The organism is Marimonas lutisalis (assembly GCF_005434965.1).
GTDB lineage: Bacteria > Pseudomonadota > Alphaproteobacteria > Rhodobacterales > Rhodobacteraceae > Marimonas_A > Marimonas_A lutisalis.
Genome location: NZ_SKCI01000005.1, coordinates 110758 through 165966 on the forward strand (window position 1 = coordinate 110758; position 55209 = coordinate 165966).

General features: G+C 65.4%; 55 protein-coding genes, 1 tRNA gene, 1 other RNA gene, 1 pseudogene and 1 riboswitch (2 of these 59 cut by a window edge). Of the genes and pseudogenes, 22 read left to right on the plus strand and 36 right to left on the minus strand.

The genetic code is table 11. The features are described 5' to 3' along the window. From E0501_RS18970 to E0501_RS18985, 4 genes are all read right to left on the minus strand, one after another. A protein-coding gene (locus tag E0501_RS18970) for a 5-guanidino-2-oxopentanoate decarboxylase (protein ID WP_137702990.1) crosses the window boundary here: on the minus strand, positions 1–1012 show its 5' portion. It extends 578 nt beyond the left edge of the window; only the first 1012 of its 1590 coding nucleotides appear in the window; its start codon is at positions 1010–1012; its stop codon lies beyond the left edge, outside the window. Next, the gene (locus E0501_RS18975; protein ID WP_137702991.1) at positions 1012–2460 is read right to left on the minus strand and encodes a TrkH family potassium uptake protein; all 1449 of its coding nucleotides are present in this window, start codon (positions 2458–2460) and stop codon (positions 1012–1014) included. Before E0501_RS18975 ends, E0501_RS18970 begins: the two co-directional genes overlap by 1 nt. A gap of 40 nt (positions 2461–2500) precedes the next feature. Next, the gene (locus tag E0501_RS18980; protein WP_137702992.1) at positions 2501–3259 is read right to left on the minus strand and encodes a hypothetical protein; all 759 of its coding nucleotides are present in this window, start codon (positions 3257–3259) and stop codon (positions 2501–2503) included. A gap of 121 nt (positions 3260–3380) precedes the next feature. Next, positions 3381–3605 (minus strand): hypothetical protein, encoded by a 225-nt coding sequence (locus tag E0501_RS18985; protein WP_137702993.1) that lies wholly within the window; start codon positions 3603–3605, stop codon positions 3381–3383. 231 nt (positions 3606–3836) lie between these two features. Between E0501_RS18985 and amrB the strand changes: the two genes are divergently transcribed. Beyond that, complete coding sequence (gene amrB, locus E0501_RS18990; protein WP_137702994.1) at positions 3837–5219, plus strand: AmmeMemoRadiSam system protein B; 1383 nt, start codon at positions 3837–3839, stop codon at positions 5217–5219. Between the two features lie 12 nt (positions 5220–5231). Here amrB and E0501_RS18995 read toward each other — a convergent pair whose 3' ends face one another. Further along, positions 5232–6065: a sulfite exporter TauE/SafE family protein gene (locus E0501_RS18995; RefSeq protein WP_161594663.1), complete on the minus strand. Its 834-nt coding sequence runs from the start codon at positions 6063–6065 to the stop codon at positions 5232–5234. Positions 6066–6299: 234 nt separating this feature from the next. On the opposite strand from E0501_RS18995, the gene E0501_RS19000 reads away from it, so the two are divergent. After that, positions 6300–7220: an AEC family transporter gene (locus E0501_RS19000; RefSeq protein ID WP_137702996.1), complete on the plus strand. Its 921-nt coding sequence runs from the start codon at positions 6300–6302 to the stop codon at positions 7218–7220. A gap of 69 nt (positions 7221–7289) precedes the next feature. Here the strand turns inward: E0501_RS19000 and folE2 are convergent, their stop codons facing one another. After that, positions 7290–8393 carry a GTP cyclohydrolase FolE2 gene (gene folE2, locus E0501_RS19005; protein WP_137702997.1) on the minus strand — a complete coding sequence of 368 codons (1104 nt, stop codon included), beginning with the start codon at positions 8391–8393 and terminating at the stop codon, positions 7290–7292. A gap of 167 nt (positions 8394–8560) precedes the next feature. Between folE2 and E0501_RS19010 the strand changes: the two genes are divergently transcribed. Further along, positions 8561–9349 (plus strand): HalD/BesD family halogenase, encoded by a 789-nt coding sequence (locus tag E0501_RS19010; RefSeq protein ID WP_137702998.1) that lies wholly within the window; start codon positions 8561–8563, stop codon positions 9347–9349. A gap of 17 nt (positions 9350–9366) precedes the next feature. Here E0501_RS19010 and metZ read toward each other — a convergent pair whose 3' ends face one another. Continuing rightward, positions 9367–10548 carry an O-succinylhomoserine sulfhydrylase gene (metZ, locus tag E0501_RS19015; RefSeq protein ID WP_137702999.1) on the minus strand — a complete coding sequence of 394 codons (1182 nt, stop codon included), beginning with the start codon at positions 10546–10548 and terminating at the stop codon, positions 9367–9369. A 62-nt stretch (positions 10549–10610) separates the two neighbouring features. After that, positions 10611–10688, minus strand: a riboswitch (SAM riboswitch). Positions 10689–10783: 95 nt separating this feature from the next. Between metZ and E0501_RS19020 the strand changes: the two genes are divergently transcribed. After that, entirely contained in the window at positions 10784–11491 is a 708-nt protein-coding gene (locus tag E0501_RS19020; protein ID WP_137703000.1) for a glutathione S-transferase N-terminal domain-containing protein, read from the plus strand. 8 nt (positions 11492–11499) lie between these two features. Here the strand turns inward: E0501_RS19020 and E0501_RS19025 are convergent, their stop codons facing one another. From E0501_RS19025 to ftsY, 5 genes are all read right to left on the minus strand, one after another. Beyond that, positions 11500–12132, minus strand: a complete 633-nt coding sequence (locus tag E0501_RS19025) for a hypothetical protein (protein WP_137703001.1) — start codon at positions 12130–12132, stop codon at positions 11500–11502. Positions 12133–12292: 160 nt separating this feature from the next. Further along, positions 12293–12916 (minus strand): hypothetical protein, encoded by a 624-nt coding sequence (locus E0501_RS19030; RefSeq protein WP_137703002.1) that lies wholly within the window; start codon positions 12914–12916, stop codon positions 12293–12295. Between the two features lie 119 nt (positions 12917–13035). Continuing rightward, positions 13036–13635, minus strand: coding sequence for an inner membrane-spanning protein YciB (locus tag E0501_RS19035; protein ID WP_137703003.1), 600 nt, complete (start codon positions 13633–13635; stop codon positions 13036–13038). Between the two features lie 8 nt (positions 13636–13643). Next, on the minus strand, positions 13644–14546 hold the full coding sequence (locus E0501_RS19040; protein ID WP_137703004.1) for an EamA family transporter: 903 nt from the start codon (positions 14544–14546) through the stop codon (positions 13644–13646). Positions 14547–14678: 132 nt separating this feature from the next. After that, a complete protein-coding gene (ftsY, locus tag E0501_RS19045; RefSeq protein ID WP_137703005.1) occupies positions 14679–16244 on the minus strand; it encodes a signal recognition particle-docking protein FtsY in 1566 nt (521 codons plus the stop codon). Positions 16245–16292: 48 nt separating this feature from the next. Between ftsY and E0501_RS19050 the strand changes: the two genes are divergently transcribed. Further along, a complete protein-coding gene (locus E0501_RS19050) occupies positions 16293–17231 on the plus strand; it encodes a lytic transglycosylase domain-containing protein (RefSeq protein WP_235857913.1) in 939 nt (312 codons plus the stop codon). Here the strand turns inward: E0501_RS19050 and E0501_RS19055 are convergent. Further along, complete coding sequence (locus tag E0501_RS19055; RefSeq protein ID WP_193555916.1) at positions 17228–17872, minus strand: lysoplasmalogenase; 645 nt, start codon at positions 17870–17872, stop codon at positions 17228–17230. The genes E0501_RS19050 and E0501_RS19055 overlap by 4 nt on opposite strands. A 191-nt stretch (positions 17873–18063) precedes the next feature. On the opposite strand from E0501_RS19055, the gene E0501_RS19060 reads away from it, so the two are divergent. Both E0501_RS19060 and E0501_RS19065 read left to right on the plus strand, forming a co-directional pair. Beyond that, complete coding sequence (locus E0501_RS19060; protein WP_328591483.1) at positions 18064–19089, plus strand: alkane 1-monooxygenase; 1026 nt, start codon at positions 18064–18066, stop codon at positions 19087–19089. Positions 19090–19098: 9 nt separating this feature from the next. Continuing rightward, positions 19099–19491: a hypothetical protein gene (locus E0501_RS19065; RefSeq protein WP_137703007.1), complete on the plus strand. Its 393-nt coding sequence runs from the start codon at positions 19099–19101 to the stop codon at positions 19489–19491. Between the two features lie 6 nt (positions 19492–19497). On the opposite strand, the gene xseA is transcribed toward E0501_RS19065, so the two are convergent. Beyond that, positions 19498–21060 (minus strand): exodeoxyribonuclease VII large subunit, encoded by a 1563-nt coding sequence (xseA, locus tag E0501_RS19070; protein ID WP_137703008.1) that lies wholly within the window; start codon positions 21058–21060, stop codon positions 19498–19500. A 74-nt stretch (positions 21061–21134) separates the two neighbouring features. Between xseA and purD the strand changes: the two genes are divergently transcribed. The 3 genes and pseudogenes from purD (at position 21135) to E0501_RS21780 (ending at position 23765) form a co-directional block, all read left to right on the plus strand. Beyond that, positions 21135–22397, plus strand: a complete 1263-nt coding sequence (purD, locus tag E0501_RS19075) for a phosphoribosylamine--glycine ligase (RefSeq protein WP_137703009.1) — start codon at positions 21135–21137, stop codon at positions 22395–22397. A 193-nt stretch (positions 22398–22590) separates the two neighbouring features. Continuing rightward, positions 22591–23064 carry a hypothetical protein gene (locus E0501_RS21775; protein ID WP_328591484.1) on the plus strand — a complete coding sequence of 158 codons (474 nt, stop codon included), beginning with the start codon at positions 22591–22593 and terminating at the stop codon, positions 23062–23064. After that, positions 23061–23765, plus strand: a pseudogene (locus E0501_RS21780) (dipeptidase). Before E0501_RS21775 ends, E0501_RS21780 begins: the two are co-directional and overlap by 4 nt. A gap of 6 nt (positions 23766–23771) precedes the next feature. On the opposite strand, the gene E0501_RS19085 reads toward E0501_RS21780, so the two are convergent. The 3 genes from E0501_RS19085 to rpoH form a co-directional block, all read right to left on the minus strand. Beyond that, positions 23772–24074: a DUF4389 domain-containing protein gene (locus tag E0501_RS19085; protein WP_137703010.1), complete on the minus strand. Its 303-nt coding sequence runs from the start codon at positions 24072–24074 to the stop codon at positions 23772–23774. Positions 24075–24092: 18 nt separating this feature from the next. Next, a complete protein-coding gene (locus E0501_RS19090) occupies positions 24093–24539 on the minus strand; it encodes a baeRF12 domain-containing protein (protein ID WP_137703011.1) in 447 nt (148 codons plus the stop codon). A gap of 181 nt (positions 24540–24720) precedes the next feature. Beyond that, entirely contained in the window at positions 24721–25617 is an 897-nt protein-coding gene (gene rpoH / locus E0501_RS19095) for an RNA polymerase sigma factor RpoH (RefSeq protein WP_137703012.1), read from the minus strand. A gap of 304 nt (positions 25618–25921) precedes the next feature. Between rpoH and E0501_RS19100 the strand changes: the two genes are divergently transcribed. Further along, on the plus strand, positions 25922–26551 hold the full coding sequence (locus E0501_RS19100; RefSeq protein ID WP_137703013.1) for a DUF4386 domain-containing protein: 630 nt from the start codon (positions 25922–25924) through the stop codon (positions 26549–26551). Here the strand turns inward: E0501_RS19100 and E0501_RS19105 are convergent. Then, the gene (locus E0501_RS19105; RefSeq protein WP_137703014.1) at positions 26539–27543 is read right to left on the minus strand and encodes an RluA family pseudouridine synthase; all 1005 of its coding nucleotides are present in this window, start codon (positions 27541–27543) and stop codon (positions 26539–26541) included. The genes E0501_RS19100 and E0501_RS19105 overlap by 13 nt on opposite strands. A 29-nt stretch (positions 27544–27572) precedes the next feature. On the opposite strand from E0501_RS19105, the gene E0501_RS19110 reads away from it, so the two are divergent. Next, entirely contained in the window at positions 27573–27878 is a 306-nt protein-coding gene (locus tag E0501_RS19110) for a DUF6476 family protein (protein WP_137703015.1), read from the plus strand. Between the two features lie 57 nt (positions 27879–27935). Here E0501_RS19110 and E0501_RS19115 read toward each other — a convergent pair whose 3' ends face one another. The 4 genes from E0501_RS19115 to E0501_RS19130 form a co-directional block, all read right to left on the minus strand. Continuing rightward, a complete protein-coding gene (locus E0501_RS19115) occupies positions 27936–30674 on the minus strand; it encodes a VCBS domain-containing protein (RefSeq protein ID WP_137703016.1) in 2739 nt (912 codons plus the stop codon). Positions 30675–31003: 329 nt separating this feature from the next. Further along, a tRNA-His gene (locus E0501_RS19120) sits at positions 31004–31080 on the minus strand. A gap of 46 nt (positions 31081–31126) precedes the next feature. After that, positions 31127–31996: a DMT family transporter gene (locus E0501_RS19125; protein WP_205123518.1), complete on the minus strand. Its 870-nt coding sequence runs from the start codon at positions 31994–31996 to the stop codon at positions 31127–31129. Further along, a complete protein-coding gene (locus E0501_RS19130; RefSeq protein ID WP_137703017.1) occupies positions 31993–32475 on the minus strand; it encodes a GNAT family N-acetyltransferase in 483 nt (160 codons plus the stop codon). Before E0501_RS19130 ends, E0501_RS19125 begins: the two co-directional genes overlap by 4 nt. Before the next feature lie 81 nt (positions 32476–32556). Between E0501_RS19130 and E0501_RS19135 the strand changes: the two genes are divergently transcribed. Further along, positions 32557–32742 carry a DUF6324 family protein gene (locus E0501_RS19135; RefSeq protein WP_137703018.1) on the plus strand — a complete coding sequence of 62 codons (186 nt, stop codon included), beginning with the start codon at positions 32557–32559 and terminating at the stop codon, positions 32740–32742. A gap of 33 nt (positions 32743–32775) precedes the next feature. On the opposite strand, the gene E0501_RS19140 is transcribed toward E0501_RS19135, so the two are convergent. Continuing rightward, on the minus strand, positions 32776–33222 hold the full coding sequence (locus E0501_RS19140) for an MmcB family DNA repair protein (protein WP_137703019.1): 447 nt from the start codon (positions 33220–33222) through the stop codon (positions 32776–32778). A gap of 97 nt (positions 33223–33319) precedes the next feature. Between E0501_RS19140 and E0501_RS19145 the strand changes: the two genes are divergently transcribed. Both E0501_RS19145 and ssrS read left to right on the plus strand, forming a co-directional pair. Further along, positions 33320–34828: a trimethylamine methyltransferase family protein gene (locus tag E0501_RS19145; protein WP_137703020.1), complete on the plus strand. Its 1509-nt coding sequence runs from the start codon at positions 33320–33322 to the stop codon at positions 34826–34828. Between the two features lie 45 nt (positions 34829–34873). After that, positions 34874–35030, plus strand: a non-coding RNA gene (gene ssrS, locus E0501_RS21855) — 6S RNA. Positions 35031–35101: 71 nt separating this feature from the next. Here ssrS and E0501_RS19150 read toward each other — a convergent pair. The 4 genes from E0501_RS19150 to E0501_RS19165 all read right to left on the minus strand — a co-directional run bounded on the left by E0501_RS19150 (position 35102) and on the right by E0501_RS19165 (position 39890). Beyond that, positions 35102–35425: a hypothetical protein gene (locus E0501_RS19150; RefSeq protein ID WP_137703021.1), complete on the minus strand. Its 324-nt coding sequence runs from the start codon at positions 35423–35425 to the stop codon at positions 35102–35104. Positions 35426–35545: 120 nt separating this feature from the next. Continuing rightward, positions 35546–36379, minus strand: a complete 834-nt coding sequence (locus E0501_RS19155; protein ID WP_137703022.1) for a 4-(cytidine 5'-diphospho)-2-C-methyl-D-erythritol kinase — start codon at positions 36377–36379, stop codon at positions 35546–35548. Further along, on the minus strand, positions 36366–38078 hold the full coding sequence (locus E0501_RS19160; protein WP_137703023.1) for a tetratricopeptide repeat protein: 1713 nt from the start codon (positions 38076–38078) through the stop codon (positions 36366–36368). Before E0501_RS19160 ends, E0501_RS19155 begins: the two co-directional genes overlap by 14 nt. Positions 38079–38243: 165 nt before the next feature. Then, positions 38244–39890 (minus strand): electron transfer flavoprotein-ubiquinone oxidoreductase, encoded by a 1647-nt coding sequence (locus E0501_RS19165; protein ID WP_137703024.1) that lies wholly within the window; start codon positions 39888–39890, stop codon positions 38244–38246. A gap of 292 nt (positions 39891–40182) precedes the next feature. On the opposite strand from E0501_RS19165, the gene greA reads away from it, so the two are divergent. Together greA and E0501_RS19175 are read left to right on the plus strand one after the other, a co-directional pair. Further along, the gene (gene greA / locus E0501_RS19170) at positions 40183–40653 is read left to right on the plus strand and encodes a transcription elongation factor GreA (protein WP_137703025.1); all 471 of its coding nucleotides are present in this window, start codon (positions 40183–40185) and stop codon (positions 40651–40653) included. A 23-nt stretch (positions 40654–40676) separates the two neighbouring features. Next, positions 40677–41702, plus strand: a complete 1026-nt coding sequence (locus tag E0501_RS19175; RefSeq protein WP_137703026.1) for a hypothetical protein — start codon at positions 40677–40679, stop codon at positions 41700–41702. On the opposite strand, the gene E0501_RS19180 is transcribed toward E0501_RS19175, so the two are convergent. After that, positions 41699–42547: a molybdopterin guanine dinucleotide synthesis gene (locus tag E0501_RS19180; protein ID WP_328591485.1), complete on the minus strand. Its 849-nt coding sequence runs from the start codon at positions 42545–42547 to the stop codon at positions 41699–41701. The two genes, E0501_RS19175 and E0501_RS19180, sit on opposite strands and share 4 nt — an antisense overlap. 118 nt (positions 42548–42665) lie before the next feature. Between E0501_RS19180 and E0501_RS19185 the strand changes: the two genes are divergently transcribed. Together E0501_RS19185 and E0501_RS19190 are read left to right on the plus strand one after the other, a co-directional pair. Continuing rightward, on the plus strand, positions 42666–43388 hold the full coding sequence (locus E0501_RS19185) for an AzlC family ABC transporter permease (protein ID WP_137703028.1): 723 nt from the start codon (positions 42666–42668) through the stop codon (positions 43386–43388). Beyond that, positions 43385–43711 carry an AzlD domain-containing protein gene (locus tag E0501_RS19190; protein WP_137703029.1) on the plus strand — a complete coding sequence of 109 codons (327 nt, stop codon included), beginning with the start codon at positions 43385–43387 and terminating at the stop codon, positions 43709–43711. Before E0501_RS19185 ends, E0501_RS19190 begins: the two co-directional genes overlap by 4 nt. A 9-nt stretch (positions 43712–43720) precedes the next feature. Here E0501_RS19190 and E0501_RS19195 read toward each other — a convergent pair whose 3' ends face one another. From E0501_RS19195 to E0501_RS19215, 5 genes are all read right to left on the minus strand, one after another. After that, positions 43721–44416: a hypothetical protein gene (locus E0501_RS19195; RefSeq protein ID WP_235857914.1), complete on the minus strand. Its 696-nt coding sequence runs from the start codon at positions 44414–44416 to the stop codon at positions 43721–43723. Between the two features lie 45 nt (positions 44417–44461). Further along, positions 44462–44596: an aa3-type cytochrome c oxidase subunit IV gene (locus tag E0501_RS19200; RefSeq protein ID WP_137703030.1), complete on the minus strand. Its 135-nt coding sequence runs from the start codon at positions 44594–44596 to the stop codon at positions 44462–44464. An 87-nt stretch (positions 44597–44683) separates the two neighbouring features. Beyond that, the gene (locus E0501_RS19205; protein ID WP_137703031.1) at positions 44684–45139 is read right to left on the minus strand and encodes a DUF6173 family protein; all 456 of its coding nucleotides are present in this window, start codon (positions 45137–45139) and stop codon (positions 44684–44686) included. Between the two features lie 3 nt (positions 45140–45142). Beyond that, complete coding sequence (locus E0501_RS19210; RefSeq protein ID WP_137703071.1) at positions 45143–46183, minus strand: MBL fold metallo-hydrolase; 1041 nt, start codon at positions 46181–46183, stop codon at positions 45143–45145. Continuing rightward, positions 46183–47904 (minus strand): acyl-CoA dehydrogenase, encoded by a 1722-nt coding sequence (locus tag E0501_RS19215; protein ID WP_137703032.1) that lies wholly within the window; start codon positions 47902–47904, stop codon positions 46183–46185. Before E0501_RS19215 ends, E0501_RS19210 begins: the two co-directional genes overlap by 1 nt. 113 nt (positions 47905–48017) lie before the next feature. On the opposite strand from E0501_RS19215, the gene E0501_RS19220 reads away from it, so the two are divergent. Beyond that, positions 48018–48962: an L-threonylcarbamoyladenylate synthase gene (locus E0501_RS19220; protein WP_137703033.1), complete on the plus strand. Its 945-nt coding sequence runs from the start codon at positions 48018–48020 to the stop codon at positions 48960–48962. 133 nt (positions 48963–49095) lie between these two features. Here E0501_RS19220 and E0501_RS19225 read toward each other — a convergent pair whose 3' ends face one another. Beyond that, positions 49096–49671: a YqgE/AlgH family protein gene (locus tag E0501_RS19225; protein ID WP_407943468.1), complete on the minus strand. Its 576-nt coding sequence runs from the start codon at positions 49669–49671 to the stop codon at positions 49096–49098. 143 nt (positions 49672–49814) lie between these two features. On the opposite strand from E0501_RS19225, the gene E0501_RS19230 reads away from it, so the two are divergent. Beyond that, complete coding sequence (locus E0501_RS19230) at positions 49815–50615, plus strand: protein-disulfide reductase DsbD domain-containing protein (RefSeq protein WP_137703034.1); 801 nt, start codon at positions 49815–49817, stop codon at positions 50613–50615. A 95-nt stretch (positions 50616–50710) separates the two neighbouring features. Next, a complete protein-coding gene (locus tag E0501_RS19235; RefSeq protein WP_137703035.1) occupies positions 50711–51283 on the plus strand; it encodes a pyridoxamine 5'-phosphate oxidase family protein in 573 nt (190 codons plus the stop codon). Positions 51284–51287: 4 nt separating this feature from the next. Here the strand turns inward: E0501_RS19235 and dnaE are convergent, their stop codons facing one another. Both dnaE and E0501_RS19245 read right to left on the minus strand, forming a co-directional pair. Beyond that, positions 51288–54800: a DNA polymerase III subunit alpha gene (dnaE, locus tag E0501_RS19240; protein WP_137703036.1), complete on the minus strand. Its 3513-nt coding sequence runs from the start codon at positions 54798–54800 to the stop codon at positions 51288–51290. A gap of 152 nt (positions 54801–54952) precedes the next feature. After that, a protein-coding gene (locus E0501_RS19245) for a DUF6544 family protein (RefSeq protein WP_137703037.1) crosses the window boundary here: on the minus strand, positions 54953–55209 show its 3' portion. Its footprint extends 565 nt past the window's final position; the window shows 257 of its 822 coding nt (coding positions 566–822); its start codon lies beyond the right edge, outside the window; it ends in the stop codon at positions 54953–54955.

The following is a 55209-nucleotide window of genomic DNA, read 5'->3' on the forward strand; positions in this document are numbered from 1 at the left end:
CGGCCGGTTGCCAGCCCGTAGCCGGTTGGTCATCGAGCGCGCCAAGCACAGCCTGCATGATCGCGAAGGCATCGCCGAGGATCATCTCGTCGTCCGGACGCGTGGCGGCCGACAGGTTCTCGGGGTCGATGTCGATGCGGAGCATCGGGCAGGCATGGCCCAGGTCATCGCGCCACAGATCGACTTCGGCCAGGTCTGACCCCACGACGAGGACAAGGTCGGCCTGCGCCAGGATATCGCGCGAGGCCGGGCGCGGCAGGGTGGCGCCGAGATAGAGCGGATGATCGCCTGGCATGATGCCCCGCCCGGCATAGGTGCAGACCACCGCCGCGCCGGCGCGATCGGCGATTTGCGGATAGACCGAGGCGCCCGCCCGCGCCCCGCCACCGAGAATGATCAGCGGGCGTTTGGCGGATGTGAGGGCGCGTGTGATCCGGGTCACAGCGGCTTCGTCCTGCGCCGGCAGGCCCGACAGGCCGGTTTCGGTCTTTGGCGGGAACGCGTCTGCCGGATTGCCCAGAAGCGAGATTGGCACCTGCAGGTGCTTGGGTCGCGGACGGCGGGTTTCGAACTCGGCCAGGGCGCGGTCGATCAGGGCATAGGCGGCCTGCGGGCTTCGGGCCTCCTCGGACCAGTCGCAGACCGTGGCGGCGGCGGCGCGCTGGTCGCGCATCTGGTGCAACTGGCCGCGGGTGGCGGCGGTTTCATCGAGGCACGACGAGATCACCAGCACCGGCACGGAATCGGAATAGGCCTGGCCCATCGGCGTCATGATATTGGTCAGCCCCGGGCCAGTGATGACATAGGCTACGCCCGGTTTGCCGCTAGCCCGCGCATAGCCATCGGCCATGAAACCCGCGCCCTGTTCGTGGCGGGCGAGGATATGGGTGATCCCGGCCTCTTCGATGCCGCGATAAAGCTCGATATTGTGGACGCCGGGGATGCCGAAAATCGTGTCGACGCCGCGATCACGCAGCATGTGGGAAATTTGCGCACCGAGGGGTCGCTGCATCATGCTCTCCAGAATTGCAGAGTGAAGAGGGCGAAGACCGCCATCAATTCGAGCCGGCCGATCCACATGCCGAAGATCAGGATCCACTTGGCCGTGTCATTCAGCGACGAGAAATTGCCGGACGGCCCGATGATATCGCCGAGGCCGGGGCCGATATTGGCCACCGCCGTGGCCGCCCCCGAGAGCGAGGTGATGAAATCGAGCCCGGTCAGCGACAGCGCCACGGCGAGAAGGCCGAGCGTGACGATGAAGAAGACGAAAAAAACCATGACCGAGTTCAGCACGTCTTCGCTGATCGGGCGGCCATCATATTGCGGCTGGAACACACCGTGGGGATAGCTGGTGCGCCGCAGCTGCGCGCGGATCGAGGAAAACAGGATCTGGTAGCGGAAGATCTTGACCGAGCAGGCGGTCGAGCCGGCGCAGCCGCCAATGAGACCGATGAAGAAGAACACGGTGATCAGGAACGGCCCCCACATCATGTAATCGACCGAGGCATAACCGGTGCCCGAGATGATCGAGGTGATGTTGAACAGCGCCTCGCGCACCGCCTGTTCCCAGTGATGCGGAAAGATCGAGGTCAGCACCAGCGAGGTGATCGCGACCAGCACGGCGATGATGACGAGGAAGGTGCGCACCTGCGTGTCCCTGAACAACGGCGTGGTGTGGCCGTTCAGCATCTGGACATAGCGCACGAAGGGCAGCGCTGAGAGGATCATGAAGAGAGAGGCGGCATATTCGGCCGGCCCCGAGAAGGTGCCGAAAGACGCATCGTAATTCGAGAAACCGCCCGTGGAGATCGTGGTGAGCGCATGCACCGTGGCATCGAAGGTGCCCATGCCCATCACCAGGTAGGTGACGATGCAGGCCATGGTGAGCGCGAGGTAAACCACGGAGATCTGCCAGGAAATCTCGGTCGCACGGGGCAGGATCTTGCCCATCGTGTCGAAGGCCTCGGAGCGGAAGATCTGCATGCCGCCGACGCGCAATTCGGGCAGGAACACCATGGCGACAACGATGATGCCGATCCCGCCCAGCCATTGCAGGATACCACGCCAAAGCAGGATGCCCTTGGGCAATTCATCAAGGCCGGAAATGACGGTTGAGCCGGTGGTGGTGAGGCCCGACATCGCCTCGAAGAACGCGTCGGTGAAACTGAGCTGGGTTGCCCCCAGCATCAGTGGCATCGCGGCAAAGACCGGCAGCGCCAGCCAGACGCCCGAGGTGAGCAGGAAGGTCTGTTGCAGGGTCAGCCCTTCGCGCACGCCGTTCTGGCAGGCAAGCGCGACCATCGCACCGATCAGCACCGTCAGCACCGCGCTTTCGGCGAATGCCGGCCAGTGGCCGCGGCCTTCGGCGAGATCCACCATCAGGGGCAGGATCATCGCCAGGCCCAGCGCGGCCACGAGCAGGCCGATGACATATCCGACGGGTCTGAGATCAAACATTGGCTGAGCGTTGGGACCTGGGGCCTGCTGTGTCAAGCACTCAGGTGAGTGCACGGCCTTCGATACGGGCGCCGTAGAGCGTGGTAAGCACGGAAAGGCTGAGCGTGACCGAGAACCAACTGAGCGCCAGCGCCAGCAGCCCCGACAGCAGCCCGCCGCGCGCAAGCCCCTGATTGAGCAATTGCATTAGCAGAAAGGCCGCAGCCACGGTGGCAATCGCACCCAGCATGCCGCGCGTGGCCGACCAGCTGGCGCCCAGAGATAGTGGTTTACCCAGGGCCGCGGCGGGCAGGATCAGGCTGAGCCGCAGGAAAAACACGGTGAGCGCGATCTGCAGCAGCGTACCGATGATCATCATGGCGCCGTCCCACCTGGTGAAAGGGGCGATCAGCACCCCCAGTGCAAACATCGCCGGGATCAGCAGGACGAGCGCGAGAGCGGCAAGTTTCAGCGCCGCGAGAATGTAGGACCAGACCTCGGCACCGCGCCAGCGTGGCAGGACCGGGCCTGGCGGTTCGCTGAGCAGCGCATAGCGGTGCCAGGCCACGGACATCCAGGTGATGCAGACCATGGCCACCACCACCCCAAGCAGCAGCGCCAGTGTCATCGCCGGATCGGAGTAGTCGGGACGCAGTCCGATCGTGTGACGCATGCGGCCCGGCGCGCCAACCGTCATGAAAATGCCGACCATGGCCACCACGGCCAGAAGGACCGGCCCCACGGTGATGCGCAGCGTGGCCCAGATATCGTGAAAGATCATGCGGATCGCGTGGCGCAGGATGGCAAATCCGTCTTCCATCAGGGATCTCCGTTCAGGCCTCGGTCCTGTGCCACTTGGGCAACTGCGGCGGAGACTATGCGAGCGGGTCCGGAATGGAAAGGCCGGGTCGCGCGGGGCCAGGCCCCGCGCAGGGGCGCAATCAAGTATAGAAGAGGTCGCGGAAGACGTGGCGCGCGATGTCATCGCGCTTGATGCCCATTGCCGCCAGTTCTTCGTCGGATTTCGCTTCGAGCGCGGCGATCTGATCGCGGCGCGAGCAGGCCTCGGTATAGGCGGTCATGCCACGGGCGATCGAGGCCAGAACCCGGCGGAAGCCCGACCGGCCTTCGTCCGAGAAGGTGAATTGAGATGTGATATCAGCCATTTGGAAACCTTTCCTGAGGTTGTTCAGCGTTTGGTTTCCTCCCTACGCTGCAAGATAGGGCATAAATGGGGCAGGACCACTGACCATTTTGCATGGCCGCCATTGCCCTGCTGCAACGCAGCATTTCAGCCAAGGGCGTGATTTGCCGCCTCCCTGCCCGGCCCTTGGCATTCAATTGCCCAATTCCCATGTCATGGGGCAGGACAACAAAGCCTAGAGGCGGGCAAGACGATGACGACGATGATACAGGACATGCGCAGATCGAATGCGGCCGGGCGGTTCTTTCCCGGCGATGCGCAGGCGCTGGCCGAGAAGGTCGAGGCGCTGATGCAGGAGGCGGGCGAGATTTTCCTGCCGCCGCGCAGCGTCCCGATGGCGGTGATCTCGCCCCATGCCGGTTACGACTATAGCGGGCTGCTGACGGCAGGCGCCCTGCGGATGAGCGCAGGTGGCGCATTCGACCGCGTGGCGATCCTGTCGCCGTCACACCGGCATGCATTCGATGGCATCGCCCTGCCCGCGCAGGACGGCTATGTTCTGCCCGGGGTGAGCCTGCCAATCGACGCGGCGGCGCGCCAGGCGCTGGTGGGCGCCGGGCTGGCCCGGGTGCTGGACGCGGCGCATGACCACGAACACGGGATCGAAACCCAGCTGCCCTTTGTCACCGCGCTGCACGAGGCCGCCCCGGTGGTGCCGCTGGTAATCGGCCGGGCCGAGCGGCGCCACGTGGCCCGCGTGGTGGATGCGCTGGCCGCGATGCCGGGGCGGACACTCTTCGTGCTGTCGAGCGACCTGAGCCATTTCCTGACCCGGACCGAGGCGAACGCCCGCGACAAGGCCACCGCCGAGATGATCGAGACCGGCCAGCACAAGGAGCTGACCGGCGAGGATGCCTGTGGCGCGGCGGCGATTGCGGGGTTCATGGCGTCGGAGCACGCGCGCGGGGCGCGGGTGATGCGGCTTGGCATGACAACCTCCTATGGCACCACGGGCGATGCGAGCCGCGTTGTGGGCTACGGCGCCTGGAGCCTGCATGCCCCGCACGAGGACATGCTGCACGAGACCCACCGCGCGGCGCTGCTCAAGGCGGCGCGGCAGGCGCTGGAAGGGCATACCCGGCAACGGGTGACCCCCGGTATCCGCATGGCGAGCTTCAGCCCGCGCCTGCAGGGGATCGCGGCCAGTTTCGTGACGCTGGAGAAGCGCGGCGAGCTGCGCGGCTGTATCGGCTCGCTCATGCCGCATGCGCCGCTGGTGCAGGACGTGGTCGACAACGCGGTGAAGGCCGGGTTTTCCGACCGCCGCTTTGGCCCGATGAGCGAGGAGGAACTGGCCGAGACGGCGATCAAGCTGTCGGTGCTGAGCCGCCCGGTGGCGATGAAATTCGACGGCGAGACGCAGGCGCGCGAAATGCTGGAGCCGGGCAAGAGCGGGGCGATCCTGATCGACGGGCCTTATCGCGGCGTGTTCCTGCCCAGCGTCTGGGAGAGCCTGCCGACGCGCGAGGCGTTCCTGAACGGGCTGAAACGCAAGGCGGGCCTGCCTGAGAGCCACTGGAGCGACCGGGTGAAGATACTGGGATTCCGCGCCGAGGCCTTTGGCGAAGCGGCCTGAGAGGTCCGCGCGCTAGAACAGCACGTACTTGATGCCGATGCCGAGCACGATGGCCCCCATCGCGGCCTGAAGCACGCTGTTTTTCATCGCTTTGTTGATCTGCGGGCCCAGGATGGCGCCGATCACGGCCCCCAGGGCCAGCGGAACCAGCAGCGTCCAGTCGAGTGGCGCGCCCATGTAGACGAAATTGCCGATCGACACCGCCAGCGACATGATGATCGCGATCGCCGCGGTGGCGGGGATGATATACATCGGCATGTGCAGAAGCGACGCCATGTAAGGCACCAGAAGGAAGCCGCCCCCCACCCCGAAGATCGCCGCCGTCATGGCGATGAGCGCGCCGGCCAGGAGCGGCGACCAGGTGGGTACCGAGTAGAGCCGCCCGGCATAGCGGAAGGTCACGGCCCGGAGATCGGTGCAGACCGGTTTGACCGTGCCGGGCACCGCCGACAGGGGCGCCCCACCCGGGGCCAGCAGTTTCCAGAAGATCTGCGCCGCGATGGCCAAGGTCAGCATCCCGAAGAGCGGGCGGAACTGCGCCATGTCAGAGAGATAGAGCGAGGACAGCGTGGAGCCCACATAGGCGCCGACCAGCCCGCCGCCGCCCAGGAGCAGCCCCAACGGCACCACCGCCGAGGCGCGGCGCAGGTAGCCCGGCACGAAGATGAGCGCGGTGGCCAGCACGACGATTTGCGTCATCGGCTTGACCGCGTTCGGGTCCATCACGCCGAAGAGCGTGATCAGGCCGAAAGAGGTGAGAATACCCCCCGCCGCGCCGATGGCCGAGAAAACGATGCCCACGAACACGCCCCAGACCAGGACGCCGGCAAGTGTGAGAATGGCCAAGGGGACCTCCCGCAATCAAATATGCGAAAAGTCTAATGTATTGGCGTGGCGCGGGGAATGGCTGGAAATGCCGCACCGGGGCGGCGAGCGGCCGTGGCCCGCAGAGGACGAGGGGCCGGCACGGGCCCCGAAGCGGAACTTGAATGCCGTGCTACCCGGGAAAGGTCGATTTACTTCGTCCGGGCACGGGTGCAAGAAGGCACAAAGAACGCATAGCCAAAGCCCCGCTCATCCATGCTATCCATCCTGCTGAATGGCCTGTTGCCAAGTTTCCTGCTGGTTTGCCTCGGGGGGCTTGTCCGCAATCGTCTGTCGGAAAATGCCTGGGCCGGGCTGGATCGGCTGAACTTCGAAATTCTTTTCCCGGCCCTGATCTTCACAGCGGCGGCAGCGCGTCCAATCGCGCTGGAAAACCTGGTGATCGTCGGGCCTCTCGTCTGGGCGCTGCTTGCTCTTGGTCTTGCCCTTGGCTGGCTGGCGCGGCCTTTCGGGCCGGACCGGTTTCTTGATTTCGCCGGCGCCTGGCAGACGGCGTGGCGGTTCAATACGGCCCTGGGCTTTGTCGTCGTGCAGGCGCTTCCCTCGGCCGATCTGGCCTATTTTTCGATCACGATCGGGTTGGCGATCCCCATGGCAAATGTCTTTGCCGTATCGGCTCTGTCGCGCGGGGAAGGGCTTTCGCCGGTCAGTGCGTTGCGCAAGGTGGCGCTGAACCCGTTTCTGCTGGCCAGTCTTGCCGGCGTCGCCGTGGGCCTGAGCCAGCTGACCATTCCCGCGCCGATCCTGGCGCCCGTGACATTGCTGGCGCAGGCCGCCATTCCGGTGGCGCTGATTTCAATCGGGGCGACGCTCAATTGGCGCGCCCTGGGAAAGCTCGACCGGTTCACGGGCATTCTGGTCGGGACCAAGCTGATCGCTTTGCCGGCGGCTGCCAGCATTTGCGCACTGGCCCTTGGAGTATCGGGGCCGATCGTTCCGGTTCTGGTGGTTTTCGCGGCCTTGCCGACGGCCTCTGCAGCGCATGTGTTGGCCGCGGGCTTTGGCGCCAACCGGCAATTGGCCGCAACGCTGATTGCACAAAGCACCTTGCTGAGTGCGTTCACCCTACCGATCTGGATGACCGTGGCGGAGGCCCTTGCCCGCCAGTCCCACTGAATTCGCGGTTACGACAGCACGCGGCCAATCCCGGTTCCGTCGTCTGCGCTGGTCCGCGAAAGCCGCAGTTCAGCCGACGTGGAACAGCGTGGTGAAGAGCTTGGGATCGACGCTTTGCGCCTCGAAGAGATCACCCTCGGTCAGGATCGAGACGGCATCGTGGGAATGCAGCGATTCCTGATGGCTGGCCACGATGCGGAAATCGCCGATACGCGGATCATCTTCGAGCTGCTGGGCGAAGAGACGCGCGGCATCCTCGACGAAGATCGGGTTGGCGGCGTTCAGCTCGGCGAAGGCCTGTTCGTCCTCGCGTTTGACCATCACCTGCGTTTCGGTCGGCACCGCGTCGCGGGCCAGATCGATCAGGTCCTCGAACCACAGGCAATCGGTGCCGCAGAGCACCTCGACCGAGAGGCGCGCGACCGAACGTTGCGAATGCGGCGTGGCCAGTTGCCCGCGCGCCTGGCGGGCATGCTCGCTGAGTTCGAGCGAGCATGGGCAGGTCGAGGAATAGACATAGTCGAGATGCACGATCTTGCGGCGCACCCCGGCCTGTTCGACGAGTTCCAGCGCGATGTCGTAATACTGGTAACCCGACAGGCCCGAGCGCAGGCTGTCCACCTTCATCGGGAAGGAAAACCGCATCTGGATGCGGGCATCGAAGCTTTCGAGATCGGCCTTGTAGTCGTCAAGCGCGGCCTCGATCACCTCGAAGGAAAAGGTCTTGTCGGCATGGGCATAGAAGCTGCGCATGATGCGCGACATGTTGATGCCCTTCTTCTCGGCCTCGAGGCTGACGGTGCCGGTGACGCTGGTTTCCAGCGTCAGGTCGCCGTTGTCGCGGGTGTGATACTGGATCGGCAGGCGAAAATTCGAGATGCCGACATGCTGGATCACGCGTTTTGCCCCGCGGATGAGGCTGGCCGGGCCGTTCTGAAGATCGGGCAACGCGGCCTTGTAGGCGGGGGTAACCGTGAAATCCTCGGGATAGTCGCGCGAGAGCGCCGGGTAGTTCGACAGCGGCGCACCGGGAATGAGCCGGGCGATCGCGGGATCGAGATCTGCCACCTCTTCCGGGGTGGCGGTTTCGGCCCAGTGCCGCAGGCGCGCCAGCGCGGTTTCCGCTTCGTCGCGCGAGGGTGCCTTGTCGATATCCGGCGTGATCTTGTTCATCTTCCCGTCCCCTTTCGTGGGTCGTCGGTGCCTGATGAATGTAGGCCCAGGCGTCCCGAATTACCAACATTTGCACTCAGAAATACGGCAACGGTCGCAAACGGATCATTTTTTTCCGGCATTTCATGCCAGTCTGGCGCCATAGACCGATCAGGATGAGGCTGCCCATGCACGATATTCTGGATCTTGGGCGCTTTCCGCTGGACCGGCCCGAAAGCGCGGACTGGGCCGCGCTGGTGGCGCGCTGCCGCGAGGACCTGGCCCGCGACGGTATGTTCAACCTGGCGGGTTTCATGCATCCGGATGTGGCCCGGGCGGCGGCAGACGCGCTGGAGGCGCGGTTCGCCTCCGAGGCGTTCCGGCACGAGCGCGAACATAACATCTATTTCCTGAAGGATGTGCCGGGGCTGGCGCCCGATCATCCGGCGCTCACGCGGCTTCGGACATCGAACGACACGCTGTGCTGGGACCAGCTGACCGGCAGTCCGATGGACCGGCTCTATCGCTGGCCCGAGTTGGCGCGGTTCCTGGCGGCCACGATGGAGCGCGAGGCGCTTTACGTGATGGAAGACCCGCTGGCCGGGCTGAACACGATGTCCTACCGCGAAGGCCAGGCGCTGAACTGGCATTTCGACCGCTCGGAGTTCACCACGACGCTGCTGTTGCAGGCGCCCGACGCCGGCGGCGAGTTCATCTATCGCACCGACCTGCGCAGCAATGAGGACCCCAATTACGAGGGCGTCGCGAAAATGCTGGCGGGCGCGGACCCGGAGGTGCGCAGCCTGACGCTGAGCCCCGGCACGCTCAACGTCTTCAAGGGCAAGAACACGCCGCACCGGGTGGGTGACGTGCAGGGCGGCCGGGCCAGGGTGATCTCGGTCTTTTCCTTTTACGAGCGGCCGGGCGTTGCGTTTTCCGAAGACGAGCGCATCGGCTTCTATGGACGCGCGGGATAAGGTGGGACAGGCGCCGCCTAGGCCGCGCCCAGCGCCTGCAGCACGTCGGCGATCAGATCGTCGGTATCCTCGAGCCCGACGGAGAAGCGGATGAGGCCAGGGGTGATGCCGAGGCCCGCGCGCTGATCCTCGCTGAGGCGCTGATGCGTCGTGGTGGCGGGATGAGTGGCGATGGATTTCGCATCGCCGAGGTTGTTCGAGATCACCGCGATTTGCAGCGCGTTGAGGGTGCGGAACGCCGCCTCTTGCCCGCCGTTGAGATCAAAGGACACCACGGTGCCGCCCTGCCCCGTCTGGGCGCGGACCAGATCGTATTGCGGGTGGGACGGGTGACCGGGATAGATCACGCGGGCCAGTTTTTCGTGGCCCTGCAGCGCCTCGGCCAGCGCCAGCGCGCTCGCGGCCTGGGCGCGCACCCGCAGGTCGATGGTTTCCAGCCCCTTGAGCATGATCCAGGCGGTGAAGGGCGACATCGCCCCGCCGGTATGCTTCATGTAGGGTTCGAGCGTCTTGCGGATGAACTCGCGGGTGGAGAGCACCACGCCTCCCAGCGCGCGGCCCTGCCCATCGATGTGCTTGGTCGCGGAATAGACCACCACGTCGGCGCCCTGTTCGATGGCGCGGGAAAAGACGGGCGTTGCAAAGACGTTGTCGACGATGACGAGCGCGTCATGGGCATGGGCGATTTCCGCCACCGCGGCGATGTCGATCACTTCGAGCGTGGGGTTGGCGGTGGATTCGAAGAACACGGCACGGGTTTCGGGCCGGACCGCGGCGCGCCACTGATCAAGATCGGTGCCATCGACGAAATCGACCGCCACGCCGAAGCGCGGCAGGATCTCTTCGAGGATGTAGAGGCAGGAGCCAAAAAGCGCGCGGGCGGCGACAACGTGATCGCCGGCCTTCAGGCAGGAGGTGAGTGCAGCGTTGACGGCGGCCATGCCCGAAGCGGTGGCAAAGGCGTCCTCGGCCCCTTCCAGCGCGGCGATACGTTCTTCGAACATGGCGACGGTGGGGTTGCCGTAGCGGGCATAGATGAAGTCGTCGGGGCCGGCCTCGATAAACCGGGCCTGGGCCTGTTCGGCGCTGTCATAGACAAAACCCTGAGTGAGGAAGATCGCCTCGCTCACCTCGTTGTATTGCGATCGGCGGGTGCCGCCATGCACCAGCGCGGTGCGCTTGTTCCAGTCCTTGCTCATCGGTCGCTCCTTTCGGGGCCTTCGCCCACAAAAAAACCCCCGGTCGCGGTCACGCGAAGCGGGGGGCCCGTCCGATGACCTCTTTAGCGGCATATTTAGCGTGGCCCGCAATCCGGTAACAAATCGCCACGTGCTGCGGCGTTTAGCGCGGCGGCGCTGCGCGGTCAACAAAATGTCGCGGGGGTGGTTGCCCGGGACGGCGAAACCGGCATGATTGCCGTAAAGGAGATGCGCGATGACCCAACCGATCGAGTTCTATTTCTGGCCCACCCCGAACGGGTGGAAAATCTCCATCGCGCTCGAGGAGATGGGCCTGCCCTATGAGACGAAGATCGTGAACATCGGCAAGGGCGAGCAGTTCGCGCCGGAGTTCCTGAAAATCTCGCCCAACAACCGGATGCCGGCGATCGTCGATCCCGAAGGGCCCGACGGCGCGCCGATCTCGGTCTTCGAGAGCGGGGCGATCCTGATGTACCTGGCGCGCAAGACCGGGCGGTTTTACGGCCAGACCGAGCGGGAGCGGATCGCCGTGGAGGAATGGCTGATGTGGCAGATGGGTGGCTTGGGGCCGATGGCGGGCCAGGCGCATCATTTCCTGAAATATGCACCCGTGATGGACCCGCCGCAGGTGCTGCCCTATGCGCAGGACCGCTATCGCAACGAGGTGGCGCGACTTTACAAGGTGCTGGACACGAGGCTGGCCGAGAATGAGTACGTGGCGGGGGATTTCTATTCCATCGCCGACATGGCGATCTGGGGCTGGGCCTCGCTGTGGGAGGGGCAACAACAAACCCTGGAGGACAAGCCGCATTTCGCCCGCTGGCTGGACCAGGTGGGCGCGCGCGAAGGCGTCAAGGCGGGCCGCGCGCTTTATGCGGAGCTGCGCCAGACCCCGCAGCAGAACACCGACAGCCACAAGGTGCTCTTTGGGCAGAAGGGCTGAGGCGCGGCCTAGCTGTCTTCCCCGAGCGGCGCAGTGAGGCGCAGAGCTGTTTCGAAGAAGACATGAAGCGCGATTGGTAGCCGCGCCAGCACAGCCACACGCGCCGCAAGCGGGGCCGCCATGGCCAGCAGCGTTTCATTGACCACGATCACGAGGAAGGCCACCAGTGCATAGAGCTTGAGCAGGTGGCGGCGGAAAGCCTGCGAGACCTTCGATTGATCCGGAACCGGGGCAAAGCGATCAAGAACGACCCGATCGCCCGAGATCCCCCAGACCATGATGGCGATATAGAGACCGCCATAGGCCGTGACAAAGCGCTGGCTGACCACGGGATCGGCCCAGAAAACCTGCACGCCGAACGCCGCAAGTGCAAAGGAAATGGCGTACCAGCCGCCCGGCCGCGCGCGGCCGAACAGGCGGCGCTGATGCCAGAGGGACACTGGCAGCACCCCCCAGACCTGAGCGAACTGGGCAAGAACCCCGGCCCAGACAAAGGCGAGGGTTTCATTGAACGCCAGCCCCCGCAGCACCGTCCAGCTTGAGAGGAACACAACCGGCATTGTCAACCGCCCCGGCGAGACCGGCGGAATCGACCGCAGCAAGAGCCACAGCACCATCGAATAATAGCGCAGACGGATCATGTGCCCGATCCTACCGTGCAACTGTGGCCACGGCGGGGCCGGACTTGGGAAATGCGCACGCTTCAGGTGGCAGCACCCGGCCCGACCGAGCGGGGATTAACCCGCCCTGTGGGGGACGGACCGGGCACTGCCCGCGACGCGCGCGTCGCGTTCGCGGAACTCAGCTTTCCTCGAGCGGTACGGTAAGGATGGCCGTGATCTCGTAGAGCACGTGGATCACCAGCGGCAGGATGGCGAGGATCGACACCCGGGTCGTCAGGTCGAACTGCGCGGCCACCAGCGCCTCGTTCACGACCAGCACCAGAAGCGCGGCCAGCGTGTTGAGACGCAGGAAATGCGTGCGCGGGGTTTCCGGCACGGGCCGGCCGGCGACCGACGGGACCACCATTTCGCGGATGCGCGGGTTGCCCATCGCCCCCCACAGCATGGCCGTGGCGTAGACGAGGCAGGACATCGACAACATCCGCTGCGTGATCACCGGGTCGAGAATCCAGAGTTGCACGGCGGAAGCGGCAATCGTAGCGGCCACGCCGTAGCGCAGGACCTTCAGGGTGCCATCGCCGGTGCGGCGCAGATCGCGGGCGGCATCGGGCAGGTTTTTCCAGATCACGTAGACCTGGGCCACCACGGCGGCGAACACGAAGGCCGCAGCCTCATCCATCTGCAGGTTCCGGAGCGACACGAAGCCGAGCAGGAACATCATGACCGGCCAGATCCGTTCGATCGGGATCGGCGCGACGGAGGTGACCAGCACCCAAAGCACTCTGAGGTGATATCCAAACATGGGGTGGACCCTGCGGGCGATTCATGGCGAGAAATCGGCAAAAGCGCGGTAGTTGTCCGAAATTGAACGCAAATTCGAGACGATAGCGTTTGATTGGCCGTATTGGCCCGGATCGGGGATCAGTCTTCCTCGGTTCCGTAATCGCGAAATAGTTTACCCTGCGTCATGAAAAACGCGAAGATCGCGGCGGTCAGGCCGAAGGTCTTGAAGTTGACCCAGGCGGCCTCGGACATCAGGCGCCAGACCAGCTCATTGGCGATGGCGAGCCCGAAGAAGAACAGCATCAGGCGACGGGTGAGAAGCAGCCAGCCCTGCGGCTGCAGCGGCATCATCCCGTCCATCACGTGCTGCAGGTAGGATTGGCCCCGCAGCAGGCCGACGCCCAGGATGGCCCCGAACATCGCGTAAAGGATCGTCGGTTTCATCTTGATGAAGCTGGGATCGTTGAGCCAGACCGACAGGCCGCCGAACACCACCACCAGCACCAGCGTGAGGATCTGCATCCGGCTGAGATGGCCGGTGAGCCGCCAGAGGATGGCGGTGGTCAGGATCATCAGGGGGATGAAGCCGGCGGTGACGATGATAAAACCCGAATACTCGGTCCCGGCGATGGTAAAGACCCGGTCCTTGATCCAGATATAGGCCACGAAGAATGCGATGACCGGCCCCAGTTCGAGGGCGGTTTTCAGCAGCGGGTTGATGTGGCGTGTCTCGGTCATGGGCTCTCCTATCCGCCCATCTCAACTATCACGGCGCCCGCCGCAATCAAGGCCATGAGGGCAATTCGACGCGGGCCCGTGCTTTCGCCCAGCATGACCCAGCCGATCAGGGCGGCAAAGACGGTCGAGGTTTCGCGCAGCACCGCGGCCTCGCCCACCTTGTCGAGGCGCGTGGCCAGCATGATCGAGCCGAAACTGGCGAAGGCGATGAAGGCCCCGATCACCCCCATGCGCAGGAGCGGCGCCAGCGGCGGCGGCGACAGCATCGAGCGATAGCGCAGCCCGGCGATAACCGGGAAGGTCAGCCCGTCGATGAAGAAGAACCATGCAAGGAAGGTGAAGGGATCGGCGGTGGCGCGGATGCCGTAGGCGTCCCAGGTGGTGTAGAGCGCCACGAAGAGCCCGCCCAGAACCGCAAGCCCCAGTGCCGCCGGCAGGGTTTCCCGGCCCACCGTGATCTTGCGCAGGTTATAGAGCGCGAGCCCGTAAATGCCCGCCAGAAGGGTGAAAACGCCCAGCCATTGCACCCAGTTGAACGTCTCGCCGAAAAGCAGCCAGGCCCCGATCACGGTGAAAAGCGGACCGGTGCCGCGCACCACCGGGTAGACCACGGTATAGGCGCCGCGCGTGTAGGCCATCGCTTGGATGAGCTTGTAGGCCGTGTGGATGAAATAGGCGGCGATGAAGATCGGCCACATGAAGGGTTCGGGCCAGGGCACGAGAAAAAAGGCAATGGGTGCCGCCATGAGGCCATAAGCGCCATCAATCGCCCCGCGGCTGAGCCACGGATCGAACCGGCCCTTTTGCAACGCGCCGAATATCGCATGCAGCACCGCGGCCAAGAGCGCCAGCATCAGCGCCGCGCGATGCCCGGCCTCGGTGCCTTCCAGCGATATAATCCAGTCGCTCACCCGTTACCCTTTCAACTGGCCGCAGACGCCGGGGGTTTTGCACCCCCGGACCCCCGCAGGATATTTGCGGCAAGATGAAAAAACCGGGTGGTCTGCGGCACGCGCCCTCATGTCACTGGCACAACGGGTGTTTCAGCGCTCAAGCCCGGTGAGCGCGTCGGCGAATTCCTGCGGGTCGAAGGGCGCGAGATCGTCAATCTGTTCGCCCACCCCGATGGCATGGATCGGCAGGCCGAACTTGTCGGCCAGCGCCACCAGCACGCCGCCCTTGGCGGTGCCGTCGAGTTTCGTCATCACGAGGCCCGAGACATCGGCCAGTTCCTGGAAGGTCTTGACCTGGCTGAGCGCGTTCTGGCCCGTGGTCGCATCGAGCACGAGAAGCGTGTTGTGCGGGGCGCTCTCGTCGATCTTGCGGATCACGCGGACGATCTTGGCCAGTTCCTCCATCAGGTCCTTGCGATTCTGCAGGCGGCCCGCGGTGTCGATCATCAGGAGGTCCGCGCCCTCTGCCTGGGCCTGCTTGAGCGCGTCAAAGGCGAGGCTGGCCGGATCGGAGCCCTCGGGCGCGGTGAGCACCGGCACCCCTGCCCTGTCGCCCCAGACCTGGAGCTGTTCGACGGCCGCGGCGCGGAACGTATCGCCCGCGGCGATCACCACCTTCTTGCCCGCGGCCTTGAACTGGCTGGCGAGCTTGCCGATGGTCGTGGTCTTGCCGGACCCGTTCACACCCACCACCAGCACGACCTGCGGCTTGTTGGGATAAAGCGGCATCGGGCGGGCGACCTGCTCCATCACGCGGGTGATTTCATCGGAAAGGAGGCGCTTGATCTCGTCGACCGAGAGTTTCTGGCCGAAGCGGCCCTCGGCCATGTTGGCGGTGACGCGCAGCGCGGTATCGACGCCCATGTCCGAGGCGATGAGCAGCTCTTCGAGTTGTTCGAGCATGTCGTCATCGAGCACGCGGCGGACCACGGTTTTCTTTTCGCGCCGCAGGAGGCGGCTGAGGAAACCCGGTTTGCGCGAGGTTTCCTCGACACTGATCGAAGCCGGGCCGGCGATGGCGTCGACCGACTCTTCGGGGATCTCGACCGGGGCGGGCGCGGGTGTGGGATCGGCCGGGGACGGCGCGATTTCGGGCAGGTCCTCGGGCAATTCCTCGGGCGCGGGTTTCGCTTCGGGCTCCTCGGGCTCGGGCGCCTCTTCGGGTGTATCGTCGGGTTCCGGCTCGTGCCCGGGCTCGGGCACGATCTCGGGTTCGGGCTCTTCGGGTTGCGGCTCGGGCTCCGGCTCGGGTTCTTCGAGCGGCGGAATTTCCTGCGGCGGCTCCTCGGGTTCGGGTTCGGGGGTGGCAGGCACCTCCTCGGGCTCTTCGGGCTCGGGTTCGGGCGCCGGCTCGGGCTCGGGTTCTTCGGCTGGCGCCTCATAGGGTTCCTCGACCGGCGGCTCTTCGGGCTCTGCTTCCGGTTCCGGCTCAGGTTCAGGTTCCGGCTCGGGCTCTGGCTCCGGTTCAGGCTCCGGTTCCGGCGCGGGTTCGGGCGCAGGTTCGGGCGCGGCCTGCGCCTCTTCCTCGGGCTCGTCGGGGATTTCGATCTCGATCTCCTCGGCAACGCCGCCATCCTCGACAATCGCGTCCAGCCCCTCTTCGAGTTTCGACGAGGATTTGAACAGCCGGTCCTTGAGCTTGCGGAAGAATGACATGGGCGCCCCTTGAGTTCTGTCCTTTTCACTTAATCCGCCTTGGCGCGCATGAAAAGGCGGATTGCAGTGGCGCGCCCGGCGGCGCAGGATGAAAGCGTGATGAAACGGGTTCTGTTCGCGATTTTCCTGGGTTTGTCCGGCGCGGCGCAGGCGGCGCCGCCCGATGCGGCCTGTTCCTCGGGCAGGTGGGGGCATGTGGAATGCATCCGGCCCGCGCATTTCGTGCATGACACCTGCCAGGCGATCGAGCATTTCGCGGCGCGCCATGGCCTCGACCCGGGGTTTTTCGCGCGGCTGATCTGGCAGGAAAGCCGGTTCGACCCCTATGCCGTCAGCCCTGCGGGCGCGCAGGGGATTGCGCAGTTCATCCCGTCGACCGCGCGGATCAGGGGGCTGCGCGATGCCTTCAACCCGGCCGAGGCGCTGGAGCATTCCGCGCAATATCTGACCGAAATGTCAAAGCGTTACGGCAATCCGGGCCTGGCCGCCGTGGGCTATAACGGGGGCGAGAGGCGGGCCGAGGGGATTGTCGCGGGCACCGGGGGGCTGGCGCGGGAGACAGTGGATTATGTCGCCATCATCACCGGGCTGAGCTGGCAGGACTGGCTGGAGGACGGGGTAGAGACCCCCGATCTGCGGCTGGACAAGCAGCTGCCGTTTCGCGGGGCGTGCTACCAACTGGCGCGGGATCGCAAACTGTCGCCGATGCCGCGGCCGAAGCCGCGGCTGAAGCCCTGGGGCGTGCAGGTGGCCTTTGGCACCACCCGCGATCGCGCCCGCGCGCAATATGCCGAGAAAACCCGCGCCTGCGCCGGGCAGGTCGAAGGTGAAAAACCCGATTTCGTGTTCCAGAAAAGCCGGGCCAGCCCGAAGGGCGGGTATTTCATGGCCCGGATCGGGCGCGACAGCCGCGAGGACGCCTGGGGGCTGTGCCGAAAGCTGAAGGCGCGGGGGTGTATCTGCGCGGTCTACCGCAACGATCGTTAGAGCAGCGCGAAGGCCAGCGTGAACAACGATTGCGCGCCCCAGTAGGTGGGCCAGACCGCAAAGGGGGTGAACCGCCGCAGGGGGTGCGTTTCCGGCAGCACGAACATCTCATGCGAAAGGATGAAATCGGAGGCGATGAACAGCAGCGCCGCCGGCAGCGCCAGCGCCAGTGCGCCGCTGGCGGGCAACGTCTGGGCGGCAAGACCCATCGACAGGATGACCGGGATATAGACCATGACCGGCCCGCGCAGCGCGCCTGCGCGCCGCCACAGGATGGTTGCCATCACCACGCCCAGAAGCAGCAGCGCAGCGGTTAGCCAGGGCGAGAGCGGCTGCGCCCCACCCTGCGCAAGAAACAGCACGACATAGGCGACATGCCCGGCGGCGAAGGCGCCGACACCGGCCATGAATTCGCCCTCGGTCGGGCGCGACAGCAGGTAATCGCCCAGTGCGCAAAGGAGAAGCGCCACGAGCAGAAGACCGGGGCCGCCCGCGGCCCATGCCGAGAGCGCCAGCAGCAGGACCGAGGCGGTTTTCACCACGGATTTCGACCAGCTGGGCCCTGCGTGGCAGTAACGCCACCAGTAGAGCGCGGCCAACAGGCCCGCAGCGATGGCAAGCGTGAGCGGTGTGGTGTCCAAGATGCTCTCCTGTCCTTTGGCGCAAGGCCTACGCGGTTTGGGCCCCGCGCGCGAGGCAAAACCGCCCCGGTGCCGCGCAGATGCCGCCGGTTTTGCCCGATTGCGCCGCTAAACCGGCGGGTTTAGATTTTAACGGATGATGCGTGGTTTGGTGCGATGTTTCAGGGCCGGACCGCAAAGGAGCCGGACGCATGCAGATGACGCTCTTCACATTGGCCACGCTGAGCCCGGCGGCGCTGATCCTGGCAGCCTGCGGGCTGGGCGGGGCGTGGGCGGTTGCGGCGCTGGCCTACATGACGGTCTTTGCCGCAGCGATGGACCGGCTGGTGCCACGACTTCTGCCCGAGGCGCCGGAGGGCGCGGAGTTTCCCAGTGGCGACGGGTTGGCAATCGGCCTTGGCCTGGCGCAGTTCGGGCTGCTGGCGGGTGTGCTGGCCGCCGTTGCGGCCGGACAGTTGGGCCTTTGGGAAATCCTGCTGATCCTGGTCGCCGCCGCGCTGTGGATGGGACAGGTCAGCCATCCCAACGCGCATGAGCTGATCCATCGCAGCAGCCGGGGGGCGCGGACGTTGGGCCGCTGGGTCTATACCTCGATGCTGATCGGGCATCATGCCTCGGCGCATGTGCTGGTGCATCACGTGCATATCGGCAGCGCGGCCGATCCCAATTCCGCCCCGCGCGGCGAAGGGTTCTATCGCTTTTTCCTGCGCGCTTGGGCGGGCTCGTTCCGGGCCGGGCTGCGGGCCGAGAGCGCGCGCCTGAAACGCGCGGGGCGGCCGATCCTGTTAAATCCCTATGTCACCTATGTTGGCGGGGCGGCGGCGTTCCTGTTGGCCAGCGCGGTGTTTTTCGGAGCGCCGGGCCTTTTGGCCTACCTGTTCCTGGCGATCTACGCGCAGGCACAGGTTCTGCTGGCCGATTACGTGCAGCATTACGGGCTGCGCCGTGCCACGAATGCCGACGGGAGGCCCGAACCGGTGACGGATGCGCATAGCTGGAATTCACCGCACTGGTTTTCCTCGGCCTTGATGGTGAATGCCCCGCGCCATTCCGATCACCATTTGCACCCGATGCGCCCCTACCCCGCCCTGCGGCTGCGCCAGGGCATGCCGATCCTGCCACATTCCCTGCCGGTGATGGCGGTAATTGCCCTTTTTCCGCCGATGTGGCGGCGGGTGATGGCGCGCGAGCTTTCGCGGCTGGGGCAAAGCGGTTAGGCTGGGATCATGTGGCGGGCAGTCTTCCTTTTCATCCTATGGACCGGCGCGGCGATGGCGCAGGACGCGCTGAGCGGGCCGGAATTCGACGCGTTGACCCGTGGCAAGACCTACTATTTCGGAGAAGCCGGGCGGCCCTATGGCGCCGAGGAATACCTCGACGATCAGCGCGTGCGCTGGTCGTTCCTGGATGGCAAGTGCAAGGAGGGGCATTGGTACGAGGAGGCCGGGTTGATCTGTTTCGTTTACGAGGACGAGCCCGAGCCGCACTGCTGGAGCTTTGCAAAGGGGCCGCGCGGGCTGATCGCGCGGTTCATGAACGATCCGGCCGCGACCGAGCTTTACGAGGTCGAGCAAAGCGACAAGCCGATGCTGTGCCTGGGCCCCGAGGTGGGCGTCTGAGGTGACCTAGAACAGGCTGCCCTGCTCGGGTGGTTTGCCGGGTTTGGCCGCCCGCCGCGCCGTACCGCCGCCACCGCCGCCGCCCCCCAGCTTGAGCCGACCGTCCTGGAACTCGATCTCCAGCGCCGTGGCCTGTTCCGCCGCTTTCTTCGTGGTCAGCACGCCGGCCTCGCCCCGGACCACGGCATAGCCGCGTTTCAACGTGGCCTTGTAGCCCAAGGTTTCGCGCAGCCGGTCGAGCGCGTCGATCCTGCGGCGCCATTCCCCGGTCTGGCGGGTGCCGGCCTCAGACAGGCGGCGCGAAAGCGCGTCGAGCCGGTCGGACTGGCGGGCGAGTTCGCGCCGGATCGGGCCAAGCGTCAGCCGGTCGGCGCGGCGGCCCAGGGCTTCGCCCTTGGCCTGCACCGCCTTGGCCAGCCCCTGCGCCAGGCGCGGCGCGGCATTGTCCAGCCGGCGGCGCTCGGTCGCGACCTGCCGCGCGAGCAGCGAGGGGCGCAGCGAGCCCGATGCCTCGGACAGCGCGACACGGCGGCGCTGCACCCCGGTGATGAGCGCGGCGGGCAGGCGTTCGCCCGCGCGGTCGAGCCGCTGGCGCGGCGTGTCGAGCAGCGTGTCGGGGCGCGGCAGCGCACGCGACAGATCGCGCAGGCGCTGGCCGCGCGACGTGATCGTCTGGCTCAGCGCATTGGCCATGCGCGCGCCCTGCCCGTCGACCCAGGCCATGAGTTCGAGCCGCACCGGCACCGCCAGTTCGGCGGCCGCGGTGGGTGTCGGCGCGCGCTTGTCTGCGACATAGTCGATCAGCGTGGTATCGGTTTCATGCCCCACGGCGGAGATAAGCGGGATCTGCGAGTCGGCGGCAGCGCGGGCAACGATTTCCTCGTTGAAGCCCCAGAGGTCCTCGATGCTGCCGCCACCGCGCGCGACAATGATCAGGTCGGGGCGCGGGATGCGCCCGCCCGGTTCCAGCGCGTTGAAGCCACGGATGGCATGGGCCACTTCGGCGGCGCATTTTTCGCCCTGCACGGCCACCGGCCAGACCAGCACCTTGCGCGGGAAGCGATCGCGCAACCGGTGCAGGATATCGCGGATCACCGCGCCCGAGGGCGAGGTGACGACGCCGATGATCTCGGGCAGGTAGGGCAAGGGCTGCTTGCGCTCGGGCGCGAAGAGCCCCTCGGCCGCGAGCATCTGCTTGCGCTTTTCCAGCATCGCCATCAGCGCGCCCATGCCGGCGGGCTTGATATCCTCGATCACGATCTGGTAGCGCGACTGCCCGCCGAAGGTGGTCATCCGGCCGGTGGCCACCACTTCCATCCCCTCTTCGGGCTGGACCGAGAGCCGCGCGGCGACACCCTTCCAGATCACCCCGTTCAGAACCGATTTCTCGTCCTTCAAGTCGAGATAGAGATGCCCCGAGCGCGGACGGCTGACGCGGCCCACCTCGCCGCGGATGCGGACATGGCCGAACTCGCCCTCGATCACGCGCTTGATCGCGTTCGAGATCTCGGTGACGGAGAACTCGGGCTCGTTCAGGCCCGGTGTGGGATCGTCGATCAGGTCGGACATTCCGCCTCGCTTGTGTATTTGCGGGTCTGACCTTAGAACGCGGGCGAGCGAAGGCCAAGCGGAAGGGCAAGCCCATGAACATCCTTATCCTCGGCAGTGGCGGGCGTGAACATGCCCTCGCCTGGGCGGTGATGCAGAACCCCAAATGCGACAAGCTGATCGTGGCGCCGGGCAATGCCGGGATCGGCCAGATCGCGGAATGCGCCAGCTTCGACATCATGAACGGCGCCGCGGTGGTGAATTTCGCCGAGGAGAACGCCATCGACTTCGTGATCGTCGGCCCCGAGGCGCCGCTCGCGGTGGGGGTATCCGACCAGCTTCGCGATGCCGGCATCACGGTTTTCGGCCCGTCGGAAGCCGCCGCAAGGCTGGAGGCCAGCAAGAGCTTTACCAAGGAGATCTGCGACGCGGCGCAGGCCCCCACCGCGGGATACGCCCATTTCACCGATCATGCGGCGGCGAAGGCCTATGTCGAGGAACAGGGCGCGCCGATCGTGATCAAGGCCGATGGCTTGGCCGCAGGCAAGGGCGTGATCGTGGCGATGGACATGGATACGGCGCTGGCGGCACTGGATGACATGTTCGGCGGCGAATTCGGCGCGGCGGGTGCCGAGGTGGTGATCGAGGAATTCATGGAGGGCGAAGAGGCGTCCTTCTTTGTCCTGTGCGATGGCGAGGATGCGCTGCCCATCGGCACCGCGCAGGACCACAAGCGCGTCGGCGAAGGCGACACCGGGCCCAACACAGGCGGCATGGGTGCCTATTCGCCCGCGCCGGTGCTGAGTGACGCGATCGCCGAGAAGACCATGGCCGAGATCGTCTATCCGACGCTGAAGGAAATGGCGCGGCGCGGCACGCCCTACCAGGGGGTGCTGTACGTGGGCCTGATGATCAAGGACGGCCAGCCGCGGCTGGTGGAATACAATGTCCGCTTCGGCGATCCGGAATGCCAGGTGCTGATGATGCGGCTGGGCGCGCAGGCGCTGGACCTGATGCAGGCTGCCGCCGAGGGACGGCTGGCCGGGTGCTCGGTGAACTGGGCCGACGACCATGCGATGACGGTGGTGATGGCCGCGTGTGGATACCCGGGAGCATATGAAAAAGGCAGCGTGATCAAGGGGCTGGAGAACTGCCCCGAGGACAGTTTCCACATGGTCTTTCATGCCGGCACGACGGAGCAGGACGGGCAGATCGTGGCCACGGGCGGCCGGGTTCTGAACGTCACCGCCCGCGGGGCGAGCCTGCAGGAGGCGCGCGACCGGGTCTATGCGATGGTGGACAGGATCGACTGGGCGGACGGGTTCTGCCGGCGCGATATCGGCTGGCGCGCGCTCTGACCGGCTTCCGATCGCGGATGCGATCGGACCCGCCGGGGGGCGCTGCCCCCCGGTCACAAAATCGGGGTTTTGTGACTCCCCCCGAGGTATTTTCGGTCAGATGAAGGACGGATCGGGTGCCCTCGCGTCGCGATTGTGGCGAATCGCGGGGCGTGGGTAAATCGCGACGCGGCGCGACCAGGGAGGATATGCGATGCGGTGGGTGAAGCGGCTGTTGGGCGTGGCTCTGGCGCTGGTGGTACTGGGACCAGCGGGGTTCTGGACCCTTGTGCCGGGGATCGTCGAGCGGCAGCAGAACAAGGTGGTGGCGCATGAGCCCTATCCGGTGTCCGAGGCCGCGCGGGCACTGCATCGCGGGCTGGCGATCGGCGACTGGCACGCAGATTCGCTTTTGTGGAAGCGTGACCTGCTGGCGCGCGGTGACCGGGGCCAGGTGGATATCCCCCGTCTGATCGAGGGGGGCGTGGCGGTGCAGGTGTTCACCGCTGTGACGAAATCACCGGCAGGACTGAACTATGACAGCAACTCGGCCGAGGCGCGCGACGACATCACACTCCTGGCCGTCGCGCAGCTCTGGCCGATGCGCAGCTGGAGTTCGCTTTTCGAGCGGGCGATCTACCAGGCGGGAAACTGGCGCGGTTCGAAGCGGCGTCGAACGGTCAGTTGAAAATCATCCGCACCCGGACCGACCTGGAGGCGGTGCCGGCCATCCGGGCCGCGGGCCAGCAGGTGGTCGGCGGTATCCTGGGGGTCGAGGGGCTCCACCCGCTGGAGGGCAACCTGGCCAACCTGCCGCGCCTTTACGAGGCCGGGCACCGGGTGTTCGGGCTGCAGCATTTCTTTGACAACGAACTGGGCGGCAGCCTGCACGGCACCGGCAGTCATGGCCTGACCGCAATCGGCCGCGCGGTGGTGAAGGAACTGGCTGGGATGCCGGTGGTGATCGACGTGGCGCATTCCAGCGCGCAGGTGGTGCGTGACGTACTGGAGATGACCGATGTGCCGATCGTGCTGAGCCATTAGGGCATCCATTCGCATTGCCCGGTCAAGCGCAACATTCCCGATGACCTGATGCAGGCGATCGCCGCCAGCGGCGGAGTGATCGGCATGGGATACTGGGCCGAGGTGGCCTGTGACCGGATCGACCCGGACGGGATTGCCGCGATGATTGCCGCCGGCATCGCCGCGGTGGGCGAGGATCACATATCGCTGGGATCGGATTTCGACGGGGCGGTGACCACGGCCTTCGACACCAGCGAACTGCCGGCGCTGACCGACGCGCTGATCCGGGCCGGGCTGAGCGAGGGGCAGATCGGCAAGGTGATGGGCGGCAACATGCTGCGCGTACTGCGCGCCCGGCTGGAGTGAGGCGCGCTAGTCGAGTGCGCTCCACGGCCAGGGTTTGACCTCGGATCCGGCGGTCATGTAGCGCGCGGCCTTGGCCATCCACACGCCCAGATCGGTGCCGAAATCGGCCAGGTTACGGTTGGGCGTGCCCTTGTTGATTAGCATGATCACGATCTGCACCAGCGTCAGAACGCCCAGCACGGTCTGGGCCACGCTGAGCATCATCGCGATGAGCAGCACGAAGAGGATGCGCATCGGCATCGAATCGGGTGTCTCGGGCTCGAACTGCTCACCATGCAGCCGGCCCGAGAGTTTGTCTTCATCTGGCATCGGGACATTCCTGGCGGATCAGACCGCCAGGACCTCTTCGAAATGTGCGGCCAGGTCGGCCTCGGGGATGTTGGTGAGATCCTTGTCCATGTCGGCCAGAAGCGCGGATTTCAGCGGAGCCGGCAGGCTGTCTCGCAAGGCGCCGAGCATCTTGGGCGGGGCCGCCACGACCAGGCGGTCATAGCCACCCTTGGCAAAGGCCTGCGCGGCCTCGGCAATGACGTGATCGGCGAAGTCATCGCGTTTCTGCTCGCGCTCGGAGGTGGGGCGCTCGAACTTGTGCTGGGCCGTGCCCGGAGCGGCCTGGCCACGGCCGGGCATATCGGCGTAATCGGCCGCGATATCGGCGTAGTCGTCGATGCTGCGGGTTGCGAATTCGCTGACGCCCTTGCCCACGCCGGTGTTTTCGCACAGCCGCATCCTGGCTTCGCTGGCAAGAAGGATCAGGGTTTTCGTTGGTTTCATATTTCTCTCCTGTCGTTGTCGGTTTCGACGTGAACACACTGGAATTTCCAAGACAGACTAACCGAATTCGGCTGCCGGCGTAATTGACTTGGCGCAAGGTCGCGCGCGCGCGCAAAAGAAAGCCCCGCCCGGGGAGGAGCCTGGGCGGGGCCTATGGATGCTGCCGACCTTTGGGAGGAGATCAGGCGGCAGGCAGCATGCCTTTTTCGGAGGCCAGTTCGCGCATGCGCTTCTGCAATTTCTCGAAGGCACGCACCTCGATCTGGCGGATACGCTCGCGGCTGACGCCATACTGGCCCGAAAGATCTTCGAGCGTGATGGTTTCCTCGCTCAGACGCCGCTGGGTCAGGATGTCCTTCTCGCGGTCATTGAGCACGTCCATCGCCTGCGTCAGCATCTCGCGGCGCGCTTCGAGCTCGTCCTTCTCAGCATAGTCGGAGGCCTGGTCGGCATCTTCGTCCTCGAGCCAGTCCTGCCATTGCATCGTGCCTTCGCCTTCCTGGCCGACGGTCGCGTTCAGCGACGCGTCACCGCCCGACAGGCGCCGGTTCATCGAGATGACCTCGTCCTCTGTCACGCCGAGATCATGCGCGATGCGCTCGACGTTCTCGGGGCGCATGTCGCCATCCTCAAGCGCGCCGATGCGGGCCTTGGCCTTGCGCAGGTTGAAGAAGAGCTTCTTCTGCGCCGAGGTCGTGCCGAGCTTCACCAGGCTCCACGAGCGCAGGATGTATTCCTGGATCGCGGCGCGGATCCACCACATCGCGTAGGTCGCGAGGCGGAAGCCCTTTTCCGGGTCGAAGCGTTTGACAGCCTGCATGAGGCCCACGTTGGCCTCGGAGATGACCTCGGCCTGGGGCAGGCCATAGCCGCGATAGCCCATGGCGATCTTGGCGGCCAGCCGCAGGTGCGATGTCACCATCTTGTGCGCGGCCTCGGTGTCCTGTTCTTCGACCCAGCGCTTGGCGAGCATGTATTCTTCCTCGGGCTCAAGAAGCGGAAACTTCCTGATTTCCTGAAGATAGCGGTTCAGGCCGCCTTCAGGTGTCGGTGCCGGGAGATTTGCATAGTTGCCCATCTGTTGGATCGTCCCTCCAATGTTTATCGAGTTAACATCGATGTAAGAACGCGTGTGCAGGGTTTCAAGGCCCGTACGCGTAATTCTTTAACGAAATACTAAGGTTTTTCCGTCGCGGTTTCATCCTATTGCGTTCAGGGCTCACGGCGATGTGCGATTCATGACGAAAACCGAAAGAAACGCAGGCCAGTCGGGCCATTTCCATGCAATTTTGCATGATGTCACTGCAATTTCCGCCAATTTTCCCCGATGGCTGCATAACCTATGCTTTCCTTGTTGTTACATAGATTACGGGAGAGCGAGCATGGCGGATCACATTTTCACCCGCAACGCCGCCCGGGCCAGATGGGCCGGTGTGTTCTATATCGCGATCATCGTGCTGGGGATCACCGGTGAGGCGGTGTTGCGGCCGATGGCGGCGGACACTGGCGATGCAGCGATTTTGCGGCTGTCGATCCTGTCGGACACCGGCATGGCGCTGGCCGATGTGGCGCTGGCCGTGCTGCTGTTTGCGCTCTTGCGCCAGATCGATGAGATGCTGGCGCTGGCGGCGATGGTGCTGCGGCTGATGCAGGCGGCGGTGATCGGGGCGAACCTATTGGTGCTGGTGGCTGCGGCGCATCTGATGGCAACGGGGCAGCACGCCGGCGCGCAGCTGATGCAGCATGCGGTGGGCTATGACATCGGGCTGGTCTTTTTCGGCGTGAACAGCCTGATCATGGCGTGGTTGCTGGTGCGCGCGGGCGTGCCGCGTCTGATCGGCTGGGGCGTCGGCGCGGCGGGGGTGGTCTATCTGCTCGGCTCGGTGACGCGGCTGGTTGCCCCGGACCTGAACGCGGCGATGCAGCCCGCCTACCTGGTGCCGCTGCTGGCCGAAAGCGCGCTGGCGCTGTGGCTGGTCACCCGGCGCGGCGGCACGGGTCAGCCCTCCTGACCGCGCAGCGCCGCCAGAAGCGCGGCCATGTCGGCGGGCATCGGCGCCTCGAACCGCATCTCGTCGCCGCTGACAGGGTGGACAAAACCCAGGACGGCGGCATGCAGGGCCTGGCGGGGGAAGGCGCGCGCGGCGGCAAGAGCCGCCGGCGGCAGCGCCTTTTCCGGCAGCTTGCGCCGCCCGCCATAGACCGGATCGCCCACGAGGCCATGGCCCGCATGGGCCATGTGCACGCGAATCTGGTGGGTGCGCCCGGTTTCAAGCCAGCATTCCATCAGCGCAATGACCGGCGGCGCGCCGAAGGTTTCGACCGTGCGTGCGCGCGTGACCGCGTGCCGTCCACCATCGAACAGCACCGCCTGGCGCTGGCGGTCATGTTTGTGCCGCGCGAGGCCGCTGGTGATCTTCATGATGTTGCCGGTCTCGAAACTGACGCCGCGCACGCCCCGCAGGCGCGGATCGGCGGCATCGGGCACGCCGTAGACGACGGCGAGGTAATAGCGCGTCACCGTGTGCTTTTCGAACTGGGCCGCCAGCCCCTGATGCGCGCGGTCGGATTTCGCCACCACCAGAAGACCGCTGGTATCCTTGTCGATGCGGTGCACGATGCCAGGCCGGGCCACGCCGCCCACGCCCGACAGGTTGTCGCCGCAATGATGCAGAAGCGCGTTGACCAGCGTTCCGCCGGGGCTGCCCGGCGCGGGATGTACCACCATGCCGGCGGGTTTGTTGATGACGATCAGGTCGTCATCCTCAAAGACCACGTCGAGCGCGATCTCTTCGGCGCCGATATGGCTTTCTGCGGCGGCCTCCACAGTGATCTCGACGTGATCGCCCTCGGCCACGCGGGCCTTGGGGTTATCGGCCACCGCGCCGTTCACCCGCACCGCCCCCGCCGCGATCAGCCGCGCCAGCCGCGAACGCGACAAGGCCGCCGCCTCTGGCACATCGCGCGAAAGCGCCTTATCAAGGCGCCCGGGCGGATTGGCCATGATCCGGAAAGTGACAAGGGTTTCAGGCAATGGATGACACTCCCCAACCGGTGGATGCGAAGACGCTGAAATTCCTGCGGCTTCTGGTGACGGTGCTGACCGCGACGATGATCCTCGGCCTTCTAGTGATCATTGCGCTCTTTGTCATCAAGTTCTCGGAAACCCGCCCGCCCCTGCCCGAACGGATCGTGCTGCCGGCGGGCGTCAGCGCCGTGGCCTTCACCCAGTCGGACACCTGGTACGCGGTCGTCACCGATGACGACCGGATCCTGGTTTATAACCCGAATACCGGAACCCTGGTGCAGGAAGTCGAGATCGTCAGCGGCGAAAACTAAGGGCAGGACGCGCGCGCCCTGCCCCTGTCGTTTTGCCGCCTGTTTGGTGGCGGTTTCTCAGGCCACGTCGAAATACATGTTCGTATCAGTGGTCGCCGTGTTCCAGCCTTCGATCGGGAACTCCTCGTCAAAGAGCGTGGCAAGCCGCACATCGCTGAGCAGCTCGAACGTGTTGCCGAAAAGGAAGCCGTCATTGTTGCCATCGACCGACGGGATGAGCCCGTCAAAGAGGCTGATGCTGGGACCGCTGAAGAAGTCAGACGTGATCCCGCCCGTCAGCCGCAGCAGACCGGCGAACAGGTCCATGTCGAGCCCCAGCCACGAATCGTTGGCGAAAACGGCCTCCATATCGACCTGAACGTCGAAATCGAGCAGACCGTCGGCATCGCCGTCGACATCCGGGTCAAAGGTGGACGTCTCGGGCGTGACCACCGTGATCTCATCGCCCAGCGAGAAGCCGGTGATGCTCGATCCATCCTCCAGCAGCGCCATCAGCGGCAGATCGGTCACGTTGAGCGCGAATTCCTGCACTGCCTTGAGCGTGGTGATCAGGTTCACCGCGACGATATCCCAGGCATATTCGAAGGACAGCAAGTTCACATTGGCGCCGGCAACGTCGATGTTGAGCCCGAAACTGTCACTGTCACCGAACTTGATCGGCACGCCAGTGGCCGCCTGGATGATCCTGGCGACAACCGCGTCGACATCGATGTCGAGCACGGCCACATCATCCTCGCCCTCGCTGGTCAGCGTGTTGGAGCCGACCGGATCGGGAGTTCCCGTCGTTTCGATCACAGGGAAGTTCAGGTCGAGGGTCGCAATATCGCCAAAGTCGATCGAAGTCTCCAGGTCATCCTCGGCCGAGAAGTCGAAGAGGTTGAAGCCCGGTTCGCCCAGCTCGCCCGTGAAGCCCGCGATGTTTCCGGTATCGAGATCCCAGATTCCCGTTGTGGATCCGCCGCCGAAGGTCGAGGACGTCAGCACCAGGTCGAGATCGGTATCGAGGTCGAACACGAAGTCCATGCCGAAATTGACGTTCGGCGACATGGTGTTGAACGTGGCCCCGCCATCCACCGAATAGACACTGGAAATGCTAAAGGTTTCACCGTTTTCAACCTGCCGCGGCACTTCGAAATAGACATCCACGGGGATCTGGCTGTCGACATCGCCCGAGGTGAAGTAGAAATACGGCTGCAGGCCCACCTTGGCGGCAAAACTGCCCTGGGTGGACACGCCGGGCGTGGTGATCGAACTGGGCAGATCGATATCGGCGTCGCAATCCCCGCCGAAGAAGTTGACGATCCCACAGCCGATATCGGCAAAGACCTGGGCCACCGCCTCGATCCCTTCAAGAATGCCTTCGAGCACGTCGCCCGAGAAGGTGTATTTAGGCACGATCGTCGCATTCAGGCTCTGCACGCCGGTGTTGAAGCCGAAGAACGGCAGGTCCGGCTGCAGCACCAGCGCGGCGCCGGTGCCGAACATCGACTGGTTCTCGGTCTCGAACTGCAACGTGTCGATGAAGCCCACCGGGGCATCGTCGGCCCCTTCGACCGTGATCGTGATCGTCGCCGGATCGGAGGTGTCGCTTTCCTCGGGCGATGTCGGCGAGGTGCCGACCCCCGAGTCGTCGATGGCGACGTATTGGAACGTCACATCGCGCGTTTCGCCCGCGTTCAGGAACTGGAATTCATCGCTGGGGTTGAAGGTAAAGGTGCCGTCGCCGTTGTTGACCACCTCGCCATACTGGTTGCCATAGGCATCCGTGGGCGCCGAGATGATCTGGTAGGACAGCACATCGCCGATATCGATATCGGAGCCGACGAAACTACCGGTGACACCGTCGCCGGTCAGCGGGTCGAACTGGAGGTTTTGGACCGTGGCAAAGGCATCGTCCTCGCTGACCGTCAGCGCCACGTCGAAGGCGATCGGCTGATCGTTCTGGCCGTCGATCGTCAGAACGACATCGGCCGTGGCCAGGTTCCCCGCGCTGGATTGCGTTTCGTAGGTGAATTCCCAGGTGCGGATGTCATCATGGGCGAGTTTGTCCACGTCGGGCCCGTCAGCGGCAAAGGTCGCGTATCCGTCATCGCTGATGAAAAGCGTACCCAAAACAAGACCGCCAACTTCGACAGTGCGCTGAAAGCCCCCGCCGACGGCGACAAAGCTGCCCTGGCCATCAACGACGCTGATTACCGTCTTGCGGGTTCCATCGGCCTGAACGCCGTTGGTGTCATTGTCCAGAAGATCGACCGTACCGGTGGTGTTTTCGTCCACCTCCCAGGCATCGTTGCGCGCGACGCCGCTGGCATCGCCCGCGATCTTGGCGCTGTCGTCGCGCTCATACTCATCTCCGACCGAGGTATAGCGCAGCCCGAAATCAGCCAGATCGAGACTGTCAAGCGACAGCGCCTCGTCGGCCGACAGGATGAAGCTGACCGAGGAGATATCGTCCTTGCCCTTGCCGGGCGTGCCGAACTCGATCCCGGCGTCGAACTTGCCCTGTTCGTGAATGACGTGACCCTTGACGTTGACATCCTTGTGGACGCGATCAACGCCTTTTTCCTTGAACGCCTTCTTGCCGATGACATCTTCGCTGCCGTCGACGCCGGTCACTTCGAGGCCCGCGGTCGTGGCATCAACATCCGCAAGATCGAAGAACAGGCCACGAAGATCACCGATCAGGCCCGAGCCGAGAACCTCGACGTCGAACCGCAGGGTTCCGTCATCCAGTTCCTGGATCGTGATCAGGGTATCTACGGGGCCTTCAACAGTAAATGTAATGGAACGAGCCATGGTGCTCTCCCCCCTGTGAAAAAATAGCTGTGCGAAAAATTTTTGTACTTTTATTAACCACGCGGCCTAGCAGCCAGGCACGCGCGCACATGACAGAACGTCGCACCCAAGCTAACCCGATTCCCCAAAACTCCAAAGTTAATTCGTCGGCAGGAAGTCGATCGCCGGTTGAAAGTGGTCCTACGGATCAGGGTAACACGCGCCGCAAACCCGGCCCGGGGTGTGGTCGGTCGCCTGATTTCGCAGCCCGCGCATGGCTGCCCGACAGCGGACGAATCCAAGGTCCGCCGGGCCGCTGGCGTAGAACAACAGGAAGGTGAAAGGTTTTATGGTACCGCCTCCCTGGCTTGAACAGGGGACCTCTGGATCCACAATCCAGCGCTCTAACCAACTGAGCTAAGGCGGCACTGGAGGGGCATTTAGCTTTCCGGCGGCGCGAATGCAAGACCCTTTCAGGCGACCGGGCGGCGGCCGGTCAGGGCGAGCGCGATCCCGGCCAGAACCAGCGCGATGCCCACTGACCCGGTCCATCCGACCCGCTCGCCCAGCCAGAGCCAGCCTGTTGCTGCGGCCACGACGGGCGACAGGCTCAGCAGAAGCGTCGCCTCGGTCGGGGCGGCATGGCGCAGGGCCGTCAGCCACAGCACATAGCCCGCCCCGCTGGACAGGCCGATGAAAAGCATTGCGCCCCAGACATGGCCGGCAAACCCGGCGATGTCGCCCAGAGGCGCCTCGAGCAGCGAGGCCGGCAACAGCGCCAGCACCGCCGCGATCATCGCCAGCGTGCCGATCTGCAGCGTCGGGTAACGTGGCAGGTAGGGCCGGTAGAGCACCGCACATACCGCGCCCGCCAGCGCCGCGCCCAGGGCCAGCGCCACGCCCGCCGGCTCGGACGGCATATGGCTGACGCCCAGGCACAGCGCGACGCCGACCACCGACAACGCCCCGCCCGAAAGCTTGCGCACGCTCAGGCGTTCCTGTCCCAGCGCGGCGGCCACGGCCATGGTGAGCAGCGGAAAGGTGGCGAAAAGCACTGACGCCTGGCCCGCGCTGATCCGCTGAACCGAGGCGTTGAGCAACGCGACCAGAACGCCGAACTGCACCACACCCAGCGCCAGAACCGGCGCCAGGTCGCGCCGCCGCACCGGCGCGAACCGCCCGCGCAGGAAAAACGGCAGCAGCACCAGAACCCCGACGGCATAGCGCAGAAGCGCGATCTGCATCGGCCCGACCTCGGTCGCGATCGCCCGCGTAACCACCAACGCCAGCCCGACCTGCACGCCGGTCAGCGCCGCCGCGATCAGGCCCAGCGGGCGGTTCACAACGTGATTTCCCAGCTCTGTTCGATCAGGTCGACACCGAAAGAATGCACCGGTTTCGAGCTGACGCAGCGCCAGCCCGCCCCGGCATAAAGCGCGCAGGCCGCGCGGTGGCTTTCGTGCGTCCAGAGCTGCATCCGCTTATAGCCGCTATCACGCGCATATTGCATGCAGGTCTGCAGCAGGCGCCGGCCCAGCCCCTTGCCCCGTGCTGCGGGGGTCAGCAGAAAAAGCCGCAGCTTGGCGGTTTCGTCATCCAGCCGCACGCAGAAAATTGAGCCCAGCCGCTGGCCGTTCTCCTCGGCGATCCAGCCGCGCTCGCATTTGGGATCATGGTTGCGGATGAAATCGGCCAGGATCTCGGCCACCAGCGCCTCGTACGTCCTGTCGAAGCCCTCTTCGCGGGCATAAAGCACCCCGTGCTGTTCGATCAGCCAGCCGGCATCGCCGATTTCCAGGTCTCGCAGGATCACCTCGCCCATGGCGCGAAGGATGGCCGCAGCCCGCTTGCATCACAAGCGCAAAATCGCTAGCCCAGAGCGTCAGCGTCAGGAGGGCATTCCATGGGCATCAATACCGAAAGCGATATCGAGGCGAACCTGCAGATCGGCCCGACCGACAAGGGCATGGTCCGGCTTTACGTCGAGGCCGGAGATCTGGAGATTCCGATGGATTTCGAACCTGAAGAGGCCGAGGAGATCGCCGAGGAAATCCTGGCCGCGGCCAAAGCGGCGCGGGCACGGAAATAGACCGAAGCCCGATTTTTCGCAGAAAAATCGCCCTCAAACCCGCGGGTCGCGAAACCCCTGCAGACGCCGCGCGGCGTGACGGGCAAAGCGAAGCGTGAGCGCCTTGCGCCGGGCGGGGGCCAGTTTCTCTTCGGGGCCCATGCGGATCAGTTCCGCATTGTAAGGATCGGCGATGATCAGCCCGGTATCGTCGGGCAGAAGCTCGGTAGGGAAATCCACGTCCACCGCCCAGAAATAGCGGTCGCACCATTCCAGGTAACCGCCCCATTTCTGGTCCGAGGTGAAATCCACCCGGCTCGATTTGCACTCGATCACCCAGATCTCGCCCTTGGGTCCCAGCGCGATCACGTCGACGCGTTTGCCGCGTTCAGGCGTGAATTCCTCGATCGTCGCAAAATCGTGGCTGGCCAGGTGCCGGCACACCCCGCGCGCCAGAAGCTGGCCGGGTTGGAGTTGATCGATGGACGGTTGCTCGGTCATGGCATAAATATGAACAAAAGATGAACATCCTTCAAGGTCGTTTTTGGACAAGACCGCACGGCCAGGCGCCCTAGCCTGCCAGGGAAAAGGAGCCCCCATGCGACGCGGACGCCGCCACCCCCAGCACACCGCCCCGGCCACAACCGCCGGCCGCCACCTGACCCATCCCTTCACCCCGCAGAAAGTGTTCAGCGACGACCGGATCGCGGCGATGCACGACCTAGCGCTGAAGGTGCTGGAGGAACTGGGCATGAAGATTCTCCTGCCCGAAGCACGCGAGATATTCGCGCGGGCCGGGGCGCGGGTTGCGGACGAGATGGTGTTCATCGGGCGTGATATCGTCGCCGCCGCGCTGGAAAGCGCGCCGCGCCGGATGATGATGAAAGCGCCCAACCCCGCCCACAGCCACGAGATCGCCTCGGATACGCTGCTGTTCACCCCCGGCGGGGGCTGTCCCAACGTCTTTGACCGGGTGAACGGACGACGGCCCGGCGACCTGACCTCTTACAAGGACGCGTTGCGGCTGGCCCAGCATTTCGACGTTCTGCACAAGCTGACCCCGGCACCCGAACCGCAGGACATCCCCGTGCACCTGCGCCACTTTGCCATGATGCAGGCACAGCTGGGCGTGGCCGACAAGGCGGTCACCGTCTATGGCCGGGGCCGCGCGCAGGTGCAGGACTGTTTCGAGATCCTGCAACTGGCCCTGAACCTCGGCGCCGATGAGTTCGACGCGGGCTCCTGGGCCTCGACCGTGGTCAACACCAACTCGCCGCGGATGCTGGATAAACCGATGGCCCAGGCCGTGATCGATTTCGCCCGCGCGAACCAGATCGTCATCGTTACGCCGTTCTGCCTGGCGGGCGCGATGGCGCCGGTCACCGTGGCGGGGGCACTGGTGCTGCAACATGCCGAGGCGCTGGCCTGCATCGCGCTCAGCCAGCTGGCCCGTGCCGGGGCGCCGGTGCTCTATGGCGGGTTCGGCTCGAACGTTGACATGAAATCGGGTTCGCCCGCCTTCGGCACGCCGGAACATATCCAGATGCAGATCGGATCGGGACAGCTGGCCCGGCATATCGGCCTGCCGTGGCGCTCGGCCACGGGCACGGCGGCGAACACATCGGATGCGCAGGCTGCGGGCGAGACCCATATGGGACTATGGGGCGCGCTGATGGCCGGGGCCAACCTGGTGGTGCATTCGGCCGGCTGGCTCGAAGGCGGGCTGACCCTGGGCTTCGAGAAACTGGTGCTGGATGTCGAGGCGCTGGGTATCCTTGCGCATCTCTGCACGCCGCCCGATGCCAGCGACGAAGCGTTGGGTTTCGACGCCATAGCCGAGGTCGCCCCGGGCGGGCATTTCTTCGACAACAGCCTGACGATGGCGCGCTACCAGAACGCCTTTCTGCCGCCGCTGGTGGCCGACCTGTCGAATTTCGGCACCTGGGAAAAGAACGGCAGCCAACGCGCCGATGAACGCGCGACGGGCATCTGGCAGGACATCCTGCGCGACTACACGGCGCCTGCGGGCTGTGCCGAACGGCTGGACCGGATCGCGCAATACGTGGCCGACCGCACGGCAGCAGGCGGGGCACCCATTGTCGAGTGAGTTGCCCCTTGCCGAGACGCCCGCCCGCTCTTAGGTAGGGCGGTGGCGGTTCTGCCCCTCTCGTGACACGGTTGCATTCCGGTGGCCTTAAATACTTCCGAGGGAGCTGGCTCTGTCGGGGTCCTGGCCTCGTTACCTGGCGCCCACCTGTGCAAACAGGTCCTCGGGAATGAGATAACCCCACGGTCCGGGTGGTTCCGCCGCTTTCCCCACCCCGCAAACGAAAAACGCGCCCCGAGGGAGGGCGCGTTTTTCGTGCGGGATCAGGCCCGCTCAGCTGCGGCGCGGCTTTTCGGCGGGCACGCGCAGCAGAACAGGTTCACGGCGGGGCGGCACGATGCGTTCGCGCAGGCCGCCGCCGGGACCGTCATCGTCATCGTCCTTCATGCGCATCACGGCGATGCCGAACTGCACGCCGGCAAAGATGATGCCGTTCGAAATCCACAGGATCAGAACCGCCAGCCAGCCCTTGTCGGAATGCGAAACCAGATGCCACAGGTTGGCGACGTTGAAATAAAGCAGCATCGCCACGAAGGCCGCCGCGATGGCAAAGCCGATGAGCACGTTGACGATATACATCCGGATGAGCTTGGGCATGGTCGGGTTCCCTTCCCTTTGGTCAGGTCAAACGTAACCCATTGCCGCGCACCTTCAAGGGGGCGGTACCGGGCGCGGCGGGATTTGGCCGTTTTGACGCGGTTTGCCGCAGGCTCCTGCTCAGGAAAGCAGCACCGGCGCCACCCACCAGCCCGGATGCGCGCGGCGAATCTCGTCTGCCGCATCGCGGGCGGCCGCCATGTCCGGATAAAGCGCGAAACAGGTCGCGCCTGATCCCGACATGCGCGCCATCAACGCGCCGGGGCTGTCGGCCAATGCCCGAAGCGTGACATCCACCTCGGGGGCCAGCGCCCGGGCGGGCGGTTCAAGATCGTTGCGCATGCTGCCAAGCCAGGCGGCGGCCTCCGCCACGCCATCGAACCGGGGCAACCGGTCGGGCATGGGCGGGTTTTGCTTGCGCGCAAGCCCCGAGAATACCGCCCCGGTGGGCAAATCCACGCCGGGATTGGCCAGAACCGCCGGCAGATCGGGCATATCGGGCAGCGGATCGAGCCGCTCGCCCACGCCGCGCATCCGCACCGCCCGTCCGAACAGGCAGACGGGGACGTCGGCGCCCAGCACCTCGGCACCATCGGGCACGGGTTGGTCCGTCAACTGCGCCAGCGCGCGCAACGTGGCCGCCGCATCCGAACTGCCGCCACCGATCCCCGCCGCGGCGGGCAGATGCTTTTCCAGGCTGATCGCCGCCGGAACACCCATCCATTCGGCCGCGCGCAGCACCAGGTTGCGCCCGTCCGCGGGCACGCCGGCCGCCATCGGCCCGGACACGCGCAGCGATGGCGTGTCGGCCAGCGACACCTCGAGCCAGTCGCCCAGATCGGCGAACATCACCACGCTGTCGAGCAGGTGATAGCCATCGACGCGCTGGCCGGTAACGTGCAGGGTCAGGTTGATCTTGGCCGGTGCGCGCAGGCGCAGGCTAGGTGTCGTCATCGGCCACTTTCAGCGGCGGCGCGCCTTCCTCTTCCAGCACCTGGTCAAGCCCGACTTCGAGCTTGCGGCGGATGCGGTCGGGGTCGGCATCCTCGGCGGCATCGCCGTATTCGGCGAAACTCAGCGCGCGCTTCCACTGGAATTCCGCCTCGCGATAGCGGCCAACGGCCCAGTAGACATCGCCCAGGTGGTCGTTAACGATGGGATCGACGGGCATCAACTCGGTCGCGCGCTCCATGTGGCCGACGGCCTCGTCATAGCGTCCAAGCCGGTAAAGCACCCAGCCCAGGCTGTCGACGATATAGCCCGACTCGGGCCGCGCGGCGACGGCCTCTTCGATCATTGCCAGCGCCTCGTCCAGTTTCTGGTGCTGCTCGACCAGCGAATATCCCAGGTAGTTCAGCACCTCGGGCCGGCCGGGGTTGATCTCCAGCGCCTTGCGGAAATCGGCCTCGGCGGCAGGCCAGTCGTCGATCCTCTCGTGACAGATGCCGCGCGCGTAATAGAGGAACCACTGGCTCTGGTCTTCTTCGCTGAAAAGCGCCAGCGCCCGGTCATAGGCGGCCGCGGCGTCCTCGTAGCGGTCAAGCGTGCGAAAGAGATCACCCAGCGAGGAATGCACCACCGGCAGGTCGCCATGGCTGGTCGCCAGCTGTTCCAGAACCTCGATCGCCGCATCGGGCCGGCCCGACCGGCGCAACGTATCGGCGCGGCCCAGCTCGGCGGCGTGAAAGGCGCCGTGATCGCGCGGAACCTTGCGATAGGTCTCGGCGGCCAGTTCGTATTGCTCCATGTCCTCCAGGATCTCAGCGGTCAGCAGGATCGCGTCGACATGGCCCGGGCGCAGGTATCCGGCCAGCCGGACAAACAGGATCGTGTCGGCATCGCGCGCCTCGCCGCGCAGTGCACCGGCCACGGCATAAAGCACCTCGGCCATGCCGTCGCGCGGGCTCGCCACGATATCGAAGGGCAGCACCTCGCCCGCGGCCAGCGCATCGCGCAGCGATGACAACTCGGGGTCCAGCGTCTGGCCAAAGGCGGCGTCCAGCACCTCGAGCGCCTGTTCGTTGCGGTCAAGCTGGCTCAGCACCTGCAGGCGGGCGATCACGCCGCGGCGCGTCTGCACAGCCGAGCCGGGGCCGCTCGCGCCAAGAATTTCCTCGGCGCTTTCCAGATCCCCCACCAGCGCCAGCGCCAGCGCCTTGTGATACATCGCGAAGCTGCGCTGCCCGCGGTCCTTGGCGGCCTCGTCGAAGGCGGCGATCGCATCCGACATCGCGCCCTTGCCCAGGTGCGCCCAGCCCGCGACCAGCCCATCGACCAGCGTACCGATGCCGCGCTTGTCGGCGATCCGGCTCAGCAGATCGTCATAGCGGTTGTTCCATGCCTCGTCGGCCAGAAGCACCATCTGGCTCAGCTGGCTTTTCAGGCCCTGCTCTTCCATCGTGCGGGCCACCGGCAGCGCCCGGTCCAGCCGGCCCAACGACAGGTTCGACAGCACCGCGGCCTCCATCAGGGACGGGTTGCCCGGATCGCGGGTCAGCGCCTGGGTATAGTAGACGGCAGCATTTTCGAAATCGTTGGAATAGCGCGCCTGGCGCCCGGCCAGATAGGCCCCGGCCAGCCCTTCGGCCACGACCGGCGCCGCGGCCAGCTGCGCGACCAGCGCCGCGACGATTGCAAATCTCGATCCGGCCATGGGGTGTCGTGCCTCTCTCTGCCCGCGGAAATGTCGCGACAGACTAGCGGACCGCACGGCAAACGCAATGCGCAGGCTGCCATCGAGGTGGCAACGGGCGGTAAATTTCCGGTGCGCAGGCCCGGAAGATGAAAAACGGGGCCGCGCGGGCCCCGTTTTCGCCGGTTACATGTTGGGATAGTTGGGTCCGTCCCCGCCCTGCGGCGTGACCCAGTTGATGTTCTGGCTGGGGTCCTTGATGTCGCAGGTCTTGCAGTGCACGCAGTTCTGGAAGTTGATCACGAAGCGCGGCGCCTGGCCCTCTTCCTCGATCACCTCGTAGACACCGGCCGGGCAATACCGCTGCGCCGGTTCGGCATATTTCGGCAGGTTCACCTTGATCGGCACTTCGGCATCTTTCAGATGCAGGTGGCAGGGCTGGCTTTCCTCGTGGTTGGTCATCGAGAAGCTGACATTGGTCAACCGGTCGAAGCTCAGCTTGCCATCGGGCTTGGGATAGTCGATCGGCTTGTGCTTGTCGGCCGGTTCGGTCGCCGCGGCGTCCGTCTTGCCATGGCCCAGCGTGCCGAAAAGCGAAAAGCCCAGCGTGTTGGTCCACATGTCGAGCCCGCCCAGCGCGAGGCTGGGCAGCATGCCCCATTTCGACCACATCGGCTTGACGTTGCGCACCTTCTTGAGGTCCTTGCCGATCGCACCGGTGCGCACTTCGCTCTCGTAGGCGCTCAGCTCGTCGCCTTCGCGGCCGGCCTGCAGCGCGTCATAGGCGGCTTCGGCCGCGGCCTTGCCCGACAGCATCGCGTTGTGGTTGCCCTTGATGCGCGGCACGTTGACCATGCCGACCGAGCAGCCCAGAAGCGCCACGCCGGGCACGACCATCTTGGGCATCGACTGGTAACCGCCCTCGGAAATGGCCCGCGCGCCATAGGCCACGCGCTTGCCGCCTTCCAGCAGCTCGGCGATCTTGGGGTGATGCTTGAACCGCTGGAATTCCATGTAGGGGAAGAGATGCGGGTTGGCATAGTTCAGGTGCACCACGAAGCCGACGTAAACCTGGTTGTTCTCCAGGTGGTAGACGAAAGAACCGCCCCCAGCATTGCCCCCCAGCGGCCAGCCCATCGTGTGGGTCACTTCGCCCTCGTTGTGCTTGGCCGGGTCGATCTCCCAGATCTCTTTCATGCCGATGCCGAATTTCTGCGGCTCCTTGCCTTTCGACAGGTCGTATTTCGCGATCACTTCCTTGGCCAGCGAGCCGCGCACGCCTTCCGACAGGAACACGTATTTGCCATGCAGTTCCATGCCCGGCTCGGTATTCGGCCCGATCGAGCCATCGGGTTCGAGCCCGAAGACACCGGCAACGACGCCCTTCACCCGGTCGCCCTCATAGACCAGCTCGGAACAGGCCATGCCCGGGAAAATCTCGACACCCAGTTCCTCGGCCTGTTCGGCCATCCACCGGCAGACATTGCCCATCGAGACGATGTAATTGCCGTGGTTGTTCATCAGCGGCGGCATCGGCCAGTTGGGGATACGGACTTCGCCCGCTTCGCCCAGCATGTAGAAGTTGTCTTCCTTCACCGGCACATTCAGCGGGGCGCCCTTTTCCTTCCAGTCGGGGATCAACGCATCCAGGCCGCAGGGATCGAGCACCGCGCCCGACAGGATATGCGCGCCAACTTCCGAGCCCTTTTCAAGCACGACGACGCTGATTTCCGGGTCCAGCTGTTTCAGGCGGATCGCAGCGGACAGGCCGGCAGGCCCCGCACCGACGATAACCACGTCATATTCCATCGCTTCGCGTTCGATCTCGGCCATTTCCGGCTCCCCTTTTGCGCGGCAAACAACAATTCAGGGCTGGATACACGCGCGGGCCAAGGCGCGTCAATCTCGACACCACGTTAACGGGGCGTATTCCCTTGCGGCACGGGCACGAATTGCCGCCGCGGCCAGGCATCTGCGCCTTCCCGCCCGCACCGCACAGGCCCAGCCATTCCCGTTGCGCGCCGGGCTGGCTTGTCCTATTGCAATCCAAACGCCTTTGCGGGCAGTGTGACCTGAACGATCGGGGCGCGGCAGAACGCCCCGGGGTAAACAGTGGAACGAATACATGGAAAAGATCCCGATGACGCGCGCGGGGTTCGCCGCGCTCGAAGCCGAATTGAAAAAGCTCAAGTCCGAAGACCGTCCGGCGATTATCAAGGCGATCGCCGAGGCACGCGAGCATGGCGATCTGAGCGAAAACGCCGAATACCACTCGGCCAAGGAAAAGCAGAGCTTCATCGAAGGCCGGATCAAGGAGCTTGAAGGCGTGATCAGCCTCGCCGACGTGATCGACCCGACGAAACTGTCCGGCGCGATCAAGTTCGGCGCGACCGTGTCTCTGGTGGATGAAGACACCGACGAGGAAAAGACCTATCAGATCGTCGGCGAATACGAAGCCGACATCGAGGCCGGCAAGCTCAACATCAAGTCGCCTATCGCCCGCGCGCTGATCGGCAAAGAGGAAGGCGACAGTGTCGAAGTACGTACGCCGGGGGGCGAGCGCAGCTATGAAGTGCTGAAGATCGAATACAAGTGACCCTTGCCTGAAGGGCGCCGATAATGGCCAACCAGAACGACAGCCGCCCGACCCCGCTGGGCATCTACGACCGGACCGAACGGCCCGTGATCACCGCGATCGAGATCATCGCGCTGGGCCTGTCGGCTGTCTGGCTGATCGGCTCGGCGGTATTTTTCCTGACACTCGACACCGGCACCGCCCCCGCCGAAGGAGAACCCACGGGCATCGACAGCCTGCGGTTCATCATGACCATGCTGGCCATTTTCCTGCCGGTGGCGATGATCTGGGTCGCCGCCACCGCCGCGCGCTCTTCGCGGGTGATGCGCGAGGAAAGCCGCCGGCTGCAGACCGCGATCGACGCGATCCGCCATGCCTATGTCGCCCAGAGCCAGGGCCGCGGCGCCATAAATGACCAATCGGTGCAGAAAAAGCTCGATGAAATCGCCGCCGCGCAGAAAAAGACCGAGACCGCGCTGGCGATGTTCCATTCCACGCGCGACCGCGCGATTGCCCCGGCCCCCGCCAGCGCCCCAGCCAACACCGCCGAGGACCAGGTGGCGCTGCCGCTGGGCACCCGTGCCGAGGACATGGCCCCGCCGCTGTCGAACGCCGATTTCATCCGCGCGATGAACTTCCCGGAAACTGCCGAGGATACCGAAGGTTTCACCGCGCTGCGCAGGGCGCTGAAGGACCGCCAGGCCAAAGAGCTGATACAGGCCAGCCAGGACGTGCTGACGCTGCTCAGCCAGGATGGCATCTACATGGACGATCTGCGCCCCGACATGGCGCGCCCCGAAATCTGGCGCAAATTCGCGGCCGGCGAACGTGGTCGCGCGGTGGCCGCGCTGGGCGGCGTGCGCGACCGCTCGTCGCTGGCGCTGGCGGCGGGACGAATGCGGCAGGATCCGATCTTCCGCGATGCCGCGCATCACTTCCTGCGCAAGTTCGACCAGACCTTCGCCGGTTTCGCGGAAACTGCCAGCGATACCGAGATTTCCGATCTCGCGCATACCCGCACCGCGCGGGCCTTCATGCTGCTCGGGCGTGTGGCCGGCACCTTCGACTAACCGCGGGCCGCGCGATCCAGTTCGTCTTCGTGGCCCAGGCCGAAAATCCAGCCCTCGCTGTCCGCCTCGGGCGCCTCCACCGTCAGCATCCGTGCCAGCAAGTCGCCGGGCAATGCCGCGATGGCCCCGGCCAGCACGCGCACCTGCGCCGCGTCGCGGATTTCATCCGCGCCCTGGGCATCGGCCACCGCCCCGCGCAACAGCGACGGCCAGACCTCGACCAGCGCCAGCGGCGCGTGGTCCAGCGGTTCGAACGGCCAGGCGGCGGCGCGGAACCGCGCGCGCATCCTGTGCAGCACCGGAAGGCCCATCATCACCTGCCCGCCGACCGAGCCCGCCCCGGCCATCTGCCAGCACGAAAATGAACCCTTTGCCCGCGTCTCGGCCAGCCGCCATTCCGGCAAGCCAGTAAAATCCCGCGTCCGGCCCTTGCGCGGCAGATCGGGAATGTCGCGCCGCAGCCCATTGCCCCAGAACGGCCCCGTGCCCGGGAACAACCGGTTGATCCGGCCCGCCACGTCAAATCGGTTGTTCGTCTTCGGCGCATCCTCGATCTGGTCGGCAAACCACTGCCACAGGATCAGCGGGTCGTCCGCCCCCAGCAACGCCCGTGCCAGCCCGCGCGGGTAGCCGAAGGGAAAATCAAACCCCGCAAGCACCCGCCGCCCAGAGGCGATCTCGGCCGCGATCCGATCGGTGAGCCACACCTCGGCCACCTGCCGGTTGCGGTGATAAACCGGCGCCTCGCCCGCCACGCAGGCCCAGATGGCATCGCGCTTGGGGGTCGGGCCGCGATCATTGCCGCCCGACCAGTCCACCATCACGATGGTGTCAAAACCGGGCATCATCGCATTTCACGTCTTTCGGGCGGTTCATGGTTCGGCTCCGGACCTATGGCGGCCCAATTGCAACTTCTGCTTCAAGCGGTTAGGCGACTGGAACGACTTACTCTAGGGCGAAGCCATGCTGCCTGTCACACCCAAAACGGCCTTCTGGATGGGCGCGCGCTGTGGCGCGCCCTTCATCCTGGTCATCGTGCCCTTTGCGCTGCTGTTCGGCGTTGTGGCAAGCGAGGCAGGCTTCAGCGTGCTGGAAACCTTCGTGTTTTCCACCGCCGTCATCGCGGGGGCCGCGCAATTCACCGCGCTGCAACTGATGCAAGAGCAGGCGCCCACGATCATCGTCTTGGTCTCGGCGCTGGCGGTGAACCTGCGGCTGGCGATGTATTCCGCCTCGCTCACCCCGCATCTGGGCGCGGCGCCGCTCTGGACGCGGGCGTTCATTGCCTATCTGACCGTCGATCAAAGTTATACCTGCTCGGTCGGTGCCTATGAACGCTATCCCGACTGGGACCTGGCCACGCGGGTCAGCTATTTCTTCGGCACCTGCGTTCTGGTCCTGCCATTCTGGGTTCTGGCCTCGGTCAGCGGCGCGCTGATCGGGCAGGCGATCCCGCCCGAATTCGCGCTGGATTTCGCGGTGCCGATCACCTTCCTGGCGATCATCGCGCCGATGCTGCGCACGCTGGCGCATGTCGCCGCGGCGCTGGTGGCGGTGGTGCTGGCGCTGGGCTTTGCCTGGCTGCCCTACAACCTGGGGCTTCTGGTCGGCGGGCTGGGCGGCATGATGGCCGGTGCCCGGGTCGAACAGCTGCTTGAGCGCCGCACAAGCGGGGATGCACCATGATCGACAAGGTCACCATCTGGACCGTGATCGTCGGGCTGGGACTGGGCAGTTTCGCCCTGCGCTTCATGTTCCTGGGCCTCATCGGTAACCGCCCGCTGCCCATCTGGGTGTTGCGGCACCTGCGCTATACCGCGGTTGCGGTGATCCCGGCACTGGTCGCACCGATGGTGATCTGGCCCGCAGCCACCGGCGGAATGATGGACCCGCCGCGCATGGCCTCGGCGATGGTGACGCTGACGGTGGGGCTGCTCAGCCGCAACGTGCTGGCCGCCATTATCTGCGGCGGGCTCACGCTTTACGGGGGGCTGTATCTCGCGGGCTGAGCCGGGCGGTCAGTTGGTCCTGCCCTGCTGCCGGCCGGCCTCGCGAACCTGCTGCCGCTCATCCGTGGCGTCCGTCTGTGCGCTGCGCTCGGCGCCATAGCCCGCGCGCACCGGATCCCAGTCATCCAGAACGCCGGTGCGATCGTCGCTGTCATATTCGTGCAGCGTGCGCGCACGCACGCCGCCCAGCTCGGCGAACTGCGCCGACAGTTTCAGTGGGTACATCGTCTGGTTCAGGTGCGACATCCCCGGCAGGCGGCGCAGGATGCCGCTGGTGGAATGGGCGCAATAGGCGTTCATCACCGCGCCGTTTTCCTGCGCCAGTTTCAGCGCCAGCTCGGCCACCTCGGGGCTCACGTCCAGCTCCTGCACGATCACGTGCCAGGTTTCGCGCGCGTGGTAGCGGGTATAGACATCGGCCACGTTGGGCGTGATGCCGTAAAGCAGGTCGTTGCGTTCGGGAATCGCCTCGTGGTGGAACGTGCCGGACGGATCCCAGATGACGCGTTGCGAACCGTTGATCATCAGCGAGGAATGCCCGCCCGCCCCGGTATCGTTGCTGACCATGGTAAAGAGCGTCAGGCGCGGCGGGCCGGGATGGCGATACTGCACCGCGCGAATCGCCTCTTCCGGCGCCCAGACCGGATCGGCGGCGCATCCCGCCAATGCCGTCATAGCCAACAGGGCCAGAAAGAAGTTACGCATCACCCTGTCCCTCGTGCCGGGCAGTCATGCGCGGGCGATGCCCGATCAGGCGTTCACCAGCGCGATGAAAAGCAGCAAAAGGACGATGACGATCGCCGACCGGGTCATGAACTTGATGAAGCCCTCGAAGGTCTTTTCCTGAACGAAGATGTTCATTTCGCCGTGCTTGTGTTCGCTCATTGTCGCGCTCCGAATTTGAATTTGCGAATTTGAATAGACGATTTGCGCAGGGCTGTCACCACCCTGAACGCCCCCTGCGACGCAAGTTCACCCCTCTTTCTCGAGATCCTGCGCAAGGCGAAATCCGATCCGTCGCGGCTCGGCGGCTTCGGTCGTCTTGGGCAGGGCCCGAAGGATCACGCTCAGCTGGCTGACATGCTGCACCAGCTGGGTGCGCGCGCCGCTCGCGTCCGAGCCGTAGAAGGTCACGATATCGGGGTCGAAGAAGCCCATGCCCTCGATCCGGATAACCCCGGCATCGCCCCCGGCAAAGCCCATCGCCACCTCGTGCTCGTTGTCGTGCTGCGCCTCGAAATTCTGGATGTAAAGGATCAGACGCTCATAGGCCCATTCGGCCGGGCTTTTCTGTTCCACCGGTTTCTGCGTCACCTCGGCAGGCACCTCGGTGCAGGGGGTCACGTCGGGATCGGAATGCACCTCGTGACGGCGCGGGATGGCGTCGGCTTCGTATGCCTCTGCCGATGTGCTGATCTCGTCATCCATGTCTCACCCCCGACTGCGCCACAGCCACGCGCCGTCTTCGCGGCGCTCGCGCGTTGCGTGCCCCTCTTTGAACAGGTGGTTGAGATGCGCGACGGTTTCAACCAGGGCGAGGCCATAGATGCCTTCGTCGATCGTGCGCTTGAACAGCGGTGCAAAACACTCGGACGCCACGCGCGGCTCGCTCAGATGCTTTTCCAGCCGCTTCAGCGCGCCATGGTGATTGTCCAGCAATTGCCGCATGCGCAGCGGCAAACCGGTAAAGGGCAGCTTGTGGCCCGACAGGACCAGGTGATCCTCGCGCGCCAGCGCGCCCAGCCGCCTGCAGCTTTCCATCCATTCGCCTACCGGGTCGGCCTCGGGCTCGGTCGGGTAGACGCCGATATTGGGGCTGATCGAGCTGATGATCTGATCGCCCGCGATCACCAGGTTGTCGTCGCGGCTCCACAGCGTGATGTGTTCGGGCGCATGGCCGTGGCCCACATGCACGTCCCAGTCGCGTCCCGCGGCGCGGATCACCTCGCCCTGCTGCACCCGGGTGAAGCCCACCGGCAGCTCATGGCAGATATCGGCGAAATTGTAGGGCCGCTCGCTCATCCGCTTGTCCAGATGTGCCGCATCCATGCCCGCGCTGCGCCAGAACGCTTCGGCCTGCGGCGTCGGCCTTTCCTCGACATCCAGGATCAGCATCCGCGCCAGCAGGTAAGCCGTCCGCGAGGCGGCAAGCTCGGCCTCGCGCGCTACGAACCAGCCGGCCATGCCGACATGATCGGGGTGGTGATGGGTCAGGATCACCCGGCCCACCGGTTTGCCCCTGAGCGGCCCGGCCAGGATCTTCTCCCACAGGGCGACCGAACGGCGCGAATGCACGCCGGTATCGACGATTGACCAGTGATCGCCCTCGTCCAGCGCGTAGACATTCACGTGGTCCAGCGCCATCGGCAAAGGCAGGCGCAGCCACAGCACGCCCTCGGCCACCTCGATGGCCTCGGCTTCCTCCGGCGGCGCCTCCCAGGGGTAGGCCATATGCCTCAGCCCGCCATCCATCATGCCGCGCTCAGGTCATCGGGGCTCAGCGCGTAAAGGTCGGCCGCGCCGGTGGTGGCATGGGCGAAATGCGCCGCGTGTTCCGGCAACAGGCGGTGGATGTAGAACCGCGCCAGCCGGGTGCGCGGCCCGTCGCCCTCCTCGGCGCAGGCGGCGCGCAGGTGGAAATGCGCGCCCAGCACCCGCGCCCATCCCAGCAGGAACGGCACCGAGCCGGCAAAGCGTTCGTTCATGTCAGTTTGCGAGACCATCCACTCGGTCGCATCGCGCAGCGCCTCGGTCGCGTTCCAGACCGCCTCGGCCATGCGCGGCTGCTGCGCGCGCGCGGCCTCGGCCTGTTCGACGATCTCCTCGATCAGCGCACAGGCGGCCTCGCCCCCGTCCATCAGCTTGCGGCCGACAAGGTCCATCGACTGGATGCCGTTGGTGCCCTCGTAGATCGCGGTCACGCGCACGTCGCGGCTGTATTGCGCCGCACCCGTTTCCTCGATGAACCCCATGCCGCCATGCACCTGCACACCCAGCTCGGCCACGCGGATGCCGGTTTCTGTGCCGAACGCCTTGGCAATCGGCGTCAGGAACGCCGCGCGCGCCTTCCATTCCCTGTCGCCGGTGGCATTGCCCATGTCGATCGCCACCGCGCAAGCCAGCGCGATCGAGCGCGCGGCGAAAAGGTCGGATTTCATCGTGGCCAGCATGCGGCGCACGTCGGCATGGTCGATGATCGCGCCGGTGCCGTTCTCGACCGGGCTGCGCCCCTGCTTGCGCTCCAGCGCATAGGCCAGCGCATGCTGATAGGCGCCTTCGCCCGCGCCGATGCCCTGTACGCCCACGCCCAGGCGGGCATTGTTCATCATGGTGAACATCGCGGCCATCCCGCCATGTTCGGGCCCCACCAGCCAGCCGGTGGCCCCATCATACTGCATCACGCAGGTCGGGCTGCCATGCAGGCCCATTTTGTGCTCCAGGCTCACCACCTTCAGGCTGTTGGCCTTGCCGGGATTGCCGTTCTCGTCGGGGATGTATTTCGGCACCAGGAAGAGCGAAATACCCTTCGTGCCCGGCACCCCGTCGGGCAGCCGCGCCAGCACCAGGTGACAGACGTTTTCGGAAAAATCGTTGTCTCCCCAGCTGATATAGATCTTCTGGCCGGAAATCGCATAGGTGCCGTCGCCATTGGGCTCCGCCTTCGAGCGCAGCGCCCCCACGTCGGACCCCGCGGCCGGTTCCGTCAGGTTCATCGTGCCGCACCATTCGCCGCTCATCAGCTTGGGCAGGTACAGCGCCTTCAGATCGTCGCTCGCGTGATGTTCCAGCGCCTCGATCTGGCCCTGGGTCATCAGCGGGTTGAGTTGCAGCGACAGACAGGCGCTGCTCATCATCTCGTTCACCGCCGTGGTCACCGCCATCGGCAGGCCCATGCCGCCGAACTCCGGATCGCCCGAAATGGCGACCCAGCCGCCCTCTTTGATGCCGTCATAGCCCTCGGCAAACCCGGGCGTCGTGCGCACCACCCCGTTTTCCAGCGTCGCGCCCTTCAGGTCCCCCTCGCGCTGCAGCGGCGCGAGCTTCTCCTCGCAGAGCTTGCCCGCCTCACCCAGGATCGCCTCGACCATGTCGGCGCTGGCCTCGGCGAATTTCTCGGTCCCCGCCACCTGCGAAAACCCCACGACGTTGTTCAGGATATAGCTGTAATCCGAAATCGGTGCGCGATAGGGCATGTTCCCCTCCATGAAGGCGTCTTGGCTTTGATCGGCGCCGCTTGTATGCAGGTCCGCAGCCCAGCGTAAAGCATCAATCCCGCACCGAGATACCAAAACGCGGCGTCAATGCCATGAATGACCTCACGACCCTCCGCCTCGCCGCCGATCCGGACGGCATCGCCCGCGCCGCGGCGATCCTGCGCGCGGGCGGTCTTGTGGCGATGCCCACTGAAACGGTCTATGGGCTGGCGGCCGACGCTACCAATGGCCAGGCGGTCGCGCGCATCTTCGCGGCCAAGGGCCGGCCGCGCTTCAACCCGCTGATCGTGCACCTGCCCGATGCGGCCGCGGCGCAGGCCTTCGTGCACTGGTCCGACGCCGCCGAAACGCTGGCCCGCCGCTTCTGGCCCGGCCCGCTCACCCTGGTGCTGCCGCTCAGGGAAGGCACAGCGCTGTCGCCGCTTGTCACCGCCGACCTGCCCAGCCTTGCGCTGCGCGTGCCCGCCCACCCTGTCGCGCACCAGCTGCTGCAGGAATTCGCCGGGCCGGTGGCGGCGCCGTCGGCCAACCCCTCGGGCCGGATCAGCCCCACCACCGCCGATCACGTCGCCGCCAGCCTCTCGGGCCGGATCGAAGCGATTCTCGATGCCGGGCCCTGCGGCGTCGGCGTCGAAAGCACCATCGTCGGGCTCACCGGCACCCCCACGCTTCTGCGCCCCGGCGGCCTCGCCCGCGAAGAGATCGAGAGCGCACTGGGCCTTTCGCTGGCCGATCACGCGGGGCCGATCACCGCCCCGGGCCAGCTCAGCTCGCACTACGCCCCCGGCGCCAGCGTCCGGCTGGATGCGGCCGAGAAACGCCCCGACGAGAAACTCCTGGGCTTCGGCCCCGTGCCCGGCGCCGATCTGAACCTCTCGCCTGCGGGCGACCTGGTCGAGGCTGCGGCCAATCTCTTTGCCATGCTGCACGCGATCGATGACGGCGAAACCCCGATCGCGGTCTCACCCGTCCCCGAAACCGGGCTGGGCCTGGCCATCAACGATCGCCTGCGCCGGGCCGCCGCCCCGCGCGACTGACCGCTTCGGCTCTTTCTTGGCAGAAATACTCACTGGCCCGACATCGCCGCCGCGCCGGCGCCGGCTATCGTGCGTCGCCTCTCGGCCAGATGAATGAAAGCGTGCGGAAGCACACAATCTGAAATCGCCTGGCTCAGGCCCGCCCGGCCGCGGCGGACAATGTCAGCGGGTCCACCCCCAGCGTTTTCAGCGCCGCGCTCCACTTTGTGGCGTCCGGCGTATCGAACACCAGCGCCGCGCTCGCCTCGGTGGTCAGCCATCCATTGGCCAGAATCTCGTTTTCCAGCTGCCCGGGCCCCCACCCGGCATAGCCCAGCGCCATGATCGCCTTCTCCGGGCCCCGCCCGGCGGCCATCTCCTCGAGAATGTCCAGCGTCGCCGTCATACCAAAGCGATCATCCACCCTCAGGGTCGAAATCGCCGAGACATATTCGCCCGAATGCAGGACGAAGCCGCGGCCATGTTCGACCGGACCGCCGTAATGCACGCCGATTTCGCGCTCGCAACTGCCGTCGCCGATCTCCAGCTGCTCGATCATGTCCTTCAGGCTCAGATCGCCCGTGGGCTTGTTCACGATCAGCCCCATCGCGCCCTCGTCGGAATGGGCGCACATGAAGACCACGCTTTTCTCGAACCGCGGATCGCCCATGCCCGGCATCGCGATCAGCAGCTTGCCGGTCAAATCCATCTGCACGGCGCGATCAGTCATGGCAATTTGGTCCGGGATTGCATGTCATGCCTTCAACATGCGCCCGCACCGGCCCACATTCAAGCGCGGGATTTGCGCAACATCGGCAAAGCCTCGCCGGAATGTGAGTTGTTCTTTACCCGCCAAAGCCGCATGACACCGTAATGATCCGCTTTCTCGCCATATGCCTTGCCGTCATCACGCTCGCCTTGCCCGCGCGCGCGAACCCCTATGCCGACATGGTGCAGATGCGGCTCGTCCCCGGCTGGCGCACCGCCGATGGCACGTTGATCGCCGGGCTGGAGTTTGATCTTGCCCCGGGCTGGAAAACCTATTGGCGCGCGCCCGGCGATGCCGGGGTGCCCCCGGTGTTCGACTGGTCGGCCTCGCGCAACCTCGCCGGGCTAACTGTCAACTGGCCCGCGCCGCAGGTCTTTGCCCAGAACGGCCTGCGCACCATCGGATACAAGAACCGCGTCGTGCTGCCGCTCTCCATCGCGCCGCGCCGCGATGACCGCCCGGTCACGCTCAGAGGCACGATCGATATCGGCATCTGCAGCGATATCTGCGTGCCGATCCGGCTAACGCTCGATGAAACGCTCGACACGCCCGGCACCCGGCCGGTGCCCGAGATTGCCGCCGCCCTGGCCGAACGCCCTTTCTCGGCGGCCGAGGCCGGTCTGACCTCCCGCGATTGCAGCATCGCCCCCACCGCCGACGGGCTCAGCCTGCGCGCCGCGTTCACCCTGCCCTCGACCGGCGGGCAGGAACTGGCCGTGGTCGAAACCGGCGATCCGATGATCTGGGCGTCGGAGCCGCGCATCACCCGGCGGGGCAACACCCTCATCGCCGAATTTGACCTGTTGCACGCCACCGGCGGCCCCTTCGCGCTCGACCGCTCGGCGCTGCGCTTCACCATTCTCGGGAAAAAGCACGCGGTCGACGTGCAGGGCTGCAACAACTGATCCCGCCCCGGGATTGACCGGCGTGCCGCTGCGGACCATTCTGGCATTTTAACCTTGCCAAGCCGGAGGCGCGCTTGCCACCCGACCGCCCAAGCATGTTCCATGACGGCCACCGCGAATTGCAGGACCGCTACGATGGCCGGCGCCTGGCCGACGCGCTGGAAACCTATCGCCGGCTCGATCAGTTCGGCCCCGACGAGGTGGCCCTGATCGAGGGTGCCGAGTTCTTCTTTCTCGCCACCGCGCACGGGCGAAGCGTGGATTGCTCCTTCAAGGGCGGCGCGCCCGGCTTTGTTTCGGTCACCGGCCCGACGACGCTGGAATGGACCGACACCGACGGCAATTCGCAATACCGCAGCCTCGGCAATATCCTGAAATCACCTCGCGCGGGCCTGCTCTTCATCCGCTTCGGACCCGAGGCGCAACGCCTACGTGTCAATGGCAACTGCACCCTTGCCGAGGTGGAAACCCCGCTCGGCCCCAAGCTCCGGGTCACCCTCGAAGCCGACGAGATTTTCCCGAACTGTCCGCGCTACATCCCCGATCTGGCGGGCGGCGCACCTTCGCCCTACCTGCCCGATGAAACCGGTATGGGCAAAAAACCCTGGTGGAAAGACCTCGAGCCACTGCGCGACGCACTGCCGGAAAACGACCCGCACCGCGACTGACGGCTCAGACCTCCTGCACCTCGATCACGCCCGGCAGGCTCTTGATCGCGCCCTTGATCTGCGGGTTCACGGGGAATTCGCGCCCCGCATCCACCTCGACCTCGCCGGGCAATGACGGGTCCATCAGGCAGAACTGGATCGGCCCGCGACCGGCGTTGCGAATCTTCTCCTGCGCGTCGGCCAGAACATCGGCGACCGAGCGGATCGCGCCCTGGTCCTCGACAAATATCTTCAGCCCGATACTGCCCGCATCCGCCACAACCGCGTCGATCGGCGCCACCGACCGGCCCAGCAGTTTCAACTGGTCGCTCTCCAGCGTCGCCTCGACGGTGACAACCACCTTTTCACCGGTCTCAAGGAAATCGCGCGATTTCTCCAGTGTTTCGGAAAACAGCGTCACTTCGTAGCCACCGGTCACGTCCGAAAGCTGGACAAAGGCAAAGCGGTTGCCGCGCGCCGATTTGCGCTCCTGCCGGCCGGCTACGACGCCCGCCATCTTGGCCACGAAGGCGCCTCCCTGAGCCTTTTCGGTCACCTCGTCGAGGCTGAGGACGCCCTTGCGCTTCAACGGCACGGCATAGTCATCCAGCGGATGGCCCGACAGGTAGAAGCCCACCGCCTTGAACTCTTCGCCCAGCCGCTCGGCTGGCAGCCAGTCGCCCACCGGCGCCAGCCGTGGCTCGGGCAAATCGTCGCCCGCTTCGCCGAAAAGCGACACCTGGTTCGAGTTCTTCTGGTCATGGATCGCGGCCGAATAGTTCATCAGCGCCTCGATACTGTCGAAGACGCGGCGGCGGTTCTGGTCCAGCTGGTCAAAGGCCCCGGCGCGCGCCAGCATCTCCAGCGGCCGCTTGCCCACCCGTTTCAGATCGACCCGCCGGGCAAAATCGAAAAGCGTGGCAAAGGGTTTCTCCACGCCCTCCACCCTGCGCCCCTCGGTCACCAGCTTCATCGCCTCGACACCCACGTTCTTCAGCGCGCCCAGCGCGTAATGCAGCACCTGGTTCCGCACCGTGAACATCGCCTCCGAGCGGTTCACGCAGGGCGGCAGCCAGTTCAGCTCCAGCCCCTTTTTCACCTCTTCGAAATAGACGGCCAGCTTGTCGGTCAGGTGAATATCGCAGTTCATCACGCCGGCCATGAACTCGACCGGGTGATTGGCCTTGAGCCATGCGGTCTGGTAGCTGACCACCGCATAGGCCGCCGCGTGCGATTTGTTGAAGCCGTAATTGGCGAATTTCTCAAGCAGGTCAAAGACTTCCTTGGCCTTCGCCTCATCCACGCCATTGGCTTTCGAGCCTTCGACGAATTTCGGTCGCTCGGCGTCCATCGCCTCTTTGATCTTCTTACCCATCGCCCGGCGCAGCAGGTCGGCGCCGCCCAGGGAGTAGCCCGCCATCACCTGCGCGATCTGCATCACCTGCTCCTGGTAGACGATGATGCCCTGGGTTTCCTCCAGGATGTGGTCGATCAGCGGATGGATCGAGGTGATGTCCTTCAGCCCGTTCTTGACCTCGCAATAGGTCGGGATGTTCTCCATCGGCCCGGGCCGGTAAAGCGCCACCAGCGCCACGATATCCTCGATGCAGGTGGGCTTCATCCGCTTCAGCGCATCCATCATGCCCGAGCTTTCCACCTGGAACACCGCCACCGTGCGCGCCCTGGCATAAAGGTCATAGGTCCGCTCGTCATCGAGCGGAATATGCCCGATATCGTCTTCCGCCCCCTCGGGCGGGTCATACAATTCGCTGCCATCGGCGGCGATATGCAGGCTGCGCCCCTCGCCGTGGATCAGGTCCACCGCGTTCTGGATCACCGTCAGCGTCTTCAGCCCCAGGAAGTCGAACTTCACCAGCCCCGCCTGCTCGACCCATTTCATGTTGAACTGCGTCGCCGGCATGTCCGAGCGCGGATCCTGGTAAAGCGGCACCAGCGCGTCCAGCGGCCGGTCGCCGATCACCACCCCCGCCGCGTGGGTCGAGGCATTGCGCAAGAGCCCCTCGACCTTCATGCCGTAGCTCAACAGCCGATCGACCACCTCCTCGGCCCGCGCCGCCTCGCGCAGGCGGTCTTCCTGGGCCAGCGCCTGCTCGATCGAAACCGGCTTTACCCCCTCGACCGGGATCATCTTCGACAGACGGTCGACCTGGCCATAGGGCATCTGCAGCACCCGGCCGATATCGCGCACCGCCGCCTTCGACAGCAGCGCGCCGAAGGTGATGATCTGCCCCACCTTGTCGCGGCCGTATTTCTCCTGCACGTACCGGATCACCTCCTCGCGGCGATCCATGCAGAAGTCGATGTCGAAGTCGGGCATGCTCACCCGCTCGGGGTTGAGGAAACGTTCGAACAGCAGCGAATAGCGCAGCGGGTCAAGGTCGGTGATGGTCAGCGCGTAAGCCACCAGGCTGCCCGCGCCCGAGCCCCGGCCCGGCCCGACGGGGATGTCATGATCCTTGGCCCACTTGATGAAATCGGCCACGATCAGGAAATAGCCCGGAAACCCCATCCCCTCGATGATGCCCAGCTCGAACTCGAGCCGCTTTTCATACTCCTCCACCGACGCCGCGTGCGGGATCACCGCCAGCCGCGCGGCCAGGCCTTCCCTGGCCTGCCGGCGCAGCTCGTCAACCTCGTCATCGGCAAAGCGCGGCAGGATCGGGTCGCGCCTCAGGGCCATGAAGGCGCAGCGCTTCGCGATCTCCACCGTGTTCTCCACCGCCTCGGGCAGGTCGGCAAAGAGCGTCACCATTTCCTGCGCGCTCTTGAAGTAGTGCTGCGCCGTCAGGCGCCGGCGCGGCTCCTGCTGGTCGACATAGGCGCCCTCCGCAATGCAGATCAGCGCGTCATGCGCCTCATACATCCCGGCTTCGGGAAAATAGACGTCGTTGGTCGCGACCAGCGGCAGGCCCATCTCATAGGCCATCTCGACAAACCCGCGTTCGGTCAGGCGCTCAGCTTCGGGCAGGCCGTCCTCGCCGGGGTGGCGCTGCAACTCAACATAAAGCCGGTCGCCGAAAATCGCGTGCAACCGCGCCATTAACGCCTCGGCCGCCGGCCTCTGCCCCGCGCGCAGCAGGCGGCCCACCGGCCCGTCCGGCCCGCCGCTCAGGCAGATCACGCCACCGGCATGGCGCTCCAGCTCGTCCAGCGTGACATGCGGCAACTGCCCGTCGCCACGCAGGTAAAGACAGGAATTGAGTTTCATCAGGTTCTCGTAACCCGCCTCGCTCTGGGCCAGCAGAACCAGCGGCGCGGGCAGCTTCGGCTTCTCGCCCGGCGCGGTCTCGACATAGGCCAGGTCGACCTGGCAGCCGATGATCGGCTGCACGCCCGCCCCGCTCAGCGTGACCGAAGCCTCGAGTGCGGCGAACATGTTGTTGCTGTCGGTCACCGCCACCGCCGGCATATCCATTTTCTCGCACAGGCCCGGCAGCTTCTTCAGCCGCACCGCGCCCTCCAGAAGCGAATATTCGGTGTGCACTCTCAGGTGAATGAATCGGGGATCACTGCTCATGGGGGCAGACTACCCGCAGCGCCGCGCGCAGGAAAGCACCAACCCGCCTTTCATCTTGCCCGAAATATCCCGGGGGATGGTGCAAAATGCTTGCATTTTGCACCTTGGGGGCTGGCCCCCACAGGGCCTGCGCTCGCATCACCGCGCCAGATCTATTCGGTGACATACCCCGTCACGCGGCCCCGCCAATAGGGCTGGAATACGCCGTTGACCACGTAACCCACCTCGCCCCGGATCGGGATACGCCGCCCACCGATCTCGCCGAAATCCGAAAACCGCCCCAGCCAGGGCCGCAGCACGGTTTCCCCGCCCGGCCCGGTCGCGGGCCGGTCCTCGGCGCGCATTTCCACGACATCGCCCGCTTCATCCAGCGTGAAACGCACCACCGCATCGCGCGGTGCCATCTCCA

Excerpts from the sequence above, each read along its gene's own strand:
- E0501_RS19215 (WP_137703032.1), bottom strand. The coding sequence starts at position 47,904 with ATGCCCTATCGCGCACCGATTTCGGATTACAGCTATATCCTGAACAAC.
- purD (WP_137703009.1), top strand. The coding sequence starts at position 21,135 with ATGAACATCCTTATCCTCGGCAGTGGCGGGCGTGAACATGCCCTCGCC.
- E0501_RS19135 (WP_137703018.1), top strand. The coding sequence starts at position 32,557 with ATGGGCATCAATACCGAAAGCGATATCGAGGCGAACCTGCAGATCGGC.
- ftsY (WP_137703005.1), bottom strand. The coding sequence starts at position 16,244 with ATGTCATTCTTCCGCAAGCTCAAGGACCGGCTGTTCAAATCCTCGTCG.
- E0501_RS19225 (WP_407943468.1), bottom strand. The coding sequence starts at position 49,671 with ATGACTGATCGCGCCGTGCAGATGGATTTGACCGGCAAGCTGCTGATC.
- E0501_RS19175 (WP_137703026.1), top strand. The coding sequence starts at position 40,677 with ATGGCCAACCAGAACGACAGCCGCCCGACCCCGCTGGGCATCTACGAC.
- E0501_RS19035 (WP_137703003.1), bottom strand. The coding sequence starts at position 13,635 with ATGACCGAGACACGCCACATCAACCCGCTGCTGAAAACCGCCCTCGAA.
- E0501_RS19210 (WP_137703071.1), bottom strand. The coding sequence starts at position 46,183 with ATGGATGGCGGGCTGAGGCATATGGCCTACCCCTGGGAGGCGCCGCCG.
- amrB (WP_137702994.1), top strand. The coding sequence starts at position 3,837 with ATGACGACGATGATACAGGACATGCGCAGATCGAATGCGGCCGGGCGG.
- E0501_RS19230 (WP_137703034.1), top strand. The coding sequence starts at position 49,815 with ATGATCCGCTTTCTCGCCATATGCCTTGCCGTCATCACGCTCGCCTTG.
- dnaE (WP_137703036.1), bottom strand. The coding sequence starts at position 54,800 with ATGAGCAGTGATCCCCGATTCATTCACCTGAGAGTGCACACCGAATAT.
- metZ (WP_137702999.1), bottom strand. The coding sequence starts at position 10,548 with ATGAGCAAGGACTGGAACAAGCGCACCGCGCTGGTGCATGGCGGCACC.
- E0501_RS19130 (WP_137703017.1), bottom strand. The coding sequence starts at position 32,475 with ATGGGCGAGGTGATCCTGCGAGACCTGGAAATCGGCGATGCCGGCTGG.
- E0501_RS19115 (WP_137703016.1), bottom strand. The coding sequence starts at position 30,674 with ATGGCTCGTTCCATTACATTTACTGTTGAAGGCCCCGTAGATACCCTG.
- E0501_RS19195 (WP_235857914.1), bottom strand. The coding sequence starts at position 44,416 with ATGCGTAACTTCTTTCTGGCCCTGTTGGCTATGACGGCATTGGCGGGA.
- xseA (WP_137703008.1), bottom strand. The coding sequence starts at position 21,060 with ATGTCCGACCTGATCGACGATCCCACACCGGGCCTGAACGAGCCCGAG.
- E0501_RS19060 (WP_328591483.1), top strand. The coding sequence starts at position 18,064 with ATGCAGATGACGCTCTTCACATTGGCCACGCTGAGCCCGGCGGCGCTG.
- rpoH (WP_137703012.1), bottom strand. The coding sequence starts at position 25,617 with ATGGGCAACTATGCAAATCTCCCGGCACCGACACCTGAAGGCGGCCTG.
- E0501_RS19065 (WP_137703007.1), top strand. The coding sequence starts at position 19,099 with ATGTGGCGGGCAGTCTTCCTTTTCATCCTATGGACCGGCGCGGCGATG.
- E0501_RS19100 (WP_137703013.1), top strand. The coding sequence starts at position 25,922 with ATGGCGGATCACATTTTCACCCGCAACGCCGCCCGGGCCAGATGGGCC.
- E0501_RS19150 (WP_137703021.1), bottom strand. The coding sequence starts at position 35,425 with ATGCCCAAGCTCATCCGGATGTATATCGTCAACGTGCTCATCGGCTTT.
- E0501_RS19180 (WP_328591485.1), bottom strand. The coding sequence starts at position 42,547 with ATGCCCGGTTTTGACACCATCGTGATGGTGGACTGGTCGGGCGGCAAT.
- E0501_RS19235 (WP_137703035.1), top strand. The coding sequence starts at position 50,711 with ATGTTCCATGACGGCCACCGCGAATTGCAGGACCGCTACGATGGCCGG.
- E0501_RS19090 (WP_137703011.1), bottom strand. The coding sequence starts at position 24,539 with ATGAAACCAACGAAAACCCTGATCCTTCTTGCCAGCGAAGCCAGGATG.
- E0501_RS18980 (WP_137702992.1), bottom strand. The coding sequence starts at position 3,259 with ATGGAAGACGGATTTGCCATCCTGCGCCACGCGATCCGCATGATCTTT.
- E0501_RS19165 (WP_137703024.1), bottom strand. The coding sequence starts at position 39,890 with ATGGCCGAGATCGAACGCGAAGCGATGGAATATGACGTGGTTATCGTC.
- E0501_RS21775 (WP_328591484.1), top strand. The coding sequence starts at position 22,591 with ATGCGGTGGGTGAAGCGGCTGTTGGGCGTGGCTCTGGCGCTGGTGGTA.
- E0501_RS19205 (WP_137703031.1), bottom strand. The coding sequence starts at position 45,139 with ATGGATGACGAGATCAGCACATCGGCAGAGGCATACGAAGCCGACGCC.
- E0501_RS19200 (WP_137703030.1), bottom strand. The coding sequence starts at position 44,596 with ATGAGCGAACACAAGCACGGCGAAATGAACATCTTCGTTCAGGAAAAG.
- E0501_RS18975 (WP_137702991.1), bottom strand. The coding sequence starts at position 2,460 with ATGTTTGATCTCAGACCCGTCGGATATGTCATCGGCCTGCTCGTGGCC.
- E0501_RS19155 (WP_137703022.1), bottom strand. The coding sequence starts at position 36,379 with ATGACGACACCTAGCCTGCGCCTGCGCGCACCGGCCAAGATCAACCTG.
- E0501_RS19085 (WP_137703010.1), bottom strand. The coding sequence starts at position 24,074 with ATGCCAGATGAAGACAAACTCTCGGGCCGGCTGCATGGTGAGCAGTTC.
- E0501_RS19160 (WP_137703023.1), bottom strand. The coding sequence starts at position 38,078 with ATGGCCGGATCGAGATTTGCAATCGTCGCGGCGCTGGTCGCGCAGCTG.
- E0501_RS19020 (WP_137703000.1), top strand. The coding sequence starts at position 10,784 with ATGACCCAACCGATCGAGTTCTATTTCTGGCCCACCCCGAACGGGTGG.
- greA (WP_137703025.1), top strand. The coding sequence starts at position 40,183 with ATGGAAAAGATCCCGATGACGCGCGCGGGGTTCGCCGCGCTCGAAGCC.
- E0501_RS19050 (WP_235857913.1), top strand. The coding sequence starts at position 16,293 with ATGAAAAGGCGGATTGCAGTGGCGCGCCCGGCGGCGCAGGATGAAAGC.
- E0501_RS19105 (WP_137703014.1), bottom strand. The coding sequence starts at position 27,543 with ATGGCCAATCCGCCCGGGCGCCTTGATAAGGCGCTTTCGCGCGATGTG.
- E0501_RS18985 (WP_137702993.1), bottom strand. The coding sequence starts at position 3,605 with ATGGCTGATATCACATCTCAATTCACCTTCTCGGACGAAGGCCGGTCG.
- E0501_RS19140 (WP_137703019.1), bottom strand. The coding sequence starts at position 33,222 with ATGACCGAGCAACCGTCCATCGATCAACTCCAACCCGGCCAGCTTCTG.
- E0501_RS19110 (WP_137703015.1), top strand. The coding sequence starts at position 27,573 with ATGGATGACACTCCCCAACCGGTGGATGCGAAGACGCTGAAATTCCTG.
- E0501_RS19010 (WP_137702998.1), top strand. The coding sequence starts at position 8,561 with ATGCACGATATTCTGGATCTTGGGCGCTTTCCGCTGGACCGGCCCGAA.
- E0501_RS19185 (WP_137703028.1), top strand. The coding sequence starts at position 42,666 with ATGCTGCCTGTCACACCCAAAACGGCCTTCTGGATGGGCGCGCGCTGT.
- E0501_RS19025 (WP_137703001.1), bottom strand. The coding sequence starts at position 12,132 with ATGATCCGTCTGCGCTATTATTCGATGGTGCTGTGGCTCTTGCTGCGG.
- E0501_RS19145 (WP_137703020.1), top strand. The coding sequence starts at position 33,320 with ATGCGACGCGGACGCCGCCACCCCCAGCACACCGCCCCGGCCACAACC.
- E0501_RS19220 (WP_137703033.1), top strand. The coding sequence starts at position 48,018 with ATGAATGACCTCACGACCCTCCGCCTCGCCGCCGATCCGGACGGCATC.
- E0501_RS19000 (WP_137702996.1), top strand. The coding sequence starts at position 6,300 with ATGCTATCCATCCTGCTGAATGGCCTGTTGCCAAGTTTCCTGCTGGTT.
- E0501_RS19030 (WP_137703002.1), bottom strand. The coding sequence starts at position 12,916 with ATGTTTGGATATCACCTCAGAGTGCTTTGGGTGCTGGTCACCTCCGTC.
- folE2 (WP_137702997.1), bottom strand. The coding sequence starts at position 8,393 with ATGAACAAGATCACGCCGGATATCGACAAGGCACCCTCGCGCGACGAA.
- E0501_RS19190 (WP_137703029.1), top strand. The coding sequence starts at position 43,385 with ATGATCGACAAGGTCACCATCTGGACCGTGATCGTCGGGCTGGGACTG.